This is a genomic window from Sphingomonas montana, assembly GCF_001956315.1.
Lineage (GTDB): Bacteria > Pseudomonadota > Alphaproteobacteria > Sphingomonadales > Sphingomonadaceae > Sphingomonas_R > Sphingomonas_R montana.
In genome coordinates, this window is sequence record NZ_KV887138.1 from 1 (window position 1) to 57081 (window position 57081).

General features: G+C 68.1%; 52 protein-coding genes, 1 other RNA gene and 1 pseudogene (1 of these 54 only partly in view). 29 read left to right on the forward strand and 25 right to left on the reverse strand.

Annotated elements, in window-relative coordinates; genetic code table 11:
• The 4 genes from BKY59_RS00810 to hflK all read right to left on the reverse strand — a co-directional run.
• Nucleotides 1–1471, reverse strand: a 1471-nt coding sequence (locus tag BKY59_RS00810) for a helicase HerA-like domain-containing protein (protein WP_076068211.1), incomplete at its 3' end; no start/stop codon positions are given.
• Between the two features lie 94 nt (nucleotides 1472–1565).
• Nucleotides 1566–3146, reverse strand: coding sequence for a Do family serine endopeptidase (locus tag BKY59_RS00815; RefSeq protein ID WP_076068212.1), 1581 nt, complete (start codon nucleotides 3144–3146; stop codon nucleotides 1566–1568).
• 124 nt (nucleotides 3147–3270) lie between these two features.
• Complete coding sequence (hflC, locus tag BKY59_RS00820; RefSeq protein WP_076068213.1) at nucleotides 3271–4143, reverse strand: protease modulator HflC; 873 nt, start codon at nucleotides 4141–4143, stop codon at nucleotides 3271–3273.
• Nucleotides 4140–5363, reverse strand: a complete 1224-nt coding sequence (hflK, locus tag BKY59_RS00825; protein WP_076068214.1) for an FtsH protease activity modulator HflK — start codon at nucleotides 5361–5363, stop codon at nucleotides 4140–4142. Before hflK ends, hflC begins: the two co-directional genes overlap by 4 nt.
• A 70-nt stretch (nucleotides 5364–5433) precedes the next feature.
• Between hflK and BKY59_RS00830 the strand changes: the two genes are divergently transcribed.
• A complete protein-coding gene (locus BKY59_RS00830; protein ID WP_083671796.1) occupies nucleotides 5434–6456 on the forward strand; it encodes an Mrp/NBP35 family ATP-binding protein in 1023 nt (340 codons plus the stop codon).
• Between the two features lie 14 nt (nucleotides 6457–6470).
• A complete protein-coding gene (locus BKY59_RS00835) occupies nucleotides 6471–6908 on the forward strand; it encodes a CoA-binding protein (protein ID WP_076068215.1) in 438 nt (145 codons plus the stop codon).
• Nucleotides 6909–7242: 334 nt separating this feature from the next.
• On the opposite strand, the gene BKY59_RS00840 is transcribed toward BKY59_RS00835, so the two are convergent.
• Genes BKY59_RS00840 through ubiA form a run of 3 tightly spaced genes read right to left on the reverse strand, consistent with a single transcriptional unit; the run spans nucleotide 7243 to nucleotide 10342 of the window.
• Complete coding sequence (locus tag BKY59_RS00840; protein ID WP_076068216.1) at nucleotides 7243–8022, reverse strand: inositol monophosphatase family protein; 780 nt, start codon at nucleotides 8020–8022, stop codon at nucleotides 7243–7245.
• Nucleotides 8015–9373, reverse strand: coding sequence for a TldD/PmbA family protein (locus tag BKY59_RS00845; RefSeq protein ID WP_076068260.1), 1359 nt, complete (start codon nucleotides 9371–9373; stop codon nucleotides 8015–8017). Before BKY59_RS00845 ends, BKY59_RS00840 begins: the two co-directional genes overlap by 8 nt.
• A 57-nt stretch (nucleotides 9374–9430) precedes the next feature.
• Nucleotides 9431–10342 (reverse strand): 4-hydroxybenzoate octaprenyltransferase, encoded by a 912-nt coding sequence (ubiA, locus tag BKY59_RS00850; protein WP_076068217.1) that lies wholly within the window; start codon nucleotides 10340–10342, stop codon nucleotides 9431–9433.
• Between the two features lie 105 nt (nucleotides 10343–10447).
• On the opposite strand from ubiA, the gene BKY59_RS00855 reads away from it, so the two are divergent.
• Together BKY59_RS00855 and BKY59_RS00860 are read left to right on the forward strand one after the other, a co-directional pair.
• The gene (locus BKY59_RS00855; RefSeq protein WP_076068218.1) at nucleotides 10448–11185 is read left to right on the forward strand and encodes a 16S rRNA (uracil(1498)-N(3))-methyltransferase; all 738 of its coding nucleotides are present in this window, start codon (nucleotides 10448–10450) and stop codon (nucleotides 11183–11185) included.
• A gap of 79 nt (nucleotides 11186–11264) precedes the next feature.
• On the forward strand, nucleotides 11265–12653 hold the full coding sequence (locus BKY59_RS00860; protein WP_076068219.1) for a glutamate--cysteine ligase: 1389 nt from the start codon (nucleotides 11265–11267) through the stop codon (nucleotides 12651–12653).
• An 83-nt stretch (nucleotides 12654–12736) separates the two neighbouring features.
• On the opposite strand, the gene BKY59_RS00865 is transcribed toward BKY59_RS00860, so the two are convergent.
• Complete coding sequence (locus BKY59_RS00865; RefSeq protein ID WP_076068220.1) at nucleotides 12737–13999, reverse strand: methyltransferase family protein; 1263 nt, start codon at nucleotides 13997–13999, stop codon at nucleotides 12737–12739.
• A 311-nt stretch (nucleotides 14000–14310) separates the two neighbouring features.
• Between BKY59_RS00865 and BKY59_RS00870 the strand changes: the two genes are divergently transcribed.
• On the forward strand, nucleotides 14311–14517 hold the full coding sequence (locus BKY59_RS00870) for a hypothetical protein (protein WP_129586145.1): 207 nt from the start codon (nucleotides 14311–14313) through the stop codon (nucleotides 14515–14517).
• 26 nt (nucleotides 14518–14543) lie between these two features.
• Here the strand turns inward: BKY59_RS00870 and BKY59_RS00875 are convergent, their stop codons facing one another.
• On the reverse strand, nucleotides 14544–15713 hold the full coding sequence (locus BKY59_RS00875; RefSeq protein ID WP_076068222.1) for a PQQ-dependent sugar dehydrogenase: 1170 nt from the start codon (nucleotides 15711–15713) through the stop codon (nucleotides 14544–14546).
• Nucleotides 15714–15897: 184 nt separating this feature from the next.
• Between BKY59_RS00875 and rimP the strand changes: the two genes are divergently transcribed.
• From rimP to pnp, 13 genes are all read left to right on the forward strand, one after another.
• Complete coding sequence (gene rimP / locus BKY59_RS00880; RefSeq protein ID WP_076068223.1) at nucleotides 15898–16455, forward strand: ribosome maturation protein RimP; 558 nt, start codon at nucleotides 15898–15900, stop codon at nucleotides 16453–16455.
• A 4-nt stretch (nucleotides 16456–16459) separates the two neighbouring features.
• Complete coding sequence (nusA, locus tag BKY59_RS00885) at nucleotides 16460–18085, forward strand: transcription termination factor NusA (RefSeq protein ID WP_076068224.1); 1626 nt, start codon at nucleotides 16460–16462, stop codon at nucleotides 18083–18085.
• On the forward strand, nucleotides 18085–18306 hold the full coding sequence (locus BKY59_RS00890) for a tautomerase family protein (protein ID WP_076068225.1): 222 nt from the start codon (nucleotides 18085–18087) through the stop codon (nucleotides 18304–18306). The genes nusA and BKY59_RS00890 overlap by 1 nt, the downstream gene beginning before the upstream one ends.
• A complete protein-coding gene (locus BKY59_RS00895) occupies nucleotides 18293–19114 on the forward strand; it encodes a DUF448 domain-containing protein (protein ID WP_083671797.1) in 822 nt (273 codons plus the stop codon). The genes BKY59_RS00890 and BKY59_RS00895 overlap by 14 nt, the downstream gene beginning before the upstream one ends.
• A 7-nt stretch (nucleotides 19115–19121) precedes the next feature.
• A complete protein-coding gene (gene infB / locus BKY59_RS00900; RefSeq protein WP_076068226.1) occupies nucleotides 19122–21953 on the forward strand; it encodes a translation initiation factor IF-2 in 2832 nt (943 codons plus the stop codon).
• A gap of 205 nt (nucleotides 21954–22158) precedes the next feature.
• The gene (gene rbfA, locus BKY59_RS00905) at nucleotides 22159–22551 is read left to right on the forward strand and encodes a 30S ribosome-binding factor RbfA (RefSeq protein WP_076068227.1); all 393 of its coding nucleotides are present in this window, start codon (nucleotides 22159–22161) and stop codon (nucleotides 22549–22551) included.
• A gap of 31 nt (nucleotides 22552–22582) precedes the next feature.
• Nucleotides 22583–22873, forward strand: coding sequence for an AbrB/MazE/SpoVT family DNA-binding domain-containing protein (locus BKY59_RS00910; protein ID WP_076068228.1), 291 nt, complete (start codon nucleotides 22583–22585; stop codon nucleotides 22871–22873).
• Entirely contained in the window at nucleotides 22860–23255 is a 396-nt protein-coding gene (locus BKY59_RS00915; protein ID WP_076068229.1) for a type II toxin-antitoxin system VapC family toxin, read from the forward strand. The genes BKY59_RS00910 and BKY59_RS00915 overlap by 14 nt, the downstream gene beginning before the upstream one ends.
• Nucleotides 23255–23836: a thymidine kinase gene (locus BKY59_RS00920; RefSeq protein ID WP_076068230.1), complete on the forward strand. Its 582-nt coding sequence runs from the start codon at nucleotides 23255–23257 to the stop codon at nucleotides 23834–23836. The genes BKY59_RS00915 and BKY59_RS00920 overlap by 1 nt, the downstream gene beginning before the upstream one ends.
• The gene (locus tag BKY59_RS00925) at nucleotides 23826–24374 is read left to right on the forward strand and encodes a GNAT family N-acetyltransferase (protein WP_240499902.1); all 549 of its coding nucleotides are present in this window, start codon (nucleotides 23826–23828) and stop codon (nucleotides 24372–24374) included. Before BKY59_RS00920 ends, BKY59_RS00925 begins: the two co-directional genes overlap by 11 nt.
• Nucleotides 24371–25300: a tRNA pseudouridine(55) synthase TruB gene (truB, locus tag BKY59_RS00930; protein ID WP_076068232.1), complete on the forward strand. Its 930-nt coding sequence runs from the start codon at nucleotides 24371–24373 to the stop codon at nucleotides 25298–25300. Before BKY59_RS00925 ends, truB begins: the two co-directional genes overlap by 4 nt.
• Nucleotides 25297–25566 (forward strand): 30S ribosomal protein S15, encoded by a 270-nt coding sequence (gene rpsO, locus BKY59_RS00935; RefSeq protein ID WP_076068233.1) that lies wholly within the window; start codon nucleotides 25297–25299, stop codon nucleotides 25564–25566. Before truB ends, rpsO begins: the two co-directional genes overlap by 4 nt.
• 251 nt (nucleotides 25567–25817) lie before the next feature.
• Nucleotides 25818–28190 carry a polyribonucleotide nucleotidyltransferase gene (gene pnp / locus BKY59_RS00940; RefSeq protein ID WP_076068234.1) on the forward strand — a complete coding sequence of 791 codons (2373 nt, stop codon included), beginning with the start codon at nucleotides 25818–25820 and terminating at the stop codon, nucleotides 28188–28190.
• Nucleotides 28191–28826: 636 nt separating this feature from the next.
• Here the strand turns inward: pnp and BKY59_RS00945 are convergent.
• Nucleotides 28827–29150: a YbaB/EbfC family nucleoid-associated protein gene (locus BKY59_RS00945; protein WP_076068235.1), complete on the reverse strand. Its 324-nt coding sequence runs from the start codon at nucleotides 29148–29150 to the stop codon at nucleotides 28827–28829.
• Complete coding sequence (locus BKY59_RS00950) at nucleotides 29147–30847, reverse strand: DNA polymerase III subunit gamma/tau (protein ID WP_076068236.1); 1701 nt, start codon at nucleotides 30845–30847, stop codon at nucleotides 29147–29149. Before BKY59_RS00950 ends, BKY59_RS00945 begins: the two co-directional genes overlap by 4 nt.
• Before the next feature lie 72 nt (nucleotides 30848–30919).
• Here BKY59_RS00950 and BKY59_RS00955 point away from each other — a divergent pair, with 72 nt between their 5' ends.
• The gene (locus tag BKY59_RS00955) at nucleotides 30920–31330 is read left to right on the forward strand and encodes a hypothetical protein (RefSeq protein ID WP_129586146.1); all 411 of its coding nucleotides are present in this window, start codon (nucleotides 30920–30922) and stop codon (nucleotides 31328–31330) included.
• A 9-nt stretch (nucleotides 31331–31339) separates the two neighbouring features.
• Here BKY59_RS00955 and ffs read toward each other — a convergent pair.
• The 3 genes from ffs to BKY59_RS00970 form a co-directional block, all read right to left on the reverse strand.
• An RNA gene (gene ffs, locus BKY59_RS00960) (signal recognition particle sRNA small type) lies at nucleotides 31340–31437 on the reverse strand.
• A gap of 141 nt (nucleotides 31438–31578) precedes the next feature.
• Nucleotides 31579–32637, reverse strand: coding sequence for a 1,9-bis(guanidino)-5-aza-nonane synthase (locus BKY59_RS00965; RefSeq protein ID WP_076068238.1), 1059 nt, complete (start codon nucleotides 32635–32637; stop codon nucleotides 31579–31581).
• 112 nt (nucleotides 32638–32749) lie between these two features.
• Complete coding sequence (locus tag BKY59_RS00970) at nucleotides 32750–33937, reverse strand: type III PLP-dependent enzyme domain-containing protein (protein ID WP_076068239.1); 1188 nt, start codon at nucleotides 33935–33937, stop codon at nucleotides 32750–32752.
• A 157-nt stretch (nucleotides 33938–34094) separates the two neighbouring features.
• Here BKY59_RS00970 and BKY59_RS00975 point away from each other — a divergent pair, with 157 nt between their 5' ends.
• Nucleotides 34095–35072 (forward strand): threonine ammonia-lyase, encoded by a 978-nt coding sequence (locus tag BKY59_RS00975; RefSeq protein WP_076068240.1) that lies wholly within the window; start codon nucleotides 34095–34097, stop codon nucleotides 35070–35072.
• Nucleotides 35072–35233: a hypothetical protein gene (locus BKY59_RS17555; RefSeq protein WP_165374777.1), complete on the forward strand. Its 162-nt coding sequence runs from the start codon at nucleotides 35072–35074 to the stop codon at nucleotides 35231–35233. Before BKY59_RS00975 ends, BKY59_RS17555 begins: the two co-directional genes overlap by 1 nt.
• Nucleotides 35234–35386: 153 nt before the next feature.
• Here BKY59_RS17555 and BKY59_RS00980 read toward each other — a convergent pair whose 3' ends face one another.
• Nucleotides 35387–36028, reverse strand: a complete 642-nt coding sequence (locus BKY59_RS00980; protein ID WP_076068241.1) for an alpha/beta hydrolase — start codon at nucleotides 36026–36028, stop codon at nucleotides 35387–35389.
• A 100-nt stretch (nucleotides 36029–36128) separates the two neighbouring features.
• On the opposite strand from BKY59_RS00980, the gene BKY59_RS00985 reads away from it, so the two are divergent.
• From BKY59_RS00985 to BKY59_RS00995, 4 genes and pseudogenes are all read left to right on the forward strand, one after another.
• A complete protein-coding gene (locus BKY59_RS00985) occupies nucleotides 36129–37208 on the forward strand; it encodes a cysteine desulfurase family protein (RefSeq protein ID WP_076068262.1) in 1080 nt (359 codons plus the stop codon).
• Nucleotides 37205–37439 (forward strand): aminotransferase class V-fold PLP-dependent enzyme (locus BKY59_RS17975; protein ID WP_240499903.1); only part of this gene is annotated, 235 nt, incomplete at its 3' end. The genes BKY59_RS00985 and BKY59_RS17975, both read left to right, overlap by 4 nt.
• Before the next feature lies 1 nt (nucleotide 37440).
• Nucleotides 37441–38345, forward strand: a pseudogene (locus tag BKY59_RS00990) (cysteine desulfurase family protein); the annotation flags it as partial.
• On the forward strand, nucleotides 38342–38656 hold the full coding sequence (locus tag BKY59_RS00995; protein ID WP_076068242.1) for a 2Fe-2S iron-sulfur cluster-binding protein: 315 nt from the start codon (nucleotides 38342–38344) through the stop codon (nucleotides 38654–38656). The pseudogene BKY59_RS00990 and the gene BKY59_RS00995, both read left to right, overlap by 4 nt.
• 40 nt (nucleotides 38657–38696) lie before the next feature.
• On the opposite strand, the gene BKY59_RS01000 is transcribed toward BKY59_RS00995, so the two are convergent.
• The 8 genes from BKY59_RS01000 to BKY59_RS01035 form a co-directional block, all read right to left on the reverse strand.
• Nucleotides 38697–39965, reverse strand: a complete 1269-nt coding sequence (locus BKY59_RS01000; protein WP_076068243.1) for a class I SAM-dependent RNA methyltransferase — start codon at nucleotides 39963–39965, stop codon at nucleotides 38697–38699.
• On the reverse strand, nucleotides 39956–41332 hold the full coding sequence (locus tag BKY59_RS01005) for a bifunctional ADP-dependent NAD(P)H-hydrate dehydratase/NAD(P)H-hydrate epimerase (protein ID WP_076068244.1): 1377 nt from the start codon (nucleotides 41330–41332) through the stop codon (nucleotides 39956–39958). The genes BKY59_RS01000 and BKY59_RS01005 overlap by 10 nt, the downstream gene beginning before the upstream one ends.
• Nucleotides 41329–41724 (reverse strand): hypothetical protein, encoded by a 396-nt coding sequence (locus BKY59_RS01010; RefSeq protein ID WP_083671800.1) that lies wholly within the window; start codon nucleotides 41722–41724, stop codon nucleotides 41329–41331. The genes BKY59_RS01005 and BKY59_RS01010 overlap by 4 nt, the downstream gene beginning before the upstream one ends.
• Nucleotides 41711–43432 (reverse strand): dihydroxy-acid dehydratase, encoded by a 1722-nt coding sequence (gene ilvD / locus BKY59_RS01015; RefSeq protein WP_076068246.1) that lies wholly within the window; start codon nucleotides 43430–43432, stop codon nucleotides 41711–41713. The genes BKY59_RS01010 and ilvD overlap by 14 nt, the downstream gene beginning before the upstream one ends.
• Nucleotides 43433–43515: 83 nt before the next feature.
• A complete protein-coding gene (locus BKY59_RS01020; protein ID WP_076068263.1) occupies nucleotides 43516–44220 on the reverse strand; it encodes an enoyl-CoA hydratase/isomerase family protein in 705 nt (234 codons plus the stop codon).
• Nucleotides 44217–45038 carry a 4-(cytidine 5'-diphospho)-2-C-methyl-D-erythritol kinase gene (locus BKY59_RS01025; protein ID WP_076068247.1) on the reverse strand — a complete coding sequence of 274 codons (822 nt, stop codon included), beginning with the start codon at nucleotides 45036–45038 and terminating at the stop codon, nucleotides 44217–44219. Before BKY59_RS01025 ends, BKY59_RS01020 begins: the two co-directional genes overlap by 4 nt.
• 32 nt (nucleotides 45039–45070) lie before the next feature.
• On the reverse strand, nucleotides 45071–46711 hold the full coding sequence (locus BKY59_RS01030; protein ID WP_083671801.1) for a tetratricopeptide repeat protein: 1641 nt from the start codon (nucleotides 46709–46711) through the stop codon (nucleotides 45071–45073).
• A 90-nt stretch (nucleotides 46712–46801) separates the two neighbouring features.
• Complete coding sequence (locus BKY59_RS01035) at nucleotides 46802–48451, reverse strand: electron transfer flavoprotein-ubiquinone oxidoreductase (protein ID WP_076068248.1); 1650 nt, start codon at nucleotides 48449–48451, stop codon at nucleotides 46802–46804.
• A 121-nt stretch (nucleotides 48452–48572) separates the two neighbouring features.
• Here BKY59_RS01035 and BKY59_RS01040 point away from each other — a divergent pair, with 121 nt between their 5' ends.
• The 3 genes from BKY59_RS01040 to moaB all read left to right on the forward strand — a co-directional run bounded on the left by BKY59_RS01040 (nucleotide 48573) and on the right by moaB (nucleotide 52013).
• The gene (locus tag BKY59_RS01040; protein WP_076068249.1) at nucleotides 48573–49331 is read left to right on the forward strand and encodes a uracil-DNA glycosylase family protein; all 759 of its coding nucleotides are present in this window, start codon (nucleotides 48573–48575) and stop codon (nucleotides 49329–49331) included.
• The gene (locus BKY59_RS01045; protein ID WP_240499904.1) at nucleotides 49328–51352 is read left to right on the forward strand and encodes a lytic transglycosylase domain-containing protein; all 2025 of its coding nucleotides are present in this window, start codon (nucleotides 49328–49330) and stop codon (nucleotides 51350–51352) included. The genes BKY59_RS01040 and BKY59_RS01045 overlap by 4 nt, the downstream gene beginning before the upstream one ends.
• A gap of 133 nt (nucleotides 51353–51485) precedes the next feature.
• Nucleotides 51486–52013: a molybdenum cofactor biosynthesis protein B gene (gene moaB, locus BKY59_RS01050; protein WP_076068250.1), complete on the forward strand. Its 528-nt coding sequence runs from the start codon at nucleotides 51486–51488 to the stop codon at nucleotides 52011–52013.
• 183 nt (nucleotides 52014–52196) lie between these two features.
• On the opposite strand, the gene BKY59_RS01055 is transcribed toward moaB, so the two are convergent.
• Complete coding sequence (locus BKY59_RS01055) at nucleotides 52197–52529, reverse strand: VOC family protein (RefSeq protein ID WP_076068266.1); 333 nt, start codon at nucleotides 52527–52529, stop codon at nucleotides 52197–52199.
• Nucleotides 52530–52580: 51 nt separating this feature from the next.
• On the opposite strand from BKY59_RS01055, the gene BKY59_RS01060 reads away from it, so the two are divergent.
• On the forward strand, nucleotides 52581–53657 hold the full coding sequence (locus tag BKY59_RS01060) for a PA0069 family radical SAM protein (protein ID WP_076068251.1): 1077 nt from the start codon (nucleotides 52581–52583) through the stop codon (nucleotides 53655–53657).
• Between the two features lie 44 nt (nucleotides 53658–53701).
• Here BKY59_RS01060 and dnaE read toward each other — a convergent pair whose 3' ends face one another.
• On the reverse strand, nucleotides 53702–57081 hold the 3' portion of the coding sequence (dnaE, locus tag BKY59_RS01065) for a DNA polymerase III subunit alpha (RefSeq protein WP_076068252.1). 115 nt of this gene lie beyond the right edge of the window; only the last 3380 of its 3495 coding nucleotides appear in the window; its start codon lies off the right edge, out of view; it ends in the stop codon at nucleotides 53702–53704.

Below are 57081 nucleotides of genomic sequence, written 5' to 3' on the forward strand. Positions count from 1 at the left end.
CCGCCTGGGCCTGCGCCGCCTCCGCCCGTTGCGCCGCGCGTTCGGCGACCCGCGCCAGCCGCGCCAGCCGCGCATCGTCCTTCGCCTCCGCGGCGTCCAGCTTTGCCTGCGCCGCCTGTTCGCGCGCCGCCGCCGCATCCGCCGTAGCCCGTTCGGTCGCGGCCTTCGCGTCCCCGGCCTTTGCCGCCAGCAGCTCGGTCGCGCTCTCGCGGTCGATCGCCGCGTCATATTTGCCGGCATAGGGCGACAGTGAGACGAGCATCGCCCGCTCCCGATCGGTCACCGGGCCGAGCCGCGACCCCGGCGGCGCCACCAGCGTCCGGGCAACCGGGCTGGGTGCGCCGTCGGCCTGCAACATCGATACCAGCGCCTCGCCCACCCTCAGTTCGGTGATCGCGGTCGCGACGTCGACACCGGGGCTTGCGCGGAACGTCTCCGCCGCCGCGCGCACCGCCTTTTGATCGCGCGCCGTGAACGCCCGCAACGCATGCTGCACGCGGTTGCCCAGCTGGCCGGCGACATCGTCCGGCACGTCGATCGGGTTCTGCGTCACGAAATAGACGCCCACCCCCTTCGATCGCACCAGGCGTACGACCTGCTCGATCGTGTCGATCAGCGCCGGCGGCGCAGCATCGAACAACAGGTGCGCTTCGTCGAAGAAGAACACCAGCACCGGCTTTTCCGGGTCGCCGATCTCCGGCAGCGTCTCGAACAGTTCGGACAGCAGCCACAGCAGAAAGGTCGCATACAGCCGCGGGCTCGCCATCAGCCGGTCCGCGGCCAGCACGTTGATATGCCCGCGCCCCGCATCGTCCGTCGCGATCAGATCATGAATATCCAGCGCCGGTTCGCCGAAGAACGAGTCACCGCCCTGCGATTCGAGCTGCAACAATTGCCGCTGGATCGCGCCGACGCTCTGCCGGGTCACGTTGCCGTATCGCACGGTCAAGTCCGCGGCATTTTCGGCGACGTGCGCCAGCATCGACTGCAGATCGCCCAGGTCGAGCAACAGCATCCCGCCTTCGTCGGCGACCCGGAACGCAATGGCCAGCACGCCCTCCTGTACGGCGTTCAGCCCCATCAGCCGTGCCAGCAGCAGCGGCCCCATCTCCGATACGGTGGTGCGGACGGGGTGACCCTGCTTGCCGAACAGATCCCAGAACACGACCGCATTGTCGGCATAGCTCCAGTCGGTCATGCCGATCTCGGCCGCCCGCTCGGCCAGCGCCGCGTGCATCGGCGCGGTGGGCGATCCGGCCATCGCAATCCCGCTCAGGTCGCCCTTCACGTCGGACAGGAATACCGGCACCCCGGCGCGCGAAAATTGTTCAGCGATGGTCTGCAGCGTCACCGTCTTGCCGGTGCCCGTAGCACCAGCGATCAACCCATGCCGGTTGGCGCGCCGCAGGTTCAGGATCTGGCGCGTCCCGTCTTCCGACGCACCGATGACTATGCCGCCGCTTTCGTCCATTCCCACCCCTGTCTCACTCGCTGCGTCCCGTCTTCCGGCACGGTCGGGGCGGGCCATCGTCGCGCACGGCCGCGCGATCGATGGCCCGGCGGCCCTACTTCTTGGCCAGTTCGACGCCCAGGTAACGCGGCGGCGTCGCTTGCCGCTGGACGAGCATCAGGACACTCGGCCGGCCGGCCGCCTTTGCCGCGGCGACCGCGGCGATCACTTCCTGGATGGTCGTCGTCGGGCGCTGGTTGATCGACAGGATCACGTCGCCGCGCGCCAGCCCCTGCGACGCGGCGTTGCTCGACGGATCGACCGCAGAGATCACGACGCCACGAACACCCGTCGGCAGGCCGATCGAACGGCCGATCTCGGGTGTCAGCGTCTGCAGGCTGAGGCCAAGCGATGCACGCGTCGGCTGCACCTGCTGCGGCGTCGACGGATCGGCATCGTCCGGCTCGTCCAGCCCCTGCCCGCCGCCCGTGTTCAGCTGGTCTTCCGGCGGACGTTCGCCCACCACGGCGGTCACCGTCTGGCGGCGGCCATCGCGGATCAGCTCGATCGGCACGCGACTGCCGATCGGCAAATTGGCGACCGTATAGCTCAGCGTGCTGTCCGGCGTGATGTCTGTCCCGCCAATCTTCACGACCACATCGCCCTGCCGGATGCCGGCCCGCGCCGCGGCATAGCCCGGCTCGACCGACCGGATCAGCTCGCCGACATTCTTCGGCAGGCCAAGCGACTCGGCGATATTGTCGTCGATCGGCTGGATGCCGACACCCAAATAGCCGCGCTTTACCCGTTGGCCGGCGCGCAGCGCGTCGATGACGGGCTTGGCTTCCTCCGCCGGAATGGCGAAGCCGATGCCGACATTGCCGCCGGTCGGCGAGTAGATGGCGGTGTTGATGCCAATGACGTTGCCGTTCAGGTCGAACATCGGGCCGCCGGAATTGCCCTGGTTGATCGATGCATCGGTCTGGATGTAGCGGTCGTTTGCCCCGCCGCCGTTGATCCCGCGGTGCAGGGCGGACACGATGCCTGCCGTCACGGTCGACCCCAGACCGAACGGGTTGCCGATCGCCACGACCCAGTCGCCGATCCGCGCCCGCGTCGAATCACCGAACTGCACGAAGGGCAAGCCGCGCGCCTCGATTTTCAACACCGCCAGATCGGAATTGACGTCCCGGCCGATGACCTTGGCGACATATTCCTTCCGGTCGGGCAACGTTACGGTAATCGACGACACGACCGACGTCGTGCCCTGGCCCGCCGCGTCGCGCCCCCCGGAAATCACATGGTTGTTAGTGACGATGTATCCGTCGGCGGAAATGATGAAGCCGGATCCGAGCGACGTCGCCTCGCGCGTCTGCGGACGCCCGCCCTGGCCGGGTGCGCCGCCCTGACCACCAAATTGCTTGAAGAAATCCTCGAACGGGCTACCCGCAAACGGGTTCGCCTGCTGCCCGCCGCGCAACGACACCTGCTGCGTCGTGGAGATGTTGACGACCGCCGGCTGCAATTTCGCTGCCAGATCGGCAAAGCTCATCGGTGCACCGGCACGCGGTGCCATCGCCGGCACGGTTCCGGGGGCATTCTGCGCCACTTGCGCGCCGAGCGGCTGGTTGACGACGAGGGTGGCCGTAGCACCGCCGGCAAGCATGGCAGCGGTGATGGCATAAGCGTAACGCACGATCGATATCCTCCTCAGGGAGTCAGTTCCGCCCTTGGGCACCGGCGGTCAGCTTTTGGCTGCCGTGTCCCGGCTGAACGGTGATTGAACGACGGACCGTCGGTTACGGTCCGCTTCGGCAGGATCAGGGCCGCCGGCCCCGGAACTGTCGGAGATACTCGTTCTCGGGCGACAGTACCATCGCCGTCCCGCCGGTCGCCTGCGTCCCGTCGGTCCCGAAGGTATGGCGGTAGGACTGCATGGCACGGTAGAAGTCATAGAAGTCCGCGTCCCGGTTGAACGAATTGGCGTAGACGCGCGATGCGTCGGCATCGGCCTGCGCGGTGATGAGCTGCGCCTGCTTCTGCCCTTCCGCACGGATCGACCGGGCTTCCTGCTCGCGCGCGGACCGCATGCGCAGATAGGCGCTTTCCAGCGGCGTCCCGTCGGGCAGGTCCGCCCGCTTGATCCGGACATCGACGATCTCGGCGCCATATTGCGCGGCAACGATATTCAGTCGCGCCTGGATATTATCCATGAGCTGGCCGCGTTCCGGGCTGAGCAGCGCGACGAAAGACCGCCGCCCCAGCTCGTTGCGCAGCGACGAGGCCAGGATCGGGCGCAAGGCGTCCGACACACGCTTCTCGTCGCCGCGCGCGCGCAGGTACATCCGCAACGGATCGACGATCCGGTACCGCGCGAACGCATCCACCTCCAGCCGCAGCTGGTCGGTCGACAGCACCGACTGCCGCGGCATGTCGAAATCGAGCACGCGCTTGTCGATCCAGACGATCTGTTCGATGAACGGCCAGCGCGCAACGAGCCCCGCCCCCGTCTGCCCGAACGGCCGGCCCGGAACATAGCCGTTGATCACACGGTTCGGCTTGCCCAGCCGTACGACCAGTCCCTGCCGCGTCTCCGGCACGACGGCGAAGACCGACGCCGCGAAGATCACGGCCAGTACAAGCGCAACGGCCCAGCTGATCGGGTTGCGGAATGCGGTTGCGAACGGGTTCACTGTGCGGCCCCTTCCTGCACGGCGGGTGCCGCCGGCGCGGCGGGCGTGGCCGGCGGCGCGGCGGCGCGCGGCAACTGGTTCAGCGGCAGGTAGGATGTCACGCCGGGCGTCTCGACCACCGTCTTGTCGGTTTTCGCCAACACGTCCTCCATCGTCTCATAATACATGCGCTTGCGCGTCACTTCCGGGGCCAGCCGGTACTGGTCGTACACCTTGTCGAACGCGGCAGCCTCACCCTGCGCCTTCGCGGTCAGCTGCAGGGCGTAGGCGCGCGCATTGTTGAGGTAGCTTTGCACCTCCTGCTGCGCGGCCGACACATCCTTGAACGCCGCCACAACCGCCGCGGGTGGATCCGCCTGCTTGATCGCGACACCCTGGATCAGCACGCCGGCGCGGTAGCTGTCCAGGATCGTCTGAATACGCTGCTGCACGCGCCCTTCGATCTGGCTGCGCTGCGCCCCGATCGCATCGTTCAGCGACACGCGGGCGATCTCCGCCCGCATCGCGCTTTCGGCGACCTCGCGGATCGTGTCGTCGGGATCGGCCAGTTCGAACAGGTACAGTTCCGGATCGCGGATGTTCCAGCGGACCGAATAGGCCAGGTCGATGATGTTCTGGTCGCCCGTCACCATCAGGTTCTGCGCGCCGCCCGCGGCCGCACCGCTGGTGTCGGACGCATCGATGTTGATCTCGCGGATCTCATCGACCGAAACCTTCGTCACCCGGTCGATCGGTGCCGGCAGCGTCAGTCCGACACCCGGCGACATCGTCGTCACATATTTGCCGAACCGCGTAACGACCCCGCGCTGCTGCGCGCCCACCTGGTGGAACGACGTCATGACAACCCATAGCGCCACGAAGCCGGCGGCCAGCCATGCCCAGGTCTTGCGTCCCTGCGGCGTCGGCAGGCCGTTGTTCAAACCCTGCCGCCCGCGGCGCAACAGTTCGTCGAGTGCGGTTGGCCCGTTCGGTCCCTTGCCGCCATTGCCACCGCCGCCGCCCGACGGGCGTTTGCGCGGGGGCTGATCCCACGGGTTGCGCGGCCCGAGGCCGCCGTCGCCACCGCCGCCCTTGCCGCCTTCGCCGCCCCCCTTGCCACCGCCCGAACCGGAGCCTCCAGAGCCTCCGTTCGCGCCGCCGGACCCGCCCCCCCAGGGGCCGCCGCCGGCTTCGTTCAAAAGGCTGCGCCCGGGTGTCTGTCCGCCTATGGTCTCGCTCATCCATTCTTTATAAGATGCCGGCCCGGGAAAAACAGTGGCAAGCCTGTCTTTCGACCCTATGTCCCGCCGCATGCAGTCTCCCCCGGATCCGATCGCCCGTCTCGCCGCCGCACTGGACGCGATCGCAGACCCCGCCTCGGGCACGGGACTGGTCGCCGCGGGTCGCGCCGCCGCTCCGCGCCTGACCGGCACGACCGCCAGCGTGATCCTCGATGTCACCGGCTATGCCGACGCGGACCGCGACACCGTCGATGCCGCGATCCGCGCCGCGCTGCTGGCGGTGCCGGGCGTCGACACGGTCCGGATCGCGCAGACCGCGGAAAAGACGGTCCGCCGGATCGTCGCGATCGGCAGCGGCAAGGGCGGCGTGGGCAAGTCCACGCTGTCCGCCAACATCGCCGTCGCACTGGCCCGACGCGGGGTGAAGGTCGGGCTGGTCGATGCCGACATCTACGGCCCGTCGCAGCCGCGGCTGATGCACGCCGCGGACGTGAAGGCGACCGCGCACGACAAGCGGCTGATCCCGATCATGACCGACTACGGCGTCCCGATGCTTTCGATGGGGCAGATGGTGGACGAGGGTCGCGCCATCGCTTGGCGCGGACCGATGGTCGGCGGCGCGCTGGGCCAGCTGATCGACGCCGACTGGGGCGACACGGAAATCCTGATTCTCGATCTGCCGCCCGGCACCGGGGACGTCCAGCTCAGCATGATCGCCAAGCACAAGCCGGTCGGCGCGGTCATCGTATCGACGCCGCAGGATCTGGCGCTGATCGACGCCACTCGCGCGATCGACCTGTTCCGCCAGGCATCGGTGCCGCTGATCGGGCTGGTCGAAAACATGGCCGGCTATATCTGCCCACATTGCGGCGAGGGGTCGGACCCGTTCGGCCGCGGCGGGGCGGAGGCGGCCGCGGCGGCGCTTGCGATCCCGTTCCTCGGCCGGGTCCCGCTCGACATCGCGATCCGCACCGCGTCCGACGCCGGCACCCCGCCCGCGGCCGGCGATGGCCCCGAAGCGGCGGCGTTCCTGAAGATCGCGGACGGAATCGCGGACTGGCTGTCCCCCGCGCAACCCGCTACGATCAGCTGATAGGGAGAGAAGCAATGCCGCTGACGTCGGACGAAGACATCGCCACACTGTTGCGCGAGACCCGGACGATCGCGATGATCGGCGCATCGGACCGTCCCGATCGGCCGAGCTACGGCGTCGGCCAGTATCTGACGCACCACGGCTACCGCGTGATCCCGGTCAACCCGCAGATCACCGGCGAGCATGTCCACGGCGAATATGTCTGGCGCGAACTGGCGCAGATCGGCGAACCTATCGACATGGTCGATATCTTTCGCCGATCCGCCGATGCCGGCGCTGCGATCGATCAGGCCATCGCCGCGGGCGCAAAGTCCGTCTGGCTGCAACTCGGCGTCCATGACGACGCCGGCGTCGCCCGCGCGGAGGCGGCGGGCCTCAAGGTCGTGGTCGATCGCTGCCCGAAGATTGAAATAGCCCGTCTGGGCCTGCCGCCGGTGGGGGAGCGGTCCTGATAAAACGCACCGGCACTCCGTTCAAAACCCGATGATTCAAACTAAACCGCCCATCCCGAGCGAAGTCGAGGGACCCGTCGAGCGCAGCCGAGACGGCCAACAGTGCACCTCGACTACGCTCGTGGGCGCGTGCCGCGACTACGCTCGGCATGGACGCGCTTGGAACACGATCGCATGAACTGGATGCACGTGACCCAACCCCGTTTGGTTCGAGCCTGTCGAGAACTCAGCGCTGGGTTCTCGACTGGCTTGAACCAAACGGGGGCAGGAAGCCTATCAAACCCTTTGCCGCGGTAGCAGCCCCGCAGTAGCGATCACCCGGACCGCCAACGCCCTACCGAACCGCCGCCGCCACCGCCCGATCCCGCAACCGCGCGGTCGCCGCGGCATGAATACCCGGTGCTGCCGCGATGCAGCCGAACGCCTCCCCCTTGGTGGAATTGTACCGCAGCGGATCGCCAAACCCGTCGGTCACCACCGCGCCCGCCTCCTGCGCGATCAGCGCCGCTGCCGCGATATCCCATTCATGGCCCCAACGCAGCGTCGCGACGAGGTCCGCTTCGTCCGCCGCCACCATCGCGATCCGGAGCGCGATCGAATTGGGCTTGTCGACCAGGGTCAGGTCGCGGTCCGCACGCGGCAGGGCGTCCGCCGGCGTTCGCGCGCCGGGTAGCGCCACCCGGTCGCCCGCGCGCAGCGGCACGCCGTTGCGCGTCGCGCCCTGCCCCCGCGCCGCCGCCCAGCGTTCGCCCCGCACCGGCGCATCCAGCACGCCTAAAATCACGGTGCCACCCTCCACAAGCGCGATCGACACCGACCAGCCCGCCCGGCCGCGGATATAGTCACGCGTCCCGTCGATCGGATCGACCACCCAGGTACGGACTCCCATCAGCCGCTCGGCATTGTCGACTGTCTCCTCGGACAACCAGCCCGCCTCCGGGTCGATCGCCGCCAGCCGCGCGCGGATCATCGCGTCGACCGCCAGATCCACCTCGCACACCGGATGGCCCGGTTCCTTTTCCCAGCGGCGATAGCCGCCGCCGAAACTGGCCATCGCGACCCGTCCGGCATCCGCCGCGACGTCGGCCACCGCGGCAAGCAGGCGATCAGGCACCGGCCACCGTCATGCCGTCGATGCGGACCGTAGGCGCGTTGGTGCCGGCCCGGAACAGCAGGTCGGATGCCGGCACCAGTTCGCGGTACATCGTCTTCAGGTTGCCGGCGATCGTCACTTCCGCCACCGGCTCCGCCAGCTGGCCGTTGCGGATCGCGAAACCCGCTGCCCCCCGACTGTAGTCACCGGTCAGCCCGTTCACGCCGCTGCCGATCAGCTCGATCACCCATACGCCCAGCACGATGTCGGCGATCAGCGCCTCCACCGACAGCGTCCCCGCCGCCAGATGCAGGTTGGTCGTCCCCGCGCCCGGCGATCCGCCGATGCCGCGGCTGGCATGCCCCGTCGGCTGCATCCCCAGCTGCCGTGCCGACGCCGAGTCCGCGATCCAGCCGGTCAGCCGGCCGTCATGCACGATATCGCGCGCCGCGGTTGGCAACCCCTCGCCGTCGAACGGCCGCGACCTGAGGCCGCGCACCCGGTGCGGATCGTCCACCACGCGGATGCCGGGCGCGAACAGCTGCGTATCCATCGCGTCGAGCAGGAAGCTGGTGCGTCGCGCGATCGCCGCGCCGGTGATCGCGCCGATCAGTGGGCCCAGCAACCCGGCGCTCACCCTTGGGTCGAACACCACCGGCATCCGCCCCGAAGGCAACTGCGTCGGGTTCAGCCGCGCGATCGTGCGGTCCGCCGCGCGCCGTCCGATCGTCGCCGGCGCTTCCAGATCCACCAGATGCCGCGCGCTGTGGCTGGCATAGTCGCGCTGCATCACCCCGCCCGCACCCGCGATCACGCTTGCGGAACAGCCATAGGCCGTCGTCGCATATTCGCGCGCGAACCCGGTCGACGTCGCCAGCGCGATCGTCGCGCGGCTGCCGCTGGCGCTGCCCCCTTCGCTGTTCGTGATGCCCGGCACCGACCGGGCGACATCCTCCGCCTCCAGCGCGCGCGCTTTCAGCTCAGCCGGTCCGACCGCGCCCCCGTCGTCGATATCGACGTCCGGCATTGCCCCGGTCGCCAGCAGTTCGGCCGGCGCCAGTCCGGCATAAGGATCCTCCGGCGCCTCCCGCGCCATCGCGACCGCCCGGTCGACCAGCGCCCGCATCGCATCCTTCGACAGATCGGACGATGATACGCTGGCCGATCGCCGTCCGATGAACAGCCGCAGGCCGATCTCCTCCCCGTCGGACCGCTGGACATCGTCCAGTACGCCCAGCCGCACCGAAACCTGCGTCGCGGCATCGCGCACATACAACACATCGGCGGCATCGGCACCGGCGGCAACCGCGGCAGCGACCAGATCGGCGGCCAGATCGGCGGCATTTGCCGCGACGGGATATTCATTCACCATGCCCGGCATCTAGGTGCCCGGCGCACCGAACGGAAGGGCCGGCGTCCCCTGCACTGGCTATCCGGCGCTCCCCACGACGAGGCACGCCAGGAACATCAGCAACCCGGCGAACCGGTTCGAGCGGAACTTGGCCAGCGCATCGCCCTCGTCCGCCGTCTTCAGCGTCGCGACCTGCGCCGCCAGGTGCAGCGCGACGGGGATCAGCGCCGCCAGCGCCAATGCCTGCGGCCGGACCTGCCAGATCGCGACCGCCCACAACGCGACCGCCACCGCGTAGAAGCCCGATATTCCGGCGCGCGCATGGCCACCCAGCGCCCGCGCGCTCGATTTCACCCCCGCCACCTGGTCGTCCTCGATATCCTGCAACGCGTAGATCGTGTCATAGCCGATCACCCAGGCGATCGACCCGGCATACAGCCAGAACAGCGCCGGCGCATATCCGCCCGTAACCGCGGGCCAGCCGACCAGTGCGGCCCACGAAAACACGATCCCCAGCCACGCCTGCGGCCACCAGGTGATGCGCTTCATGAACGGGTACGCCGCGACCGCGCCCAAACTCCCGACCGCGGTGATCGCCGCCGTCGGGTTGAGCCGCGTCAGCACCAGCAACCCGACCAGACAGAGCAGTCCGAGCCAGATCCAGGCGGCGCGCACCGTCACCTGCCCGCTCGGCAACGGCCGGTTGCGGGTCCGCGCCACCTGCGCATCCAGCTTCCGATCGACGATGTCGTTATAGACGCACCCCGCCCCGCGCATCGCGAACGCGCCCACCAGGAACCACAGGATCAGGTCGACCCGCGCCCACCCCGCCCCGGCCAGCGCGATCGCCCACGCCCCCGGCCAGAACAGCAGCCACCCCCCGATCGGCCGGTCGAACCGCGCCAGCAGCCAGAACGGCCGGACCGCCGCGGGCAACAGCCGCACGAACCCGCGCTGTTCGGTATCGGGGGTAACGGTCTCAAGTTTCATGATAGTGCCTTACCTGTCCGAAAGGGTCGAACAAAGCCCCCTCCCCCCACGGGGGGGAGGACTCTATGGCAAAAGACGACTCGATCAGAACCGAAAGCCCGCCCCATGCCCGCCACCCCCGCCTGGCCCCCCAACACGCTTCCACGCCTCCATCTTGCCCAGCCGCTGGCCCAAGACGCCCACATCATCCTCGACGGCCCGCCTGCCAATTATCTCGGCACCGTCCTCCGCCTGAAACCCGGTGCGCAGGTGAAGCTGTTCGACGACCGGACCGGCGAATGGCTGGCGGAGGTGGCGACCGTCGAACGTCGCGCGGTGACGATCACGATCACGCGCCACCTGCGCGATCGGGAACCGGTGCCCGACCTCTGGCTGCTTGCCGCCCCGATCAAGAAGGGCCGGATCGACTGGCTGATCGAAAAGGCATGCGAACTGGGCGTCGCGCGGATCGTGCCGGTCCTTACCCGCCGCACGATCGTCGATCGGCTGAACCATGATCGGCTGCACGCCCATCTGGTCGAAGCGGCCGAACAATGCGGCCGCACCGCATTGCCCGAACTGGCCGAACTGACACCGCTCGACACGCTGTTGCGCGCCTGGCCTACGGACCGTCAGCTGCTGTTCGCCGACGAAACCGGCGGGCAACCGCTGCCCGCTGCGGCACGGCGCGGTCCCGCCGCGATCCTGATCGGTCCGGAAGGCGGTTTCACGCCCGAGGAACGCGACTCGATCCGGGCGATCCCGCAGGCCACCGGCGTCACGCTCGGCCCCCGCATCCTGCGCGCCGATACCGCGATGGCCGCCGCCGTGGCGCTCTGGATGGCGCATGCCGGGGACTGGTGACAGGCCGTGGGATGGGACGTGGCACAAGGCGTGAAATGCCCGCTGGCGCCGGTCCGCGGCCGCGCGTAAGGGCGCGTTCATGACCACGCCCAACGCCCCCCTCGGCCCCGATCCGATCGGCACCGAACCGTCCATCACCACGCGCGGCGACCTGATCGCGCTGTTCGCGGATGGGGAGAAGCCGAAGGATCGCTGGCGGATCGGGACCGAACATGAAAAGTTCGTCTATCGCACCGCCGATCACCGCGCGCCTTCCTATACCGAGGCCGGCGGCATCCGCGATCTGCTGGATGGGATGACCGATTTCGGCTGGTCCGGGATCATGGAGGGCGGCAACGTCATCGCGCTCGGCGGCAAGGACGGCAATGTCAGCCTGGAACCGGCGGGACAGTTCGAACTGTCGGGCGCCCCGCTCGACAATCTGCACCAGACCTGTGCCGAAACCGGCCGTCATCTGGAACAGGTGAAGGCGGTCGGCGACCGGCTCGGCCTGGGCTTCCTCGGCCTCGGCATGTGGCCGGACAAGACTCGCGCCGAACTGCCGATCATGCCCAAGGGCCGCTACCGGATCATGCTGGACCATATGCCGCGCGTCGGCAGCATGGGGCTCGATATGATGCTGCGCACCTGCACCATCCAGACGAACCTGGACTATGCCAGCGAAGCGGACATGGTGAAGAAGTTCCGGGTCAGCCTGGCGCTGCAACCGCTCGCCACCGCGCTGTTCGCCAACTCGCCATTCACCGAAGGCAAGCCGAACGGTTATCTCAGCTATCGCAGCCATATCTGGACCGATACCGATCCGGCGCGCACCGGCATGCTGCCCTTCGTGTTCGAAGATGGGTTCGGCTATGAACGCTATGCCGACTACATGCTGAACGTGCCGATGTACTTCGTTTACCGCGACGGCGTGTACATCGACGCCGCCGGCCATGACTTCAAGGCGTTCCTGCGCGGCGAACTGCCCGTCTATCCCGGGCACAAGCCGACCCGGACCGACTGGTCGGATCATCTGTCCACTGCCTTCCCCGAAGTCCGACTGAAAAGCTTCCTTGAAATGCGCGGCGCGGACGGCGGTCCGTGGAACACGATCTGCGCGCTGCCCGCCTTCTGGGTCGGCCTGCTCTACGACGACGCCGCGCTCGATGCGGCCTGGGACCTGGTCAAGCACTGGACGATCGCGGACCACACGCGCATCCGGGCCGACGTGCCGCGGCTCGGGCTGAAGACGGTCGGCCCGCGCGGCCGCACCTTCCAGCAGCTCGGCGCGCAGGTGCTGGACATCGCCCATGCCGGCCTGACCGCGCGCGCCCGGCTGAACGCGGCGGGCGAGAACGAAACCGGCTTCCTGTCCCCGCTGCGCGAGATCGTCGCCACCGGCAAGAGCCCCGCGGATCGCCTGCTCGACCTGTACCACGGCGAATGGCAGGGCGACCTCAGCCGTATCTACGACACCGCCCGCTTCTGAACCTGTCTTGGCCCCTCTTCTTCAGAGGAGGGGTCGGGGTAGAGACGACAGTTCCGCCAGGTAACGTCTTCGAAGCGCGAATATCACCACCCCCCCGTCCGCAACCCGACCCGCGCGAACAGCCGCGGCACCACGCCATGCCGGTCCATCCACGCGGCGTACGCGCGATAGTCAGGATCCGCGCCGAGATGCTTCTCCTCGGTCCGCGCGCGCCAGTAATAGATGCCGCTGACCACCCCCAGCATCACGCAGTTCCGCACCGCGGCCGTCCAGTCGCCGGCGACCGTCAGGAACGGGATCGCCGACAGCCACCAGAACAGCACCTTGGCCAGATAGGCGGGATGCTTGGTGAAGCGGTACGGCCCGTTGGTGATGATCCCGCGATGCGTCAGGTTCGAGAAACGCAACCCGAACGCGACCGTCGCCCATGCGTAGAAGCCGGTCAGCGCCACCAGCGGCATCATGTACAGCAGCGTCAGCCGCGGACTGCCGGCCAGCCACCAGGACCAGTTCGCACCGCCCGTCTCATAATCCACCACGCCGCCGCGCGCGATCAGGATGAACGGCGGGTAACAGGCCAGCGCCGCCACCCAGCCGCCCAGATAGGGGTTGGCCGACCGGATATGCGCGTCCAGCGGCCGCATCGTCAGCACATAGCCGACCGTCGCGAACGCCACGTCGATCAGGAACATCAGCATGATCAGCCCGAACGCCGCCGCCATCGGGTCGGTCGCCATCGCCCCCAGGTTGCGGTGCATCAGTTCGTGCCAGTTGCCCGGCACGATCGAAAGCATGAACGCGGTGAAGAACCCCTTCACCCCCCAGGCCCGCGCATGGCGGATCACCGCATCACGATCATGCCCCCGTCCCGTCAGCCATTGCCCGAACGCATAGGCCCCGTCGCGCGGCGTGATCAGCCGTCGGTCGATCCACAGCACATAGGGCACCGACAGCAGCAGCAGGACCGGCACCGCCCCGGCCAGCAGGTGCATCGCGAAGACATAGCCGCCCTGCCAGTACCAGCGCCCGAGCGCATAGAAGGCCGCGATGGCGGCCCACGTCGCCCACAGCCCGGCCAGCTTGGTGAACGCGGTCTCGCGCACCTCCGCCCATGGCCGGCGCAAGGCCCAGTCGATGCCCGTTGACGGCCGCCGATGCACCTTGTCGACGAACAGTGACCAGGCGACCATCGGCAGCCCGCACGCGACGACCGCGGCCATTCCCGCCATCGGCCCGTCCATGCCCCAATGCCCGGCGACGGCGATCCACGCCACCAGCCCCGCCATCCCGGCCAGCCCCACCAGGCCGCTCACCGCCGACCGTGGCCGTTGATCCCGCTCCATCATGCGGCCGATCTAGCCGCCATTCGTGCAGAAATTGCAAAGCCGCATCGTGCGGATGGGGGCATCCGACTTGACCACGGCAGCCGCAGACCGAACCTGAACTGAAATTCGGTCAGTCTCGACCATTCGCGATCCTGGACTTGATCCCGGATCCACGGCCGCCGACGCGAAGCTCGCGACTCCGGGTACGAGTTCCAGGTCCGAGATGACGCGGATATTGACCAGACCGGATCGAAGCCGGCGTCAGCGCAAATCCGGCTGCTGCCACTATGCGGGCGCTAAGCTGCGGTGTAACAAGAGAAAATATGAAAAGCTTGCCGCTCGCGATCGTCGCTGCCCTGATCGGGGCCGTCGGCTTCCATCTCTATTATCTGTCGATGGAACGGGACATGCGCTGCGCCTGGGATCAACGCGTCGGCTGGGAATCTAGCGATGCCTGCCGCATGCCGGCCGCGCCGGCGCAATATGATCGCTCAGCGCGGCAGAGGATGAACGATTTGATCGACAAGGTCGCGGAGTAGGCACGCATCGAACGCCCCCAGACGCCCTACCCCTTCGGCGTCAATCGCAGCAGCCGACCGCCCGAGCCGTCCTCCAGCACGTACACCGCACCGTCCTGCCCCTGTTCGACTTCGCGAATCCGTGCCCCCATGTCGTAACGCGCCGCCTCGCGGGCCGTCGTACCGTTCAGCGCGACACGCACCAGCGCCTTGGACGACAGTCCGCCGATGAACGCGTTGCCTCGCCACGCCGGAAACAGCGTGCCGGAATAGATCATCAGGCCGGCCGGCGAAATGACGGGGTTCCAGCTTGCCCTGGGCGCTTCGAGATCGGGCCGGGTCGGGTGGTCGGGAATGACGCGTCCGTCATAATGGTCGCCGTTCGACACGATGGGATAGCCGTAATTGCGGCCAGGCAGGATCAGGTTCAGCTCATCCCCGCCCTTCGGCCCCATCTCCTGCTCCCACAAATTTCCGCGCGCATCGAACGCGATACCCAGCAGGTTGCGATGACCGTAGCTCCAGACGGCAGGGTCGAACCCCTTGGCGGCCAGCGGATTGCCCGGGGCGGGCCGCCCGTCGGCGGTCAGGCGCAGCACCTTGCCCAGCGTCAGCTTCGGATCCTGCGCCGGATCGAACTTCTGCCGCTCGCCCACCGTGAAGAACAAGTGCCCGTCGGGTGCAAACGCGATGCGGCCGGAATAATGGCCGTTGCCTTCCACCTTCGGCGCGCGGAACAGCGTCTCGACGCCGTCCAGCCGTGGCCCCGTCGCGGCATCCTGCACGAAGCGGGCGCGCGCCAGTACGACGCCCTTGCCGCCCGCACCGGCCTCCGAGTAGCTGAAATACAGCATGTCCGTGCCGGGGCGGAACACCACATCCATCAGCCCGCCCTGGCCGGCGCTGTCCACCTTGGGCACACCCGCGACCGGCAGGACGAAGGTTGCAGCCGGCGTCTTGCCCTGCATGACATATTTCATCGTGCCGGCCTTTTCCGTCACGACGAACCCGCCGCGCGGTGTCACCGTCATCGCCCATGGCGCGTCCAGCCGGGCAACCTGCGTCGTGACGAAGTCCTTGGCGGCAAACTGCTGCGGACCGGTGATCGGCGCCTGCGCAGCGGCTGCCCGCGCTTCCGACGTGCCCAGGTCCGACACTGCCGTCCCACATGCCGCAAGCACCAGGGCGAGCGTAAAGCCGATCGTCGCCACGCGCATATCCAATTCCCAACGTCCTGTTCTGATTTTGCGACTGAACGCCATCGCCGCCATAATGTTGCAGTCTTGCCGCATCGCCTGCTTTGGCGTAAAGGAAATACGTCTTCTCGACATTGGTAACATTGGCGAGGTCGGATCCCACCGGGTCCGGCGATCTGGACGCATGCGATTTGCAGGAGCAGGGATGGCGGACATCGCCTTGTTGAACAGGCTGATAGAACCCGAGGCGCAGGCCTTGGGTCTTGCGCTGGTGCGGGTGCAGATGAACGGCGGCAAGTCCGACCCCACGCTGCAGATCATGGCCGAACGGCCCGACACGCGTCAGCTCGACCTGACCGATTGCGAGGCGCTGAGCCGCCGCATTTCCGATATGCTGGACGAACAGGACCCGATCGAGGAAGCATATCGGCTCGAGGTGTCGTCCCCCGGCATCGACCGGCCGCTGACCCGCCTGCAGGATTTTCAGGACTGGGCTGGGTTCGAAGCGCGCATCAAGCTGGTCGAGCCGCGCGACGGCCGCAAGCAGTATGAGGCCGCGCTGAAGGGTATCGAGGGCGACGACGTGCTGCTCTATGTCGAGCGCGTCGGCGAACTGACGCTGCCGTTCACCGCCATCGCCTCCGCCAAACTTATCTTGACCGACGCGCTCCTCAAGGCCACGGCCCCGCTGAACGCGGACGGCGCCGACGAGATCGTCGAACTGGACGCCGATGACGGCGTCGAACCCACGCAGGAAGGATAACCGCATGGCCACCGCCATTTCCGCCAACAAGGCCGAGCTGCTCGCCATTGCCGATGCGGTCGCCAAGGAAAAGCTGATCGATCGCGAGATCGTGATCGAGGCGATGGAAGACGCCATCCAGCGCGCCGCCAGGACCCGCTACGGCGCGGAAAACGACATCCGCGCCAAGATCGACACCAAGGGCGGCGATCTGCGGCTCTGGCGCGTGGTCGAGGTGGTCGAGGCGGTCGAGGATTATTTCAAGCAGGTCAGCGTCGCCGATGCGCAGAAGCTGCAGGCCGGTGCCGTCGTCGGCGACTATATCGTCGATCCGCTGCCGAATATCGAATTCGGCCGCATCGCGGCACAGGCCGCCAAGCAGGTCATCTTCCAGAAGGTGCGCGATGCCGAGCGCGACCGCCAGTATGAAGAGTTCAAGGACCGCGCGGGCGAAATCATCACCGGCGTCGTCAAGCGCGTCGAGTTCGGCCATGTCGTCGTCGACCTGGGCCGCGCCGAGGGCGTCGTGCGCCGCGATGCGCAGATCCCGCGCGAAGTCGTCCGCGTCGGCGACCGGATCCGTTCGCTGATCCTGCGCGTCGCCCGCGAAACGCGTGGTCCGCAGATCTTCCTGAGCCGCGCGCATCCCGATTTCATGAAGAAGCTGTTCGCGCAGGAAGTGCCCGAAATCTACGACGGCGTGATCGAGATCAAGGCCGCCGCACGCGATCCGGGCAGCCGCGCCAAGATCGGCGTCATCAGCCACGATTCGTCGATCGATCCGGTCGGCGCCTGCGTCGGCATGAAGGGCAGCCGCGTGCAGGCCGTCGTGCAAGAGATGCAGGGCGAGAAGATCGACATCATCCCCTGGTCGCCCGACACCGCGACGTTCGTGGTGAACGCGTTGCAGCCGGCACAGGTCAGCCGCGTCGTGATCGACGAGGAGGACAGCCGCATCGAAGTGGTGGTGCCCGACGATCAGCTGTCGCTCGCCATCGGCCGCCGCGGCCAGAATGTGCGGCTCGCGTCGCAGCTGACCGGTTCGGCGATCGACATCATGACCGAGGCGGATGCCTCGGAGAAGCGCCAGAAGGAATTCGTCGAGAATAGCGGCCTGTTCGAGAAGGAATTGGACGTCGACGAGACGCTGGCCCAGCTGCTGGTCGCCGAGGGCTTCTCCAGCCTGGAAGAAGTCGCCTATGTCGAGGTCGACGAGATCGCCGCGATCGAGGGTTTCGACGAGGAACTGGCCGCCGAGTTGCAGAACCGCGCGCAGGAAGCACTGGATCGTCGCGAGCAGGCCAACCGCGAAGAGCGGCAGGGCATGGGCGTCGAGGACGCGCTGGCCGACCTGCCGTACCTGACCGAGGCGATGCTGGTGACGCTGGGCAAGGCGGGCATCAAGACGCTCGACGACCTGGCCGATCTGGCGACCGACGAGCTGATCCTGAAGAAGCGCGTCGAACCGCGCCGCCGGACGCCGAGCACCGATCCGGAGAAGAGCGGCATCCTGTCGGAATATGGCCTGACCGAAGATCAGGGCAACGAGATCATCATGGCGGCACGCGCGCACTGGTTCGAGGACGAAGCGCCTGCCGCCGAGGCTTCGGACGGAGCGCCCGCGAACACCGCCGTGGAGGACGACGCCTGATGCCGTTCGTCGACATCAAGGTCGCCGGGCCGCTGACCACCGAGCAGAAGCGCGGGCTGGTCGAGGACGTGACGCGTTCGCTGGTTGAGCGTTGCGGCAAGAACCCGGCGACGACGCACATCGTCATCACCGAAGTCGAGACCGAGAATTGGGGCAACAACGCCATGCTCGTCATGGATCGCCAGCCGCGGGAGGACGCAACCGCGGATGTCCCACGATGATCACCCCGAGTTCGTAACCGCTGCAACCGCGTCCCCGCCAGAAACGGCGGCGGACCTGCATGCACTGTCACCCATCGCGGAATCGGCGTCCGGTAACCCGGACCTTGAGCCCGAAGAAGACACCAAGACCAACAAGCACGACCCCGAGCGGCGTTGCATCCTGTCGGGTGTGCGGGCGTCGCGCGACAGGCTGATCCGGCTCGCGCTCGGTCCCGACGGGACGATCGCACCGGACGTGCGCGCCCGTGCGCCGGGTCGTGGGGCGTGGATTGGCGTGGACCGGGCGACGCTGGAAACGGCGCAGGCCAAGGGCAAGCTGAAGGGTGCGCTGTACCGCGCGTTCAAGACGCAGGCGCTCACCATCCCGGCCGACCTGCCCGAACGGATCGCCGCGGCGCTGCAACGCGACGCGCTCGACCGGCTGGGGCTGGAGGCGCGGTCCGGCACGCTGCTAACCGGATCGGACAAGATCAGCGACAGCGCACGCAAGGGCGTTGTCACCCTGCTGATCCACGCCGCGGACGCCGGCACCGACGGCAACCGCAAACTCGACCAGGCGCTCCGCGTCGGGCGCGGGGTGGAAGGCAGCGATCTGCGCGGGGTGGTAATCCCGGCGGAACGGGCCATATTGTCGATGGCGCTGGGCCGCGAAAATGTGGTACATATTGCGCTGATAACGCCGGCTGCTGCCGCGCGAGTCACGCAGGCGCTGGATCGCTGGCGTGATTTTATCGGACGAGAATGGGCGATTGTGCCTTGCGACACTGCTTCGCAAGGCCCTTCCCCGCTGAATATCGAAGGGTTTTGACGACCATATGAGCGACAACGAAAAGCCGAAGCTTGGCATGCGCGCACCGCTGGGTGTCCGGCGCACGGTCGAGACGGGCAAGGTGAAGCAGAGCTTCAGCCATGGCCGGTCGAACACCGTGGTGGTGGAAGTCAAGAAGGCCCGCATGTTCCGCAAGCCCGGCGAGGCGGAGGCAGCCCCGATCGAGCAGGCGGCGCCCGAACCCGTCGCCGCGCCTGAAGTCGTGGCCGCGCCCGTCGCGCCGGCGCCGGCCCCCGTTTCGGCACCTGTCGCCGAAGCGCCCGTCGCGCCGGCCGCACCCGTCACGGAGTCCGCTCCGGCTCCGGCCGCACCCCCGGCAGCGGCTTTCCCGCCGCCCCGGGGTTTCACGCCCGTGCCCAAGTTCGTGCCGACGCCCCCCCCGGCGCCGGCACCCGCCCCGGTGGCGGAAGCCGCGCCCGAGCCGGCGCGTGTCGCCACGCCGGAACCGACCCCTGCGCCTGTCGCCGGCCCACGGCCCGTCGCGGCGACACCGCGTCGTGCCCCTGCCCCGGTGCGCACCCCGGCCCGGCAGGCGGCACCTGCGCGCAATGCCGGCAATGATTTGCTCAGCCGCCAGGAACGGCAGGCCAAGCTGCTGCGCGAAGCGGAAGAAGCCCGCATGGCCGCGCTGGAGGAAGCGCGCCGCCGTGAGGACCGGCTGCGTGCCGAAGCCATCGAGGCCGAGAAGCGCCGCGTCGAGCAGAACAAGCTTGCCGCCGAAAATCCAGCGGCCGAGGTCGTTGCAGCGGCACCTAGCGCTGTCGCGCCTGCCCCTGTCGCCGCAACGGGTGGCGCGCCCGCAGGCGAAGCCGCGCAGGCCGAAGCCGGTGCCGACGGTCGTTTCCCGCCGCCGCGTCGCTTCACGCCGCTGCCGACCGCTCCGCGTCCGGCAGCAAAGCCCGTGTCGCGCGAAAAGAATGCCGACGAGCGTCGCCAGTCGGGCAAGCTGACCGTCACGCGCGCGCTGGACGATGGCGCCAGCGCCCGCACCCGCTCGCTCGCCGCGCTGAAGCGTAGCCGCGAAAAGGCCAAGGGGTCGGGCAACAGCGGTCCGTCGATCAAGCAGGTGCGCGACGTGAACGTGCCGGAAGCGATCACCGTGCAGGAACTGGCGAACCGCATGGCGGAACGCGGGGCCGACCTGGTCAAGGCGCTGTTCAAGATGGGCATGCCTGTCACGATCACGCAGACGATCGATCAGGACACGGCGGAGCTGCTGGTCACCGAGTTCGGCCACAACATCAACCGCGTGTCGGACAGCGACATCGACCTGACGAGTCACGAGGAAGTCGATTCCGACGATACGCAGGTCACGCGTCCGCCGGTCGTCACGATCATGGGCCATGTCGATCACGGCAAGACCTCGCTGCTCGACGCGCTGCGTGGTGCGAATGTCGCATCGGGCGAAGCCGGCGGGATCACCCAGCATATCGGCGCCTATCAGGTGACCGTGAAGTCGGGGAACAAGATCACGTTCCTCGACACGCCGGGCCATGAAGCGTTCAGCGACATGCGCGCGCGCGGCGCCAACATCACCGACATCGTCGTGCTGGTGGTCGCGGGCGACGACGGCATGCGGCCGCAGACGATCGAGGCGATCAGCCATGTCCGCGCCGCGGGCGTGCCGATGATCGTGGCGATCAACAAGATGGACAAGCCCGGTTCGGATGCGTCCAAGATCCGCCAGGCGCTGTTGCAATATGACGTTCAGGTCGAGGAGATGGGCGGCGACGTCCAGGACGTGGAGGTTTCCGCGACCAAGAAGACCGGTCTGGAGGAGCTGATCGACAAGATCGAGCTGCAGGCCGATCTGCTCGAACTGCGCGCCAACCCGGATCGTCCGGCCGAGGGCACCGTGGTGGAAGCGACGCTGGACAAGGGCCGCGGTGCGGTCGCCACGATCCTGATCGGGCGCGGCACGCTGCGCGTCGGCGACATCTTCGTTGTCGGTGCCGAAAGCGGCAAGGTCCGCGCGCTGATCGACGACAAGGGCAAGAATGTGAAGCTCGCGCTTCCGTCGATGCCAGTCCAGGTGTTGGGTCTTACCGGTGTGCCGTCGGCGGGCGATCCGCTGTCGGTCGTCGAGAACGAGGCACGTGCCCGCGAGGTCGCGGATTACCGTGCCAGCGTGATCCAGCAGAAGCGGACCACGTCGGCCCCCGCCAATCTGGAAACGATGTTCTCGGCACTGCGCGAGAAGCAGGCGCAGCAGTTCCCGCTGGTCGTCAAGGCGGATGCGCAGGGCTCGGTCGAGGCGATCGTGGCATCGCTCAACAAGATCTCGACCGATCTCATCCAGGTTCGGATCCTGCATTCGGGCGTGGGTGGCATCACCGAAAGCGACGTGTCGCTGGCGGCGGCATCGCGTGCCCCGATCATCGGGTTCAACGTGCGTGCGAACAGCAAGGCCCGCGAACTGTCGACGCGGGACGGCGTGGCGTTGAAATATTACGACGTCATCTATGACCTTCTGGACGAAATCCGCGCCGCGATGGCCGGTCAGCTCGGGCCGGAATATCTGGAACACGTCGTCGGCCGTGCCGAAATTCGCGAGGTCTTCTCCGCGGGCAAGCATGGCAAGGCCGCGGGTCTGCTCGTGGTCGAAGGCTATATCCGCCAGAAGCTGCGTGCCCGCGTGCTGCGCGACGACGTCATCATCTACAACGGGTCGATCTCGTCGCTCCGCCGGTTCAAGGACGATGTGCCGGAAGTGCGCGCCGGGCTGGAGTGCGGCATCACCATCGAAGGGTCGACCGATATCAAGGCCGGTGACATCGTCGAGACGTTCGAGGTCGAGGAGCGCGAGCGCACGCTTTAAGCGGGCCTGTCTGGTCCGTCATCCCGGCGGAAGCCGGGATGACGGTGGGAGAGCGTTCAACTAGACGGTTGGGATGCGCGAGATCGATCCCGTCACCCTCCTTGCCCGGATCGCCTTCGCCCCCTTCCATCTGCTGTTCAGCGGCGTCATGATTGTGCTGACGCTGCTGATGCCCCCGCGCCGCCACGACTGAACGGAGCCATCCATGCGCCCCACCGAAACATCCGAAGGCCGGTCGGTCCGGGCACTCCGCGTGGGCGAACAGACCCGCCATGCGCTGTCCGACGTGCTCATGCGCGGCGACGTGCATGACGAAGTGCTGACCAAGCACAGCATCTCGGTGACCGAAGTCCGCATGTCCCCCGACCTGCGCCACGCTACCGCCTTCGTGAAGACCCTGGGCGAGGCGGACGAGGCAGTGATCCTGAAAGCGCTGCGCACCAACACCGCTTATCTACAAAGCGAAGTCGCGCGCCGGGTCAACGCCCGTTTCGCGGCCAAGCTGAAATTCCTGTCGGACGAGAGCTTCGACGAAGGCACCCACATCGACGCACTTCTTCGCGACCCACGCGTCGCCCGCGACCTGGGCTCCGATTGACCGGTCAGCCGGTAAAACGTATCTCACCGCGATGAACGCACACACGATCTTGTCGGCAAAGGGCCAGGTCGTTATCCCAAAAGATATCCGGGACCGGCTCGGGCTTGTTCCGGGCGAGCAATTGACCGTTACCGAAATGGCCGAAGGTGTTTTTCTGAAAGCCACGTCACGCAAGGCGGGGCGATCCTTCGACGAGATCGAGGCGGAGTTGCAAGCGCTGATCCAGTATGATGGCTCCCCGGTGTCGATCGAGGACATGAACGTTGGCATTGCCAGGGCGGCGGCGGACAGCGCAGCACGGAGGGATTGTGCGGGCCGTTGATACGAACGTCCTCGCGCGCTTCCTGCTTCGCGACGATCCTGCCCAATATGCCATCGCCCGCAATATCGTCCGCGGCGATATACTCGTGCCGGCGACCGTTCTGGTTGAATTGAGCTGGCTTTTGCTATCGACAATCCGCCTCCCCCGCCTGGTCGTGCATACCGCCCTCCTCGGGCTGGTCGATATGACGAACGTGCATATGGTGGACGAGCCGCTGATACGGTGGGCTTTGGCGCGGTTCGCAGACGGGGCGGATTTCGCGGACACGGTTCATATGGCGGTCGCGCGTGACGCGACAAGCTTCCTGACTTTCGACCATGGCCTTGCGGAGCGTGCCGGAAGCGATGCCCCCCTGCCCGTCGAAATCCTGGACGCCTCCTGATGGCCAAGCTCTATTTCTACTATGCGTCGATGAATGCCGGCAAGTCGACCATCCTGTTGCAGTCGAGCTTCAACTATCGGGAGCGCGGGCTGAACACGATGCTGTTCACCGCAGCGCTCGACGATCGCTATGCGGCGGGGACCATCACGTCGCGGATCGGGCTTTCCGCGCCGGCGACACCGTTCAACCGCGATACAGCGATCCGAGCCTGTGTCGAGGCGCAGCACGCCGTCACGCCGCTCGCCTGCGTGCTGGTCGACGAGGCGCAGTTCCTGACGCGCGCCCAGGTGCTGGAACTGGCGCAGGTCTGCGACGAGGTCGGGATACCGGTGCTGGCGTACGGCCTGCGCACCGATTTCCGCGGGGAATTGTTCGAGGGCAGCGCGCACCTGCTGGCGCTGGCGGACACGCTGACCGAGATCAAGGCGATCTGCGCGTGCGGCCGCAAGGCCACGATGAACCTGCGGGTCGATGCGGGCGGGCGCGGCGTGCGCGAGGGCGACCAGACCGAGATTGGCGGGAACGACCGCTATGTCGCCCTGTGCCGTCGACATCATATGGAACAGAGCCGTGGCGGGTGACGTCGCACGGCTGGTCGCGTCGATCGATGCGCCGGGGCTGCACCTGGAACAGCTGGGCGATGCGCACCGCGAAAGGTTGGGCGCGCTGTGTCCCGCGGACGATCCGGTCTGGGAGATTTACCCCACTTCCTACGCGCCTGACCGATTCGATGCGAGTTTCGCGGCCATGCGCGCCGATCCTAACCGGCGTCCGTTCGCGCTGTTCGCCTGCGGCGTCATGGTGGGCATGTCCGGCTACCTCAACATCGATCCGACCAACCGCGTGGTCGAAATCGGCGGCACCTACCTGACGCCCGCGGCACGTGGAACCGGGCTGAACCGGTCGATCAAGCTGCTGCTGATCGATCGTGCGATCGATGCCGGGTTCGACCGGATCGAGTTCCGCATCGACGTGCGCAACGGACGCTCGATCGCGGCGGTGGAAAAGCTCGGCGCGGTGCGCGAAGGCGTGCTGCGCCGGCAACGCGTTACCTGGACCGGCCATGTCCGCGATACCGTCGTTTATTCGATCCTCGCGAATGAGTGGCTCCCCAAGTGAACGGCTGGCTGGTGATCGACAAGCCGCTCGGCCCCGGATCGACACAGATCGTATCGGCGGTGAAGCGCGCGCTGCGCAGCGGCGGCTATGCAAAGGTGAAGGTGGGCCATGGCGGCACGCTCGATCCGCTGGCGACGGGCGTGCTGCCGATCGCGCTTGGCGAGGCGACGAAGCTGGCCGGGCGGATGCTCGATGCGGACAAGGCGTATGACTTCACCATCGCCTTCGGTGCGGCAACCGATACGATCGATCTCGAGGGCAAGGTGGTCGCGACGTCCAACGTGCGGCCGACCTTGGTCGAGCTGCTGGGCGTGCTGCCGCGCTTCACCGGTCCGATCGAACAAGTGCCGCCGGCCTATAGCGCGATCAAGATCGACGGGGAACGCGCCTATGATCGCGCGCGCGCGGGCGAGACGTTCGAGATCAAGATGCGGGGCGTGACGGTGCATGCGCTTGAGGTAGTGCCCGATGCGGCGGGTGCCCACCGGGCGGGCGACACGCTGTCGGAGATCACCCTTACCGCGCGGGTGTCGAAAGGCACCTATATCCGCAGCCTCGCGCGCGACATAGCCGAGGCGCTCGGCACGGTCGGGCATGTCACGATGCTGAGGCGGACGAAGGCGGGGCCGTTCGTGCTCGGTCAGGCGATATCGCTGGACAAACTGGCCAATCTGGGACAGGACCGCACCGTGCATCATGCACTCCTGCCGTTGACGGCGGGGCTGGACGACATCCCGGCCTTTTCCGTCACCCCCGATCAGGCAGGTGCGCTCCGCCAGGGGCGCAAGCTGATCGGGATCGCCGTACCACCCGGCCTGCACCTCGCGCTCGACGCCGGCACCCCTGTGGCGCTGGTCGAACAGGGCGAGAGCGGAGTACGGGTCGTGCGCGGTTTTAATTTAGTCGATGTCGAGGACATAGCATGACGATCACCGCAGAACGCAAGACCGCCCTTATCGCCGAACATGGCCGCAGCGAAGGCGACACGGGCAGCCCCGAGGTCCAGATCTCGATCCTGACCGAGCGGATCGTCAACCTGACCGAGCATTTCAAGGGCCACGCGAAGGACAACCACTCCCGCCGCGGCCTGCTGATGATGGTGAACAACCGTCGCAGCCTGCTCGACTACCTGAAGAAGAAGGATGCGCAGCGCTACACCGATCTCATCGGCAAGCTCGGCCTCCGCAAGTAAGGAAAAGGCGCCGAAAGGCGCCTTTTTCATATCCCCGCGACATGCGGGGATCCAGTTCCACGGCCGATCGGAACTACCGCCTACGCGGGGTCCGGACGACCGCAGATAGGACGAACGGCAATCCGGCCATCGTCCACAGGGTGCCCCCGGGCATCCCGAACCGCGCGGGCCGGTCATCGTCCGCACCGACCCAAATGGGGTCGGATAGAGGCCCCGGCCGCATCGGGCGTGCCGGAACCGAAGGAAACCAGATGTTCGATATTCAGAAGAGTGAAATCCAGTGGGGCGGCCAGACGCTGACCCTGGAAACCGGCCGCGTTGCGCGCCAGGCCGACGGCGCGGTGCTCGCGACGCTCGGCGAGACGGTCGTGCTGTGCGCGGTGACCGCCGCAAAGTCGGTCAAGGACGGGCAGGACTTCTTCCCGCTCACCGTTCACTATCAGGAAAAGTACAGCGCCGCCGGCCGCATCCCGGGTGGCTTCTTCAAGCGTGAGCGTGGTGCCACCGAGAAGGAAACGCTGACCAGCCGCCTGATCGATCGTCCGATCCGCCCGCTGTTCCCGGACGGTTTCTACAACGAGATCAACGTCATCTGCCAGGTTCTGAGCTATGACGGCGAGAACGAGCCCGACATCCTGGCGATGATCGCCGCGTCGGCCGCGCTCACCATCTCCGGCCTGCCCTTCATGGGCCCGATCGGCTGCGCCCGCGTCGGCTACAAGGACGGCGAGTATATCCTCAACCCGTCGAACGAGGCGATCAAGGACAGCGACCTGGACCTGATCGTCGCGGCCACGCACGGCGCGGTGATGATGGTAGAGTCCGAGGCCAAGGAGCTGTCGGAAGACATCATGCTGGGCGCCGTCGTGTTCGCGCATGAGGCGAGCCGCACGGTCATCGACGGTATCATCGACCTGGCCGAAAAGGCCGCGAAGGATCCGTGGGAGCTGCCGAGCACCGACGACAGCGGCGACCTGAAGAAGCAGGTCAAGAAGCTGATCGGCAACGGGCTCGACAAGGCCTACAAGCTGACCGGCAAGGCCGACCGCGTCGCCGCCATCGCGGAAGCCAAGAAGGCGATGCACGAGCATTTCAAGGATGCCGATGCCGCGACGCGCCTGAAGGCGAACAAGCTGGGCAAGAAGCTGGAAGGCGACATCGTCCGCACGGCGATCCTGAAGGAAGGCCGCCGCATCGACGGACGCGACACGAAGACCGTGCGCCCGATCGAATCGATGGTCCACTTCCTGCCGCGCGCGCATGGTTCGGCGCTGTTCACCCGCGGCGAGACGCAGTCGATCGTCACCACGACGCTCGGCACGGCGGACGCGGAGCAGATGATCGACGGCCTGAACGGGCTGCACTACGAGCGCTTCATGCTGCACTACAACTTCCCGCCCTACTCGGTCGGTGAAGTCGGCCGCTTCGGTGCGCCGGGCCGTCGCGAGATCGGCCACGGGAAGCTCGCCTGGCGCGCGCTGAACCCGGTCCTGCCGAGCAAGGAGGAGTTCCCGTACACGATCCGCGTCCTGTCCGACATCACGGAGAGCAACGGCTCCTCGTCGATGGCCACGGTCTGCGGCGGTTCGCTGGCGATGATGGATGCGGGCGTTCCGCTGAAGCGTCCGGTGTCCGGCATCGCGATGGGCCTGATCCTGGAAGGCAAGGACTATGCGGTCATCTCCGACATCCTCGGCGACGAGGATCATCTCGGCGACATGGACTTCAAGGTTGCGGGCACGTCGGAGGGTATCACCAGCCTTCAGATGGACATCAAGATCGCCGGCATCACCGAGGAGATCATGAAGGTGGCGCTCGCCCAGGCGCATGAGGGTCGTGCCCATATCCTGGAGGAAATGGCCAGGGCGCTCGACACCACCCGGACCGAACTGTCGGCGCACGCGCCGCGGATCGAGACGATGCAGGTGCCCAAGGAGAAGATCCGCGAGATCATCGGCACCGGCGGCAAGGTGATCCGCGAGATCGTCGCAACCACCGGCGCGAAGGTCGACATCGAGGACGACGGCACGATCAAGATCGCCTCGTCCGACCCCGAGAAGATCGCGGCCGCACGCAAGTGGATCGAAGGCATCACGCTGGAAGCCGAGATCGGCAAGATCTACGACGGCAAGGTCGTCAATCTGGTCGATTTTGGTGCGTTCGTGAACTTCATGGGCGGCAAAGACGGTCTCGTCCATGTGTCCGAGATCAAGAACGAGCGCGTCGCCAAGGTCTCCGACGTACTGTCCGAGGGGCAGGACGTGAAGGTCAAGGTCCTCGAGATCGACCAGCGCGGCAAGGTGCGCCTGTCGATGCGTGTCGTCGATCAGGAAACCGGTGCCGAGCTGGAGGACACCCGTCCCCCGCGCGAAGCCGGCGACCGGCCGGAGCGGTCCGATCGCGGCCCGCGCCGAGAGGGCGGCGGTGGTGACCGTGGCCCGCGTCGCGAAGGCGGCGGTGGCGGCGGTGATCGGGGCGACCGTGGCCCGCGTGGCGGCGGCGGCGGCGACCGTGGCGGCGATCGTGGCCCACGCCGCGACCGCAACGACGGCGATCGCCCGCAGCGCAACGAAAGCAGCGAGGAAACCACCTTCGCACCGGCATTCCTGACCCGCGAAGACTGACGGGTCCGGTAACCGCAAACGGAAAAGGGGGCCGAAAGGCCCCCTTTTTTTGTGTTTCTTACAGACTGGAATGGCGCGACTTCAGAGCGATGCGCTCGTCTCGATCGAAGTCTGGGAGCGCTGCCGAACCAGGCCAGAAAGCCGTGAAAGTCCCTCCGCCACCCGCTGGAAAGCGGGTACTCACTGCACTCAGCTGGGAGGGGGGCGCGAGGGCTCAACCGAAAGTCAGAAAGTCCCAACTGACCTCAGGGGATACTGTCCCACATCAGCACCCCGTCTATGCCGTCTGGGGTCGAACCAATCAGCTTAAATACAACGTCATCCCGGACTTGATCCGGGATCCAGAGTTTAAAATACAACGCGTGTAACCGTGGGTCCGGGTCCCAGCCCGGCGTGAGAGGTCGGAACATGACCGCAACCAGGCCGGTCTGCCGTTTGATCCGTCCGGTTCGGGCCTGTCGAGAACCCTGCACAGAGTTCTCGACATACTTGGCGCAAACAGGACCGAGCAAGCGACCTTGCGACCTAGTAGGGCTTTGGTAGTCAGATATGACCAGAACGGATGCTAAGACCCGGCAAAATACCGAGCCCCGGGTCAAAACGGAGCGTCCCGGCAACCCGGCCTTCCCAACGGCCTCAGAAAGGCAGCTTGAACCCCGGCGGCAGCGGGATACCGGCCGTCATCTTGCTCATCTCGGCCGAAGACGCCGCGTCTGCCTTCGTACGCGCATCGTTCAACGCCGCGGCGATCAGGTCTTCCAGCATCTGTTTCTCGGATGCCACCATCAGGCTGTCGTCGATCGCGACACCCAGGATCCGGCCCTTTGCGGTCGCCTTGATCGACACGAGCCCGCCGCCCGAGACGCCTTCGACCTCGATCGTGTCGAGGCTGTCTTGTGCCTGCGACAACTGGTTCTGCACATTCTGCGCCATGGCCAGAATATCATCGAGATTCTTCATAAATTCGCACTCCTCTGATCCAGTGTGTAGCCCAACAATTCGGTATCGGGAAACGCCTCACGCGCCGCACGGACGACGGGCGAATCCCACACCACGGCACGTTCGGCCGCCGCGGCCGCCTTTTCCTGGTCCAGCATGGTCGGGGCCGCGTCGCCCTCCGCCGTCGATACGGTCCAGCTCGTATCGGTCAGCCGCCGGAGCGCGGCCGACAGCTTGCGCAGGTCGATCGGCCTGGTCGGACGCACGACCAGTTCCGGCGGCGCGTAGCGGATCAGCCCCGCAAAGTCGTGCAGTTCCTGCGCCAGCAACGGCTCCCCGCGATCAACCAGCAGGTCATGCAACGCGCGGAAATCGACGGGAAGCGTCGGCCTGGCCGGCGCCGGTGCCGGTGCCGGAGTCACCGCGACGGCAGGCGACGACACCACGACCGGATCATCGGACGGTTCGCGTGGTGCGACCAAGGCCGGCGAAGGCGCAGCTGCCGGCGGCAAAGCCGACGCCACACCCGCCGCGGCGGGTGCAGCCCCGACCACCGCCCCCTCGCCCCCGGTCAGCCGACGGATGAGCTCGCCCGGGTCTGGCAGCGTGCTGGCATGGACGATCCGCAGCAGCGCCATCTCGGCCGCCTCCATCGGCAGGATCGCCGACTGGACCTCCTCATGCCCCTTGAGCAGTAGCTGCCACATCCGGTGGAGCACGGGGTAGCCAAGTCGGCTGGCCCAGTCCGCGAACGCCTCGCGCTCCTCCACCGACAGCGCCGGATCGGGCGCACCGCCCACCTTGGCACGCGTCACGCCGTGGCAGGTCTCGAGCAGCCCGCGGAACAGCGCGGTCGGGTCGACGCCCAGTTCGTGCTGCCGTCCGACCGCCGCCAGCACCGCCGGCGCATCGCCCGCCAGGAGCTTTGCGAACAGCGCACGGACCGCGCCGCGATCGGACAGGCCGAGCATCTCGCGCACTTGGCGCGCATCGACCCGGTCCTGGCCATGCGCGATCGCCTGATCCAGGATCGACAGCCCGTCGCGCGCCGACCCTTCGGCCGCCCGCGCGATCAGCGCCAGCGCCTCGGGTTCGGCCTCGACCCCCTCCTGCTCCACGACATGGGCGAAGTGACGCGACAGAAGGTCGGCCGGGATACGCCGCAGGTCGAACCGCTGGCACCGCGACAGCACGGTGACGGGGATCTTGTTCACCTCCGTGGTGGCGAACAGGAACTTCACATGCGCGGGCGGCTCCTCCAGCGTCTTCAACAACCCGTTGAACGCCGCCTTCGACAGCATGTGGACTTCGTCGATGATGTAGATCTTGTACCGCGCCGAGACGGACGCATAGCGCACCGCCTCGATGATCTCGCGGATGTCGTCGATGCCGGTATGGCTCGCGGCGTCCATCTCGGTCACGTCGATATGCCGCCCCTCGGCGATCGCGGTGCAGGGGTCGCACTTGCCGCACGGGTCGATCGTCGGCCCGCCCTGCCCGTCCGGCCCGATGCAGTTCAGCGCCTTGGCGATCAGCCGCGCGGTCGAGGTCTTGCCGACCCCGCGCACGCCGGTCAGCAGGAACGCATGCGCCAGCCGGTCGCGCCGGATCGCATTGCCCAGCGTCGTCACCATCGCATCCTGCCCGATCAACTCGGCAAAAGTCTGCGGACGATATTTGCGCGCGAGGACGCGGTAGGGGACTGCGGATTCGGCCATGACTATGATGTAGGACGGGACGATGCCCCCGTCACGCGCCGAGGTCGAATGACACGCTGGACCGAACCCCGAATGAACCGACTTTTCGATCGGGCCGACGCTATCCTGAAAGGCAAAGCAAACGGTCATGCGCTGCCGATCCTGGAAGCCTTGAGTATTCGCGGCCACTTGTCCGCCCGCAACGCGCTCGCGACCATATTGACCGACCCGCGCCGGATCTCACGCAAGGTCGAGGTCGAGCGAGCCCTGAAGTTGATGCGAACCGATGCGTTCGGCGGCGACGCAGCGGCGCTCTACAATCTGGCGATCCACTACCGGAACACGGGCGACATGCGGCGCTACCGACACTGGCTCGCCCGCGCGGTCCGGCGGAGCGGCGACCCACATGATGTCCGAGAACTGCACATCTTCGAGACCCGCTTTCCGCACGCGATCATGCGGCGGTTCCGACGGCTCCGTCCGTATCGCAAGCGCGACGCGTAGCAATGTGAGTGAGGTGGGAGCCGGAACGACCCGGTACGAAATCGTTGTGGCTGCTTCCTTCCGGATCTGACCAGATTGGCGACAGCATCGTCCGCCCGACTCCCGCGCCGCCTATGCACGATGCGGGGGTTGAGGGCAAGACCTACAACGACAGTTCCCCGGCGCAGGCCGGAGCCTAGGTGAAACGGTTCCACCCAGCCCCAGTCTGCGCCGGGGAACAAGATCACGCGTTACGCGCAGTCAGACCCTCAAGCCTTGTCGAAGATCTTGCCCCACGCACGTACCGGCCGATCCTTCCAGTGACCGCGGTGATAGGCGTCGGAGGCGAGCAGCGGCATGACCGAACCGGCCTCCGCGAACACCATCTGTTCGATCGCGGTGTTCACCTTGCCCCAGCTCGCCGCTTCCTGCAGCGTCGAAGACGAACAGGCGCCGTCGCGCACGTCGGCCACAGTGATCTGCACCGCGTACTTGTGAACCTGCACATCGTCATGGCCCAGGATCTCGGCGCAGACGACCGTATCCTGGATGAAGTTCTTCGGCACGCCGCCGCCGACCATCAGCAGGCCGGTGACGCCGGCTTCGATCTTGATCCGCGTCAGTTCGCGGAAATCGGCGATCGCATCGAGTACCATGTACGGCTTGCCCGCCTTCATCGCATCGACCTGATGCTTGACCAGCCCGAAACCGGCCGAACTGTCGACAAAGGCCGGGCAGAAGATCGGCACGTCATGCTCGTAGGCGAGCTTGACGAGGCTGTTCTCCTTCGTGCCGTGCTCGACGAGATATTTGCCCATCTCGCGGATGAACTCACGGCTGGAATAGGGGCGCGGCTCCAGCGTCTCGGCGATCTCGAAGATCGTGTGGTCGACGTGCTGCAACTGCTCTTCGTCGATATAGGTATCGTAGATCCGGTCGATCAGCAGCGACCGCAGGACATCGTCGTGCGGCACGTCGAGCGCCTGATAATGCTTGTGGCCAAGCCCCTCGAAGAAATCCATGTCGACGATCGTCGCGCCGGTCGCCACGATCCCGTCGATCATGTTGTTGCGCAACAGCTCGGCATACAGGTCCATGCAGCCACCGGCACTGGTCGATCCGGCGACGACCAGGAAGATCGTGCAGTCCTTGTCGGCCAGCATCTGGTTGTAGATGTCGGTCGCGCGGCCCAGGTCGCGGCTGGTGAACGACATCTTCTTCATGGCATCCACGATCGGGCGCGCATCGAATGTCCGGATGTCAATATGCTCGACTTCGGTGGACAGCAGTTCCGCCTTGCGGGTGTCGTTGATCTTGGTGTCGGTCATGGAAAACTCCAAACAGGCAGGCGCTGTCCCGGCGTGAAGCCGGAACGGCGGATAGTCGGTCCTGCACCCCAGTCGAACCGGGGTGCAACGGGGATAGCGTGGAACGGTTCGGTTACAGCGTCACGACGTTCGACGGCATCGCGATGTCGTCTTCCTCGACATAGACGGTCGCCATCGGTTCATCGGTGGCCAGCACGGTCTCGCCCGCAGTAAAGCCGTTAAAACCGGTCCGCATCGCACAGCCATAGGCGCCGAGCATGCCGATCTCGATATAGTCGCCCGCTTTGGTATCGGCCGGCAGCATGAACGGGCCGACCATATGGTCCATGTCGTCGCAGGTCGGGCCGTAGAAGCTGAATCCCATGTCCTTGGCGTTCGATCCCGCATCGCGCACCAGTTCTGTCGGGAAACGCCATGCGACATGCGCCGCATCGAACAGCGCGCCGTACGCCCCGTCGTTGATGAACAGTTCGTCCCCGCGGCGCTTTTCCACGCGGACCAGCAGGCTGGCATATTCGGCGCACAGCGCGCGGCCGGGCTCGCACCACAATTCGGCGGAGTAGCTGATCGGCAGGCTTTCGAACGCCTGCTTGATCGCGTCGAAATACGCCCCCAGCGGCGGCGGCGTCATGCCTGGATAGGTGGACGGAAAACCACCACCCACATCGACCACGTCGACCGTGACCGCCGCGGTCACGATCGCCTCGCGCACACGGCCCATCGCCTGGATATAGGCGGCCGGGCTCATCGCCTGCGACCCGACATGAAAGCAGATGCCCAGCGCATCGGCCACCTGCCGCGTCGCCAGCAGCAGCGGCGCCGCGTCACGCGCTTCGACGCCGAACTTCGACGCAAGGCTCAGCTTGCTGTGGTCGGACGACACGCGAAGCCGGACGCACAGCGTCAGGTCCGTCGCATCGTTCGTCGCGCGGCAGATCTTTTCCAGTTCCTCGAGCGAATCGAGCGAGAATGTCCGCACGCCGTAGACCGCATAGGCCTCCGCGATCGCTTCCTCGGCCTTCACCGGATGCATGAAACACAGCACGGCGTCGGGCAGCGTACGCGCGACGAGCCGCACCTCCGCGATGGAAGCGACGTCGTAATGCGTGATGCCGCTGTCCCACAGGACCTGTAGCAGGTCCGGCGAGGGGTTCGCCTTGACCGCATACATCGAACGGCCCTGGAACTTCTCTGCGAAGTACCGGGCCGCGCGCCGTGCGGCGTGCGGGCGAATCAGCGTGACCGGTTGAACCGGACGAAGGGCAGTTGCTAGCCCCAGCGCGCTATGATGCTTGTGCAATTCAAGGGACCTCCAGTGGTCGTTCCGACAAAAGCTGCCTTGCGGTGGAAGTCCCATGGGGCAGCGGACGCATCACATAGGAACCACCCGCCCCCCTGTAAAGTTGCAATTGAAACGTCACGCTGCGCATGGGGACGGGATCGGACCGGGGGAAGGCATGATGGCGACGAATGACGACGGGGCACGGGTCTCCCACGACGGCGTGGTCGCGGCCGCCGCGCGAATTGCGGGCGTCGCGACCCGCACGCCGTTGCTGCCGCTCACCGGTCACCCCGGCGTCTGGCTGAAGGCCGAATCGTTGCAGCTTGGCGGCGCGTTCAAGTTCCGCGGCGCATACAACCGGCTGGCCCGGATCGCGGTGGCGGACCGTCCCCGCGGCGTGGTCGCCTTCTCCTCCGGCAACCATGCGCAGGGCATTGCGCGCGCCGCCGCCCTGCTCGGCATGCCCGCCACGATCGTCATGCCGCACGACGCCCCTGCGGTGAAACGCGATGCGACGCTGGCGCTGGGTGCCGCCATCGTCGGCTACGACCGCGCCACCGAAAGCCGCGAGCGGATCGCCGCTGCGCTTGCGGCCGAGCGCGGCGCGGTGCTGGTCCCGTCCTTCGACGATCCCGACGTGGTGGAGGGTCAGGGCACCGTCGGGCTGGAAGCCGCGTTCCAAGCGACCGCACGCGGCCTGCCGCCGTTCGAGCGCGCCGTGGTCTGCTGCGGCGGCGGCGGGCTGTCAGCGGGCATCGCGCTGGCCCTGCCGGGTGCGCAGATATTGGTGGTCGAACCGGAGGGCTGGGACGACATGGGCCGATCGCTCGCCGCCGGGACCATCCTGCCCGTCCAGCCGGACCCGCCTGCCACCGCGTGCGACGCGCTGCAGACGCCGCGCGTAGCGCCGCTGACGTTCGACGTGCTGGCCGCGGCCGGCGCGGCCGGCATCGCGGTGTCGGAGGCGGAGATCCGCGCCGCGATGCGCCACGCCTACCGCCTCGGGCTGGTGGTGGAACCGGGCGGTGCCGTGGCGCTGGCCGCCGTGCTGGCGGGCAAGGTGCCGACGGACGGGCGGCAGACGCTGGTCACGCTGTCGGGCGGCAATGTCGATCCGGTCGACTACGCCGCAGTGCTGGCGGAGCGCGTCTGATGCCGACGGGCTTGGTCCCGGCCGTGCTGATGCTCGCGGTAATCGCCCTCACGATCGGCGGGTTCGCCCTGCGCCGCCGCGGCGAACGCCAGCGCAGCACGCTGATGTTCGTCGCCGCCGCGGTGTTCCTCGGCAACGTCCTGATCCAGACCTGGCCGTGAGTTCTGGCCGTTCTCACCGGCCCCTAACGTCTCGTCATCCTGACGGAAGTCAGGAACCATTATCGCTCCGCCGGCGTGCCTGCCTGCAATCGTAATGATAATGGATCCCAGTGTCCGCTGGGATTACGCCAGAAACGGAAGCTCTCTGAACCCTCAGGCCTTCAGCCGCATGTCCAGATAATTGTCCACCGACCGCATCAGTTGCGGCTGCTCGTTCTCGAAGAAGTGGTTCGCGCCCGGGATCGTGTCGTGATGGATCGTGATGTGCCGCTGGGTGCGCAGCTTGTCGACCAGCTTCTGCACCGCGCCCGGCGTCACCACCTCGTCCGCCTCGCCCTGGATGATGATGCCCGACGACGGGCACGGCGCCAGGAAGGTGAAGTCGTACATGTTCGCCGGCGGCGCGATCGAGATGAAGCCCTTGATCTCCGGTCGGCGCATCAGCAGCTGCATGCCGATCCACGCGCCGAAGCTGACGCCCGCAATCCAGGTCGTCTGCGCTTCGGGGTGGATCGACTGCACCCAGTCGAGCGCGGATGCGGCATCCGACAATTCGCCGACGCCGTTGTCGAACACGCCCTGGCTCTTGCCCACGCCGCGGAAATTGAACCGCAACGTGGCAAAGCCGCGCTTCACGAACGTCTGGTACAGCGACTGGACCATGCGATTGTTCATCGTGCCGCCGGCCTGCGGATGCGAATGCAGGATCATCGCGACGGGCGCGCGCGGCCGCGGCCCCGGCTGGAACCGACCTTCGAGACGACCTTCGGGACCGGGAAAAATGACTTCGGGCATCGTGTCTGCTTCTTGTCTGCGCGCGTGGGGCTGGGTGCGCGGTTGATCGGCCCCCTATATGAGGAATATGCGCCGAACGGCAATCTTTGGAGAAACTGCCATCGCAGGCCCCCGGATCTACCTCGACCATGCCGCAACCACGCCGATGGTGGACGTGGCGCGGGCGGCCATGCTCCGCGGGTTCGACATGATCGGCAACCCATCCTCCCCGCATGCCGACGGCCGCGCCGCCCGCGCCGCGATCGAGGCTGCGCGCGACCGGATCAAGACGGCGCTGGGCTGGGACCATCACCTGATCTTCACGTCCGGCGCGACGGAGGCGGCCATGATCGCGCTGGCCCGCGGACGTGCGGCCGGCAGCGTCATCCGGTCCGCGGTCGAACATGACGCCGTCCGCCGCGCCGCCCCCGATGCGCAGGTGGCGCCGGTGCAGTCGAACGGCCTGCTCGCTCCCGAAGCGTTCGGCGCGCTCGTCCACGCCACGCCGGGTGCCGTCGTCGCCGTCCAGCATGTCAATTCCGAGACGGGGGTGGTGCAGCCGATCGCGGACATCCTGCCGGTCACCGACGTGATCGGCGGCACTCTGTTCGTCGATTGCGCGCAGTCGGCCGGCAAGCTCCCACTACTGAAAGCGGACCTGATCGCGATCTCCGCGCACAAGCTGGGCGGCCCGCCGGGCATCGGTGCGCTGCTGGTCCGCGACCTGGCTACCCTGGTCCCAAGTGGCGGGCAGGAGCAGGGCTATCGCGGCGGCACGGAGAACCTGCCCGCCATCCTCGGCTTCGCGGCCGCGGTGGAGCAGGATCCGCCCGGCGACGACATGCCGGACTGGGTCCGGACGCAGTTCGAAAACCGCATCTGGCTGGACGGGCAGATCGCGGCGGAGGGCGGGTGCGTCATCTGCGGGCCGACGCGGCGCAGCCCGCTCGTCGCCTCCTACCGCATGCCGGGCCGGTCCGCCGCGGCACAGCTGATCGGCTTCGATCGCGCGGGCATATCGGTCTCGGCCGGCAGCGCCTGTTCGTCCGGCTCGCTCAAACCCAGCGCCGTGATGGAGGCGCTCGCGCTCCGTTCGGACGAGGCGCGCACCGTCATCCGGGTGAGCTTCGGCCGCACCACCACCCGCGCCGATGTCGAGGCGTTCGCCACGCTGTGGCGTGAAATGGCCCGCGCGGCATGATCTATCTCGATTATCAGGCGACCACCCCGCTCGCGCCCGAGGTCCGCGCCGCGATGCTGCCCTGGCTGGCGGAGGACGGCTTCGCCAACCCGCACAGCCCCCACAAGGCCGGGCGCGCCGCCGCCGCCGCGGTCGCCGCGGCGCGCACGCGCATCGCGGCCGCCGATCCCGCGCTCGCAAACGGCAAACTCTGGTTCACCTCCGGCGCGACGGAGGCGGTGAACTGGGCGCNAACTCTGGTTCACCTCCGGCGCGACGGAGGCGGTGAACTGGGCGCTGCAGGCCACGCTCGCCGCCGCACCCGCCGGACGGCGCAGGATCGTTACCGTCGCCACCGAACATGCCTGCACGCTGGATACGGCCGCCTGGCTCGGCCGGCACGGCGCGGAGCCGGTCCTGCTGCCAGTCGGACGGGACGGGCTGGTCGATCTGGACCAGGCCGCCACCGCGATCGACGATCGCACCGCCATCGTCGCCGTCATGCTGGTGAACAACGAGATCGGCACGATCCAGCCCGTCGCCGAACTGGCCGCACTCGCCCGCGCTGCCGGCGCACTGTTCCTCTGCGATGCGGCCCAGGGCTACGGCCGCGTCCCCCTGCCCGATGCGGACCTGATCGCGCTGTCCGCGCACAAGGTCCACGGCCCGAAGGGAATCGGCGCGCTGTTCGTCCGCGACGGTGTGAAGCTCGGCGCGCTGCTCCACGGCGGCGGGCAGGAAGGCGGCATCCGGTCGGGCACGCTGTCCCCGATGCTATGCGCCGGCTTCGGGGCCGCCGCTACGGTCTCGCATGACCGGGCTGCCCAAGACGCAGCGCACGTCGCCGCCCTTGCCCGCCGCTTCCGGGCGGCCCTGCCCGACTGGACCGTCAACGGCGGCACGGACCACCGCTACCCCGGCAATCTCAGCCTGCGGCGCGACGGCGTCGATGCCGCCCGGCTGATCTCCCGGCTGCGCGACGTCGCCTTTTCCGCCGGGTCCGCCTGCGCCAGCGGATCGGGCCGGCCAAGCCACGTCCTGCGCGCCATCGGCCTCACCGACGCGCAGGCGCGCAGCACGATCCGGCTGGGGTTCGGCCGTTACACGACGGAGGACGAGGCCGATACCGCCGCCACCCTGATCGAGAACGCCGCATGACGCACGTCCGCTTCCTGACCGCCGCCGGGCTGCCCTCGTCCGAATGCGATGCGCCGCCGGGCACGCGCCTGCTCGATCTCGCGCACGCGCTGGGCGAACCGCTGGAGGGGACGTGCGAGGGGCAGATGGCCTGTTCCACCTGCCACGTCATCGTCGCCGCGGACGATTTCGCCCGCCTGCCCCCCGCGTCGGAAAACGAGGACGACCTGCTCGACCTCGCCCCCCACGTCACCCGCACCAGCCGCCTTGCATGCCAGATCATGCTGGACGGCACGCTGCCCACGCTGACCGTCCGCATCCCCGACCGCTAGTCCAAAACCCCTTCCCGCAAGGACGGGAGAGGGCCATCACTCAAGCAGGCTTCACCCAGCCACGCACATCCAGTTGCACCCCGGTCTGCAATGGCACATGCCCTTCCGCCCGCCCGAACACTCCGACCAGTTCGACATGCGTCGACCAGCGAAACTGACCCACCGGAACCACCCGCTCCAGCACCCATCCGCCGGCCATCAGATCCTTGGCATCGCGCGCGAACGTGGCCGGATTGCACGAGACATAGACCAGCCGCCCCACCCGGCTCGCCGCGGCCAGCGCCGGCATCTGCTCCCGCGCACCGGCCCGCGGCGGATCCAGCACGACCGCATCGAACCGGTCCAGTTCCGCAACCGTCAGCGGACGGCGCACCAGATCGCGATGATCGACGAACAGCGGCAACTGCCGCGCCCCCGCCGCCGCCTTCAGCGCCGTGGCGGACCCACGCGCGCCCTCCGCGGCATAAACCTTCGCGCCGGCCGCCAGCGGCACCGCGAAGGTGCCGATGCCCGCGAACAGGTCGGCCACCGTCTTCGCATCGCCCACCGCGACGCGCACGGTTTCGACCAGCATCGCCTCGCCATCCGCCGTCGCCTGCAGGAACCCCCCGGTCGGCAACGGCACCGCGACCTCGCCGAACGTGACCGTCGCCGGGCGCGGTTCCCAGCGCGGTTCCGGCCCATGCCCCTCGTCCACCGACAGCCGCGCGAGGCGATGTTCCTGCGCGAACGTCGTCAGCGCCTCGGTCGCCGCCAGCCCCTCGACCGTCACCTTCTCGATCAGCAGGTCGACGCCCTGGTCGGCCAGCGTCATCCAGATTTCTGCCTTTCCCTTCCGCGGCGGCAGCAACAGCGCCATCAACCCCCGCAGCGGCGCGACCAGCGCGAACAGTTCGGGGGCCAGCACATGGCATTCGTGCATGTCGACGATCTTGTGCGTCTCATGCTCGTTGAACCCGATCAGCACCTGCTTGCCGAACCGTTCCGCCTTCAGCGACGCGCGCCTCCGGCTGCGCGGTGGGGAAAGCACCGGCACCGGCATGTCCGGCCGATCGATCTGCTGCGATGCCAGCGCGCCCGCGATCCGGTCGACGATGAACCCCTGGATCCCGCTGTCGTCGACATGCTGGATCTGGCATCCGCCGCAGCGCGGGAAATGGCGGCACGGCGGGTCGCGGTGGTGCGGCCCCGGCGTCAGCACGCCATACCCGTCCAATATGTCGCCCGGCGCGGCCAGCGGCGCATGCCGCCCGTCCGCCGTCACGCCCTCGCCATTGCCGGCGATCCGGACGATTTCATCTACTGACATGCACGCACTACTTTCCTGATCATATCCAGCAGGTCGTCGGCGACCAGCACCGCACCCGCCGCTTCGGCCGCCGCGCCGTGCAGCCAGACCGCCGCCTGCGCCGCCGCGAACGGATCGTCGATCCGCGCCCGCATCGCCGCGACCAGCCCGGCCAGCACGTCACCCGTGCCCGCCGTCGCCAGCCACGCTGGTGCCGGATCGGCGATCGCCACCCGCCCGTCGGGGGCCGCTATAACAGTATCGGCGCCTTTCAGCACCACGACGCATTGCGCCATCGCCGCCGCCGCCCGCGCCCGATCGATCCGGCTGCCCGGCAAGGTGCCGAATAGATGCTCGAACTCGCCCGCATGCGGCGTGACGATCGCCGGCACCGGCAGCGCGCGGAGCACCGCCGGCGATGCCAGCCGCAACGCATCGGCATCCAGCACCAGCGGCCGCCCGCACGCCAGCACCGCCACCAGCGTCCGCTCCGCCGCCGCATCGTGCCCAAGCCCCGGCCCGCACAGCACCGCATCAACACGCGCGTCCGCCAGCATCTCGGCCCCCCCCCGGTGCACCAGCGCATGCAGCCCGCCGCCGCCACCGCCGCCCGCCAGCACGACATAACCCGCCCCGGCCCGCTGCGCCGCGGTCGCCGCCAGCAGTGCCGCACCGCCCATCTCGCCCGCCAGCACCGCGACCATGCCGCGCGTATATTTATGATCGGCGGCGGTCGGCGCGGGCAACGAGGGCCGGCCGATCTCGGTCAAGTCCGACACCGGCCGCCCGATCCCGATATCGGCCACCACGACCCGCCCGCTCAGCGCCGCCGCGGGTTGCAGCCGGTGCGCGGGCTTCAGCGCACCTAGCGCGACGGTCAGCTCGAACGTCGGCAGATCGCGGCCGAACGTCGCGCCGTCATCCGTCGCGACCCCGCTCGGCAGGTCGATCGCGATCCGCACCCGCGCCGCATCGGCCAGCCGCCGCAACGCCACCGCCACCGTCGCGTCCAGCCCCCGCGACAACCCGGTGCCGAACAGCGCATCGACGAGCACGGGTTGCACGACCGCGTCGCCCAGCGTGCCGACCGGCCCGTCCCACGCCGCGCGCGCCGCGCCGGCATGCACCGACCGCGGTTCACCCAGGGCGGCCACCGTTACCCGGACGCCGCGATCGCGCAGCAGCCGCGCCGCGACATATCCGTCGCCGCCATTATTGCCGGGTCCGCACAGGACCAGCGTCGGCGCACCCGCCGCAAACCGCCACGTCGCCTCCGCGACGGCAGCACCGGCCCGCGCCATCAGCAGCCGTTCCGGCGTCCCCGTCGCAACGCACGCCGCCTCCGCCACGCGCATCGCGGCGGCGGTCAGGATCGGACGTCCGGTCAATGCGCCGCGGCAGGCCGGGCCGCGGCGGGCGCAGGCAACCGATACCGATCGCCACCGATCGCCACTTCGGTGGCGCCGTCCGCACCCACCGCGATCGTCGCCGGCTCGGCACCGTCGGCCGCGGTCACCGTCGCGCCGTCGGCGGCCACCAAGATCCGGTGGAACCCGCCATCGGGCCCGCGCAACGTCAGCATCTGGCCGGCCGCCGTCGTCGTGCGCTCCGCCGTGCAGGCGTCGCGATATGCACCCGCGTCACCCAGCCGGCACGCGATCCGCCCGCTGGCCGCCGCATCCTCGTCCAGCGCGCCGGCCACGACGCGCGGGTCGTCCGACCCCTGCCCGCATGCGCCGAGCAGCAACAAGACCGCCAGCCCGGCGTCAGATATCCGCATAGACATGGCGTTCCCCCCGCGCGCCGGGATGCGTCACCGCGCCTGCCCAGGCCGGGCCGACATTTTGCGCGAACCGCCAGAGCGCGCCCGACCCGTAATCATTGACGCGCGGCCGCCAGTCGCGATGCCGCGTCACCAGTTCCTCTTCCGCCACCAACAGGTCGATCGTCCCCGCCTCCGCATCGATCCGGATCAGGTCGCCGTCCTGCACCAGCGCGATCGGCCCGCCGTCCGCCGCCTCCGGCCCGACATGGCCCACGCAGAAGCCGCGCGTCCCGCCCGAAAAGCGCCCGTCGGTGATCAGCGCCACCCGCTCGCCCAGCCCCTGCCCGTACAGCGCGGCCGTGGTGGACAGCATCTCGCGCATCCCCGGCCCGCCCTTCGGCCCCTCATATCGGATCACGATCACCGACCCGTCGGCGATCTCGCGCGCCTCGACCGCGGCGAAGCAGTCCTCCTCGCAATCGAACACCCGCGCCGGACCTTCGAACACCAGCCGCTGCATCCCCGCGACCTTCACGATCGCGCCTTCCGGGGCCAGCGTACCCTTCAGCCCCACGACGCCCCCGGTGGGGCTCAACGGCGTCTTCGCGTCGTAGATGACCTTCTGGTCCGGGTTCCACGTCACCTGGTCGATATTCTCGGCAAGCGTCTTGCCCGTCACCGTCATGCAGTCGCCGTGCAGCAACCCTTCGGCCAGCAACGTCTTCATCAGCATGTAGACGCCGCCCGCCTCGTGCATGTCCTTGGCGACATAGCGTCCGCCCGGCTTCAGATCGGCGATGTATGGGGTGGTCTTGAAGATATCGGCCACGTCGAACAGGCTGAAATCGATGCCGACCTCGTTCGCCATCGCCGGCAGATGCAACCCCGCATTGGTCGACCCACCCGTCGCCGCCACGATCCGCGCCGCATTCTCGAACGCGTCGCGCGTGCAGATGTCGCGCGGCCGCAAATTCCATTCGAGCAGCTTCATCACCTGCTTGCCCGCCGCGACCGCGATCTCGTCGCGCCCGCGATACGGCGCCGGCATCATGTTGCTGTTCGGCAGGCTCAGGCCGATCGCCTCGCCCACGCACGCCATCGTGTTGGCGGTGAACTGCCCCCCGCACGCGCCGTGGCCGGGGCACGCCACCTTTTCCAGCGCCGTCAGGTCCGTCAGCGGGCAATTGCCGGCCGCATGCTGGCCCACCGCCTCGAACACGTCGACCACAGTAACGTCGCGTTCCTGGTAACGCCCCGGCAGGATCGAGCCGCCATAGACGAAGATCGACGGCACGTTCAGGCGCAGCATTGCCATCATCATGCCCGGCAACGACTTGTCGCACCCGGCAAACGTCACCAGCGCGTCATAGCAATGCCCGCGCACCGACAACTCGACCGAGTCCGCGATCACCTCACGGCTGACCAGCGAGGATTTCATTCCCTGATGCCCCATCGCGATCCCGTCCGTCACGGTAATCGTGTTGAACCGGCGCGGCATGCCCCCGCCGGCGATCACGCCCTCGCGACAGATATCGGCCTGCGCATCCAGCGTGGTGTTGCACGGCGCGCTGTCGTTCCCCGCGCTTGCCACCGCCACGAACGGCCGCGCGATCTCCTCCTCGCTCAGCCCCATCGCATAATAATAGCTGCGATGCGGCGCACGCTCCGGCCCGACCGAAACATGGCGGCTGGGCAGGCGGGACTTGTCGAACCGTTCGGACATAAGAGCGCTCTCGGATACCGGATTTCTATCGGGCGTCTTGGCGGCATCCCGCGCCGGACGCAACTGCCCGCAACGTAGGTCGCTCAGCGTCGCGGCAACCGCGCCGCCAGCGCCTTTCCTGCGAACAACGCATCGAACCGCGCGTCGCCGCCCGGTTCACTGCGTAACCCGGCGCGCAGGGCGGCTACGCTTTCGGCTGCATTCGCCGCGATCCGGTCCGCCATGACGCGCGCCGCGACCCCGGCATCCGGCACCACCATCTCGACCAGCCCGATCCGCCCGGCCTCCGCCGCGTCGATCCGATCGCCGGTCAGCAGCAGGCGCGCCGCCTGTCCCGCTCCCACGACTGCGCGCAGCCGGTCGATATCGCGCTGCGGATAGCCGATCCCCAACCGCGCCGGCGGCACCGCGAAGCCGGCCCCCGCCCCCGCGATCCGCAGGTCGCACGCCAGCGCGATCGCGACGCCCGCCCCGAAACATCCTCCGTCCAGTACCGCGATTACGGGCACCGTCGCACCCGCAATCGCCGCCGTCGCGCGCGCCATCCCCGCCCGCAACCGCGGCGGCAGCGCCGGGTCCGCCATCAGCGCCGGAAACTCGCCCAGGTCCGCTCCGGCACAGAAGGTGCCCGGCACCGCGGAGCGCAGCAGCACGACGCTACCGCGCGCCGCGGCCTCCTCCACCGCCTCCGCCAGCCGGTCCCACGACGCGATCGGCACCGCGTTGCGCGCAGCCGGGCGGTCCAGCACGACGCTGGCAACCACCCCGTCCACGACGACGTCGATCATGGCCGCAGGCGCGTCGCCAGCGTCCACCACGCGCCCGGCATTGCCGCCGCCGCCCGGTCGCGCGCCGCGATCGTGTCGAACAGCGCGAAACAGGTCGCGCCCGATCCGGACATCCGCACCAGCCGCGCACCCGCCTGCCCGTCCAATGCGGCCAGCACCGCGCCGATCTCCGGCCGGATCGCGCGGGCCGGCGGTTCCAGGTCGTTGCGCCCCGCCGCCGCCACGGCCAGCGGCGGACCGTCAGCCAGCGCGCCGCGGTCCGCCCCGTCCCACCCGGCGAACACCGGCCCGGTCGACAACGGCACGTTCGGGTTCACCAGCAGCAGCGGCAGTCCGCGCAGGTCCCCCGCATCGATCGTGCGCAACGCGTCGCCGCGCCCGTCGCCGCGCACCGGTCGCGACAGCAGACATGCCGGGACGTCGGCCCCCAGTGCGGCCGCGATCGCCATCAGAGCCGGATCGTCCGCCGCCACCCCGCCGCGCCGCGCCAGCAGGCGCAATGCCGCCGCCGCATCGGCCGACCCGCCGCCGATTCCGGCCGCAACGGGCAATCGCTTGTCAAGCGTGAATGCCGCCGGCCCCCCGCCGAACCGGGCACGAAACGCGTCCGCCGCGCGGGTCACCAGATTATCGCCCCCGCCCACCAGCGCCGTCCCGAACGGCCCGACGACCGTCAGCACCGACCCGCCGTCTTCCAACGTCAACCGGTCGCCATCCTCCGCGAAGGCGAACAATGTCTCAATCCGGTGATATCCGTCGGCCTGCCGTTCGCGAACGTGCAGCGCCAGGTTGATCTTGGCAAAGGCGGTCTCGATCATCCCCACCGCTTAGGCGCGGCGGGCCAGCGCGATCAAGGGGCGGCCACCGCCAGCGTCCACCCGCCGTCGATCTTCGCGCGCAGCCGCGCCAGATCTTGCGCTTCGGCCCCGACCAGCGCCGCCGACCAGGCATAGCGCGCCTCGAATCGTCGGCCGGCGGACCAGTAGGCATCGCCCAGATGCTCGTTGATCGCGGTCTGGCCGGGATCGCCCAGCACTGCGCGCTCCAGCGTCGCGATCGCCTTCGGCGTATTGCCGCGCAGATAATAGGCCCAGCCCAGCGAATCGGTGATCGACGCATCGTCCGGCCGCAACAGGCTCGCCCGTTCGATCAGCGCCTGCGCCTGTGCCAGGTTCTCGCGCCGCTCCAGCTGTGCGTAGCCGAGCAGGTTCAGCACCACCGCTTGGTCGGGCGCCGCCGCATGGGCCCGTTCCAACACCGGTTTTGCCGCAGCCCAGTCGCCCGCTTCCTCCAGCGCGCTGCCCTGCAACAGCAACGCCGGCCACCGGGCTTCGGGGGTCGCCAGCGCCGCGGCCCGGCCATAGGCCTCCGCCGCCGCGCGCGACCGGCCGAGTGCGGCCCGCACGTCGCCGACCCGGCTCCAGTCCACCGGGCCGGCGCCGGCGCGTGCCGCGGCCGCCTCCGCCACCTGCAACGCCGCTTCATTCTCGCCCCGCCGCACCATGGCGGACAGCCGCGCCTCGCGCGCCGATGCCGCGAACGGATCGTCGTCCGCCACATGGGTCAGCGCGTCGGTCGCGGCGGCATAGCGATCGCTCCCCAGCAGAAGCTCTGCCGTCACCAGCCAGGTCTCCGCGCTGTCGGGCGCCAGAAACGTCGCGGTCCGCGCCAGTCCCAGTGCAATCGGCGTCGGCCGTTCGCGGTTGATGTCGATCGCGACGCGCACCAGCAATTCGGCGATCCCCGCGGCCGCACTGTCGATCGGGGCGGGCAAGGCCTTGCCCGATCCGATCCGGGCGCGCGCCTCGACCAGCATCGGCGTATCGCCGTCGAGCATCGCCAGCGCCTGCGCGCGTTTCCGTTGCTTCATCAGCAATGCCGCGCTGGCCAGTCGCAACCGCATCTGGCGCGGGCCGGCGGACGGCAATTGCGCCCGAAGCGCAGCGATTCCCTCCTCCGTCCGGCCGCTCGCAAGCATCAACAGCGCGCGCTGTTCGCCGGCATAGGCCGTACCGATCGCACCGCCGCCGCCTGTGTCAAGGATCGCAATCGGGTCACCCTGCTTCGATCCCAGCGAGATCCAGGCCCGCAATGCCGGCACGAGGAAGGAAAACGCCTTGTCGCGAACGATCGCATCCGCGGTTGCCTGCGCCACCGTCCAGTCGCGCCGGTCAACCGCATCGGCCAGCATAAGGACGCGCGCATCCGGCGGCAGCAGTCCCTGCCGGTCGAGCTGTGCCGCGGCGGCCAGCGCCAGTGCGCGATCGCCCGCGCTGATCGCCTGTCGATAGGCGCGCGTCGCCACCACCGGATCGCCCGGGTTACGCGCCAGCACCGCGCCATAACCGCGCGCCGCGACCGCCGTCTGGTCGTCCGCATCGGCCGCCCGCGCGCGCACATAATCGCGAATCGCCGACCCGGTCTGGCTCGCCTGCACGCCGACGGGCGCGGAAACGGCGCTAAACAGCATCAGGATTTTGGCAATTTTCATGTCATCTCAACGGGTACGCGCGCCGTGCAGTTCCAGACGACGGGAAAGCCCTTGCCTTGGCAAGGAGCGGCTGGCTCCATCCGAAACCCATCACATGTTCGGGTAATTCGGCCCCCCGCCACCCTCGGGCACCACCCATTTGATGTTCTGGGTTGGATCCTTGATGTCGCACGACTTGCAGTGGACGCAGTTCTGCGCGTTGATTTGTAACTTCGGCGCGCCCTGCTCCGCACCCACGATCTCGTACACCCCGGCCGGGCAGTATCGCTGCTCGGGACTGTCATACATCGCATAGTTCACCGCGATCGGCACCTCCGTATCGCGCAGCGTCAGGTGGACCGGCTGGTCCTCCTCGTGATTGACGTTGGACAGGAACACTGACGACAGCCGGTCGAAACTCAGCACATTGTCCGGCTTGGGATAGGCGATCTTCGGCGCGATGTCGGCGCGCCACAGCTGTTCGTTGTCGCGGTGATGCTTGAACGTCCAGGGCAGCTTCACGCCCAGCTGATGCATCCACATGTCGAACCCGGCATAGACCGTGCCCGTGACCGCACCGAATTTCTCCAGCGCCGGCCCGGCATTGCGGACCTTCTTCAGTTCCTTTGCGATCCAGCTCGCCTCGACCGCCGGCTGATACGCGGTCAGTTCCGGCGTCATGCGGCCGGACACGATCTCGTCGAACGCCGCCTCCGCCGCCAGCATGCCCGATTTCATCGCGGTGTGGCTGCCCTTGATCCGCGGCACGTTCACGAACCCCGCGGAACAGCCGATCAGTGCGCCGCCCGGAAACGCCAGCTTCGGTACGGACTGCCACCCGCCTTCGTTGATCGCGCGCGCACCATAGGACACACGCCGCCCGCCCTTCAGCATCGCCGCGATATCGGGATGGTGCTTCCAGCGCTGGAACTCGTGGAACGGCGACAGATGCGGGTTCTTGTACCCCAGCCCCACGACGAACCCGAGGGCCACCTGGTTGTTCGCCTGGTGATAGATGAAGCCGCCGCCGGTCGCATCGGACAGCGGCCAACCCTGCGTATGGACGACCTTGCCGGGCACATGCAGCGCGGGATCGATGTCCCACAATTCCTTGATGCCGATCGCATAGGTCTGCGGCTGGCAGTCGCGCTCCAGGTCGAACAGGCCTTTCAGCTCCTTCGACAGATGCCCGCGCACCCCTTCGGCGAAGAAGGTGTATTTCGCGTGCAGTTCCATGCCCGGCTGGTAATCGCCCTTGTGCGTGCCGTCGCGCGCCACGCCCATGTCGCCCGTCGCCACGCCTCGCACGGCACCATGTCCGTCGAACAGCACCTCGGCCGCTGCGAAGCCCGGGAAGATCTCGACGCCCAGCGCCTCGGCCTGCCCCGCCAGCCAGCGGCAGAAATTGCCGAGCGAGCAGGTGAACGTGCCCTTGTTGTTCATGAACGGCGGCATCAGCAGATGCGGCAACTCGGTCTTGCCGCCCGCGCTCAGCACCCAATGGTGATTCTCCACCACCGGCACCGTCAGCGGGCTGTCCAGATCGCGCCAGTCGGGGATCAGTTCGTCGATCGCGATCGGATCGATGACCGCGCCCGACAGGATATGCGCGCCGACCTCCGACCCTTTTTCGAGGACGCAGACGGCGATCTCGCGCTCGGCCTTGGCCGCCAGTTGTTTCAGCCGGATCGCGGCGGCAAGGCCGGCCGGCCCCGCGCCCACGATGACGACGTCATATTCCATACTCTCGCGCTCAGCCATGTCCGCTCCATCGGGCTTCCGGTCGTCCCGCGGAATCTTCGTCCCGCCGGTATCCGCGTGCGCGTAGATTGACGCCCACGTCAACAGTCGTCTGTATGTGGGCACGGAAGGCGGGATTTCCATGGACGGTTTTGCAGAGACACTCGGCGCACTGCGCTGGTGGCGCGATGCGGGCGTCGACATGCTCGTCGACGACGAACCGCGCGACTGGCTGCGCCCCGCGGCCCAGGTCGCCCCGGTCGCCCCGCCCGTCCTGTACGCGCCCGCACCGACCCCCGATGACGGCACGGCCCCGCCATTGCCCACCGTCGGCGACGCGCGCGCTGCGGTCGCGCTGCCCGATACGCTCGCCGCCTATGCCGCCTGGTGCGCGGACCCGGCGACCTTTCCCGAACTCGGGCCGCAACGCGTCTGTGCGGCGGGCGATCCGGCATCCGGCCTGATGATCCTGGGCGACATGCCCGAGCCGGGCGATGCGGATGCCGGTGTCCTGATGTCGGGCGATCTCGGCCGGCTGTTCGACCACATCCTGGCCGCGATCGGGCGCGACCGGGCTTCGGTCTATCTCGCCGCGATCTGCCCCGCGCGCCCTGCCGGCGGCCGCATCGCACCGGCCACCGCCGCCGGGCTGGTCGCCGCCGCGCGTCACCATGTCGCGCTGGCCGCGCCCAGGGTCCTGCTGCTGCTCGGCAAGGAAGCGATCACCGCGTTCGGGCTGGACTGGCCCGGTGCGCGCGGGCATTTACATGAAATCAACCATATCGGCGGAAAGACGGTCGCCATCGCGACCTTCCATCCGCGGATGTTGCCCCAGTCCCCGGCCCGCAAGGCCGATCTGTGGGCCGATCTGCGACTGCTATTACAGGAGCTCGACCGTTGAGCATCAGGACCATCGCCCTGGCAATCATCGCCACCGCAACGCTGCCGACCGGGGCCGTGCGGGCACAGGACATGGTCTACGGGTTCGGCCTGCAACCGCAGGCCGTCCTGCCGGCCGCCCGCGCGGTCGCGCTCGCCCCCGTCGCGCCGGCACCGCAAGCCGTGATACCGGCCACCACCCCGGTCGCAGCCCCCACCCCTGTCGCAGTCGCTCCGGTCCAGCCGATGACCATCCCGGCGGCCAGCCGCTATCTCACCTCGCCCGCGGTCGCCGCAGCGCGGATCGCGCCTGCCCCCACATTCGCAACGATCGGCCCGGTCGCCGCCAAGCCGGTCGCCGCGCTGCCCGCGCAACTGACGGCAGCGCAGCGCGAGGGGTATCGGGCCGTCTTCTCCGCCATCCGCGCACATGACTGGTCGTCCGCCGCCGCCCGGCTGGACGCGATGCCCGCCGGCCCGCTCCACGCCGTCGCGCGCGCCGAACTCTATCTGGCCAAGGGCAGCCCGCGTGTTGAAACCGACCAACTGGTGACGCTCATCGCGGCGGCCCCCTGGCTGCCGCAGTCGGTCCAGCTGTCGCGGCTTGCCGCCACGCGCGGCGCGTTGACGCTCCCGGCGCTGCCCTATCAGCGCGCTCTCGTCCATCTGGACGGTGCACCCAAGCGGCGCGCCGCGCAGACCACGCGCAGCGATATCGCCGCATCCGACCTGGCGCGCCGCGTCCTGCCGCTCATCAAGGACGATCGGACGGCAGAGGCGGAGGCGCTGCTCGTCGCTGCCGAACCGCTGCTGTCCGGCGACGCACTGGTCGAATGGCGGCAACGCATCGCCTGGTCCTACTATCTGAACGGCGACGACGGCAATGCCCGCCGGCTGGCCGCCGCGTCCGCCGGGTCGACCGGCGAATGGGCGATCCAGGCCGACTGGGTGCAGGGCCTTGCCGCCTGGCGCGGGCGCGACTGCGACGCCGCCGGCCGCGCCTTCTCCCGCGTCGCCGCCCGCGCGCGCGATGCGGAAATGACCGCCGCCGGGCTGTTCTGGTCGGCGCGGGCCGACGTCGCCTGCGGCCGGCCCGAACAGGTCCAGTCGCGGCTGCGCACCGCGGCCCGGATGTCCGAAACCTTCTACGGCCTGCTCGCCGGCGGCGCGCTCGGCAATGCGATCCCCGCGCCCGATCACCGCATGGACTTTGCCGGCACCGACTGGTCGATCGTCGCCAGCCGCCCCAATCTCGTCACCGCCGTCGCACTGAAGGAAGTGGGCGAGGACGATCTGTCCGACGAACTGCTGCGCCATCAGGCCCGGATCGGATCGCCCGCGGACCATGAATCGCTGCTTCACCTGGCGGCGCGGCTCAACCTGCCCGCGACGCAGATCTGGCTGGCGCAGAACGGCCCGGCCGGTGCCAGCATGTCGGCCAATGCGCGCTACCCAGCGCCCGGCTGGACCCCGCAGAACGGCTGGCGCGTCGACAAGTCGCTGATCCTCGCGCACGCACTCCAGGAATCGCAATTCCGCGTCGGCGCGGTCAGCCCGGCCGGCGCGCGCGGCCTGATGCAGGTCCTGCCCGGCACCGCAGACCTCATCAACAAGCGCCGCGGCGAAGGCTCGGCGGACCGGTCGCGGCTGAATGACCCGGCGGTAAACTTCGAATATGGCCAGGCCTATCTAGAACAGCTGTCGCAAAGCTGGATGACCGGCGGGCTGCTGCCGAAGGTCATCGCCGCCTATAATGCCGGCCCCGGGTCGGTCCAGAAATGGAACGAGCGCGGCCGCAACCTCGCCGACCCGCTGCTGTTCATCGAATCGATCCCGTTCTACGAAACCCGCGCCTATGTCGCGATCGTGCTGCGCAACTACTGGATGTACCAGCGCCAGTCCGGCGCCGCATCCGCCAGCCTGAAGGCGATGGCGCAGGGCATGTGGCCGCGCTTCCCCGGCCTGTCCGGCAGCACCGCAGTCCGCATGGACGGCACCGGCGCCACCGCCAGCATCGCCCGCACCTCCTCCGGCGCGAACTGAGGCAGCGCTAAGCCAAGAGTGAACAAAAGCCCTCTCCCCCACGGGGAGAGGGTTGGGAGAGGGGGAGCGGCTTGGCGCGACCGGGCCGCCACGGTAGGCCGGCGACCGGCTCCCATGCGAAGAAGACATAGATATGCCCATCGACGAATCCCTTCCCTTCCGCCCCATCCGCATCGCAGCACTCACTGTCTCCGACACCCGCACCTTGGCCGACGACCGCTCCGGCGACACGCTGATCGGGCGGATCGAGGCCGCCGGCCACATCCTCGCCGCCCGCGCGATCGAGCAGGACAACGTCCCGACCCTCGTCACCCGTCTCAACGGCTGGATCGACGACCCGCAGATCGACGTCGTCATTTCCACCGGCGGCACCGGCGTCACCGGCCGCGACGTCACGCCCGAGGCGTTCGCGAAGGTCTGGGACAAGCAGATCGAAGGGTTCGGCGAACTGTTCCGCTGGCTCTCGTTCCAGACGATCGGCACCTCCGCCATCCAGTCGCGCGCCTGCGCCGGCGTCGCACGCGGCACCTATCTCTTCGCGCTCCCCGGCTCGACCGGCGCTGTCAGGGACGGCTGGGACGGCATCCTCCGCGACCAGCTCGACAGCCGCCACCGCCCCTGCAACTTCGTCGATCTGATGCCCCGCCTCACGGAACGGTGACCACCGCCGCCCCGCTGTTCCCAGCGAAGGTCGGGCCCAACGAAACAGCGTCTCTCTAGAACCGACAGCCGCCGATCAACGTCCCATCAACCCGTTCGGTTCGAGCCTGTCGAGAACCCTGCGCAGCGTTCTCGATAGGCTCGAACCGAACGGAGCAGCAAAGCGTTCACGCTTAAGTCACCCCTACCCAGCCTGCATCACCGCCAGCACATTTCCACTCGGATCGGCAAAATGAAACCGCCGCCCCCCCGGAAACCCGAACGCGGCCACCGTCACCACCCCGCCCGCCGCCTCGACTATTGCCTGCGCCGCTTCCAGATCCTCCACTTCGATCACCGGCAAAGGCGCCGTCCCCGCTGGCAGGTCACCGTCGATCCCCAGATCCACATCCCCCGTCGACGTCGCAGCATAGGATGGCCCATATTCCGTCATCCTCCACCCGAACGCCGCCTCGTAAAAGGCCCGGTCCCGCGCCGTGTCCGCCGTCGCCAGTTCGACATAGTTCAACCGTGCCATCGCGCTCTCCATGTTCTTGATACGTTCTTCATGATCCGTTACGCTGCGTCAATGCGATCCCCCGATCTCCAGCGCGGCCGCGGCGCCACCGTCAACGCGACGAGCAAACGGTTCGCGCTGCCCGCGCGCGAGACGGACGGCGACTGGCTCGACGTGCGCGACGAACTCGACGGCGGCGCACCCCCGCTCCGCACGACGGTGACGAGCGAGGCAGCCCGCACGATCATCACGCGCAACCAGTCGCCCGACATCGGGTTCGAACGCTCGATCAACCCCTATCGCGGCTGCGAACATGGCTGCATCTACTGCTTCGCGCGGCCCAGCCACGCCTATCTCGACCTGTCGCCCGGCCTCGATTTCGAGACGCGGTTGTTCGCCAAGCCCAACGCGCCCGACCTGCTCCGCGCCGAACTGAAGAAGCCCGGCTATGTCGTCCGGCCGATTGCGTTTGGCACCAACACCGATCCCTATCAGCCGATCGAGCGCGACTGGCGGCTGACCCGTGCCTGCATCGCGGTGCTCGCCGAAACGCGCCACCCGCTGACGATCACCACCAAGTCCGACCGCGTCGTGCGCGATATCGACCTGCTCGCCCCGATGGCTGCGGCGGGTCTCGCCACCGTCGTCGTCTCGATCACCACGCTCGATCCGGCCATCGCCCGGACGCTCGAACCACGCGTACCGCATCCGAAGCGCCGCCTCGCCGCGATCCGCGCGCTGGCCGACGCCGGCGTCCCCGCCTATGTCTCGCTCGCGCCCGTGATCCCGCACATCACCGATCACGAGATGGAAGCGATCCTCGAGACCGCCGCCGACCACGGTGCAAGCGGCGCGTTCTTCCTCCCCGTCCGGTTGCCGAACGAGGTCGCCCCGCTGTTCCGCGCCTGGCTCGACGAATATCACCCGGACCGCGCGGCAAAGGTCATGGCGACGATCCAGTCGATCCGCGGCGGCCGAGACAACGACCCGGACTTCTTCTCCCGGATGCGCGGCCAGGGCCCCTGGGCCGATCTGCTCCGCACCCGCTTCCGCATCGCCTGCCGCCGTCACGGGTTGGGCCACATCAAACCCGAGCTCCGCTGCGACCTGTTCAAGCCGCCGAGCGGGCCGCAGCTGTCGTTGTTCTGATATTTCTTAAGCCCTTCCCCTTCGAGGGAGGAGCCTGACCAAACTCAGGAAGCCAGAGCCAACGGCGCTTCCCCCGCCAACAACCGGATGTCATCGATCCCCGGCACCCGCTCGATCAGCGCCGCCAATTCCGCATCGATCTTCACGTCCCGCGCCACGCGCAGCTCCGCGACCCCGCCCTCGACCGCCGCATTCACCACCACGTCCCCGCGCCCGCCACGCGCGCCCGCGCAGATGCGCGCCAGCGCCGCGACTGCACCCGGATCGGCAATCGACACGACAAGTTTCAGCTTGGTCGTGCCCTGCATCTCCTCGAACGGGCGGATATGCTTGATCGTCACACGCGGCGTTTCCTCGCCCGCCTTGCGGTCCAGCTCGACGCGCGCAAAGCCACAGCTTCCGGTGCGCGCCGCACCCTCCAGGTCGCTGGCGATCTCGTCGTCGAAACACGTCGCCACGAACTGCGCCGATGCATCGGAACAGGTCGCCATCAGATATCGTCGCCCCTTTGCCGACGTCCGCCAGACAGCGGCCTCGATCAGCAACGCCATCCGCGCCTCGCTCCGCCCGCCGTCCACGGTCGGCGGATAGCTCGACAGTTCGGAGAAGCTGCGCGCTCCCATGGCCTTGGCGATATGGCGATACCGATCGGTCGGATGCGCCGAGAAGTAGAAGCCGAACGCCTCCTTCTCCGCCGCCATCCGCTCCGCCAGCGTCCATGGTTCCGCCTTCGGCAACCGGATCGGCGAAGCACCGCCGCCGATATCGCCGAACAGCCCACCCTGCCCGCTGGTCCGTTCGTTCAGCGCACTCGCCGCATGCGCCAACACCGTCTCCGCGCCCGCGAACACGCTTGCCCGGTCCGGCGCGATCCCGTCGAACGCCCCCGCCCCCGCCAGCGCCTCCAGCTGCCGCCGGTTGAGCAGCCGCGGATCGACCCGCCCGGCAAAATCGTCGAGGCCCGCGAACGGACCGTTCGCCGCGCGCTCGGCGATAAGCAACTCCATCGCCTTCTCGCCCACGCCCTTCAGCGCGCCCAGCCCGAACCGCACCTCGCCGTCCTCGACCGAGAACTCGGCGTCCGACGCGTTCACGCACGGCGCCCGGCACGCGACCCCCATCCGTCGCATGTCGTCGGTCCAGATCGCCAGCTTGTCGGTCAGCGCCATGTCGTAACACATCGACGCGGCATAGAATTCCGGCTTGTGATGCGCCTTCAGCCACGCGGTCTGGTACGCCAGCAACGCATAGGCCGCCGCATGGCTCTTGTTGAAACCGTATCCCGCAAACTTGTCGATCAAATCGAACAGCGTATTGGCCTGTGCAGCAGGAATCCCGTTCACGCGCAGGCATCCGTCGACGAACCCGGCACGCTGCGCATCCATCTCCGCCTGAATCTTCTTGCCCATCGCGCGGCGCAGCATGTCCGCCTCGCCCAGCGAATAGCCCGCCAGGATCTGGGCTGCCTGCATCACCTGCTCCTGGTAGACGAAGATCCCGTACGTCTCGCCCAGGATCGTCTCGAGCAGCGGGTGCGGATATTCGATCGGCTCGCGCCCGTTCTTGCGCGCGCCGAACATCGGGATATTGTCCATCGGCCCCGGCCGGTACAGCGACACGAGCGCGATGATGTCGCCGAAATTGGTCGGCCGCACCGCAGCCAGCGTCCGCCGCATCCCCTCGGATTCCAGCTGGAACACCCCGACCGTGTCGCCCTTCTGCAGCAGCGCATAGACCGCCGGATCGTCCCAGCCGAGCGTGCCGAGATCGACCTCGACGCCGTTCTTCGCCAGCATCTGCACGCCCTTCTGCAGCACCGACAGTGTCTTCAGCCCGAGAAAATCGAACTTCACCAACCCCGCCGCCTCGACATATTTCATGTCGAGCTGCGTCACCGGAATGTCCGATCGCGGATCGCGGTACAGCGGCACCAGCTGGTCGAGCGGCCGGTCGCCGATCACCACGCCCGCGGCATGCGTCGACGAATGGCGCGGCAGGCCCTCCAGCTTGCGCGCCAGATCGAACAGCCGCCGGACCTGCGCGTCCTCGCGATATTCCGCCGCCAGTTCGGACACGCCGTTCAGCGCGCGATCGAGCGTCCAAGGGTCGGTCGGATGGTTCGGCACCAGCTTGGCCAGCCGGTCGATATGGCCATAGCTCATCTGCAGCACGCGCCCGGTGTCCTTCAACACCGCGCGCGCCTTCAGCCGGCCGAAGGTGATGATCTGCGCCACATGGTCGCGCCCATATTTGGCCTGGACGTAGCTGATGACCTCGCCGCGCCGCGTTTCGCAGAAATCGATATCGAAATCGGGCATCGACACGCGTTCCGGGTTCAGGAACCGCTCGAACAGCAGGCCGAGTTTCAACGGGTCGAGATCGGTGATGGTCAGCGCCCACGCAACTACCGAACCCGCGCCCGATCCGCGCCCCGGGCCGACCGGAATATCCTGCTCCTTCGCCCATTTGATGAAATCGGCGACGATCAGGAAATAGCCCGGAAACCCCATGTTCACGATCACGTCCAGCTCGAAATCGAGCCGTTCGAAATAGTCGGGATAACGCTCCGCGATCGATCCCTCCCCCGGCCGCGGCGCACCCGCCGCCTCCGCCTTCTCCAGCCGCTGGATCAGCCCCGCGCGCGCATCGTCGCGCAGCATCGTCGCCTCGCCCTCGCGGTCGCCGGCAAGGCTGGGCAGGATCGGTTTCCGCGTCGGCGCCATCACCGCGCAACGCTGCGCCACCACCAGGGTGTTCGCGATCGCCTCGGGCAGATCCGCGAACAGCCGCCGCATCTCGTCCGCCGGCTTCATCCAGTCGTCGACGCAGGACCGCTTGCGCTCCTCGGTCTCTAGATAGGCCGACCCCGCGATGCACAGCATCACGTCGTGCGCGGGATGGAAATCGGCCTCCGCAAAACAGGACGGGTTCGTCGCCACGATCGGCAGGCCGCGCGCATAGGCCATCGCTAGCAGCGCCGCCTCCGCCCGCTCCTCCACCTCATGCCCGCGCCGCGCCAGTTCGATATACAGCCGCTGCGGAAACAGCGCCTCCAGCCGCTCGACATAGTCCGCCGCCGCGTCCGCCTGTTCCTCCGCCAGCATCCGCGCCAGCGCCCCCTCGCCCGCCGCGGTCAGCGCGATCAGCCCGTCCGTCCGCCCGTCGAGAAACGCCATCGGCACATGCGCATCCTCATGCCCCGGCCGGTCGAGATGCGCCGCCGACACCAGCGCGCACAGATTGTCGTAACCCTGCGTATCCTGCGCATAGAGCGCCAGCCAGTCGATGACTGCCGGCTTGCCCGCCGCGATCCCCGGCCGGCACACGCCGAGCAGCGCGCCGACGATCGGCTGCACCCCCGCCTTGGTCGCCCCCTCGCAAAACGGCATCGCACCGTACAGTCCGTTCCGGTCCGTGATCGCGG

Bases quoted from the DNA above. Each gene is read 5' to 3' on its own strand.
- BKY59_RS00895 (WP_083671797.1), top strand. From the start codon at position 18,293: ATGTCCCACGATGATCACCCCGAGTTCGTAACCGCTGCAACCGCGTCC.
- BKY59_RS01010 (WP_083671800.1), bottom strand. From the start codon at position 41,724: ATGCGGATATCTGACGCCGGGCTGGCGGTCTTGTTGCTGCTCGGCGCA.
- BKY59_RS00965 (WP_076068238.1), bottom strand. From the start codon at position 32,637: ATGACCGACACCAAGATCAACGACACCCGCAAGGCGGAACTGCTGTCC.
- BKY59_RS01060 (WP_076068251.1), top strand. From the start codon at position 52,581: ATGCGATCCCCCGATCTCCAGCGCGGCCGCGGCGCCACCGTCAACGCG.
- hflK (WP_076068214.1), bottom strand. From the start codon at position 5,363: ATGAGCGAGACCATAGGCGGACAGACACCCGGGCGCAGCCTTTTGAAC.
- rpsO (WP_076068233.1), top strand. From the start codon at position 25,297: ATGACGATCACCGCAGAACGCAAGACCGCCCTTATCGCCGAACATGGC.
- BKY59_RS01030 (WP_083671801.1), bottom strand. From the start codon at position 46,711: ATGAAAATTGCCAAAATCCTGATGCTGTTTAGCGCCGTTTCCGCGCCC.
- BKY59_RS00955 (WP_129586146.1), top strand. From the start codon at position 30,920: ATGAACCGACTTTTCGATCGGGCCGACGCTATCCTGAAAGGCAAAGCA.
- BKY59_RS01000 (WP_076068243.1), bottom strand. From the start codon at position 39,965: ATGTCAGTAGATGAAATCGTCCGGATCGCCGGCAATGGCGAGGGCGTG.
- BKY59_RS00890 (WP_076068225.1), top strand. From the start codon at position 18,085: ATGCCGTTCGTCGACATCAAGGTCGCCGGGCCGCTGACCACCGAGCAG.
- BKY59_RS00865 (WP_076068220.1), bottom strand. From the start codon at position 13,999: ATGATGGAGCGGGATCAACGGCCACGGTCGGCGGTGAGCGGCCTGGTG.
- BKY59_RS00845 (WP_076068260.1), bottom strand. From the start codon at position 9,373: ATGGTGAATGAATATCCCGTCGCGGCAAATGCCGCCGATCTGGCCGCC.
- BKY59_RS00830 (WP_083671796.1), top strand. From the start codon at position 5,434: ATGCAGTCTCCCCCGGATCCGATCGCCCGTCTCGCCGCCGCACTGGAC.
- BKY59_RS00910 (WP_076068228.1), top strand. From the start codon at position 22,583: ATGAACGCACACACGATCTTGTCGGCAAAGGGCCAGGTCGTTATCCCA.
- BKY59_RS17555 (WP_165374777.1), top strand. From the start codon at position 35,072: ATGCCGACGGGCTTGGTCCCGGCCGTGCTGATGCTCGCGGTAATCGCC.
- BKY59_RS00980 (WP_076068241.1), bottom strand. From the start codon at position 36,028: ATGCCCGAAGTCATTTTTCCCGGTCCCGAAGGTCGTCTCGAAGGTCGG.
- moaB (WP_076068250.1), top strand. From the start codon at position 51,486: ATGCCCATCGACGAATCCCTTCCCTTCCGCCCCATCCGCATCGCAGCA.
- BKY59_RS00855 (WP_076068218.1), top strand. From the start codon at position 10,448: ATGCCCGCCACCCCCGCCTGGCCCCCCAACACGCTTCCACGCCTCCAT.
- ilvD (WP_076068246.1), bottom strand. From the start codon at position 43,432: ATGTCCGAACGGTTCGACAAGTCCCGCCTGCCCAGCCGCCATGTTTCG.
- BKY59_RS00920 (WP_076068230.1), top strand. From the start codon at position 23,255: ATGGCCAAGCTCTATTTCTACTATGCGTCGATGAATGCCGGCAAGTCG.
- BKY59_RS00875 (WP_076068222.1), bottom strand. From the start codon at position 15,713: ATGCGCGTGGCGACGATCGGCTTTACGCTCGCCCTGGTGCTTGCGGCA.
- BKY59_RS00995 (WP_076068242.1), top strand. From the start codon at position 38,342: ATGACGCACGTCCGCTTCCTGACCGCCGCCGGGCTGCCCTCGTCCGAA.
- BKY59_RS01020 (WP_076068263.1), bottom strand. From the start codon at position 44,220: ATGATCGACGTCGTCGTGGACGGGGTGGTTGCCAGCGTCGTGCTGGAC.
- infB (WP_076068226.1), top strand. From the start codon at position 19,122: ATGAGCGACAACGAAAAGCCGAAGCTTGGCATGCGCGCACCGCTGGGT.
- BKY59_RS01055 (WP_076068266.1), bottom strand. From the start codon at position 52,529: ATGGCACGGTTGAACTATGTCGAACTGGCGACGGCGGACACGGCGCGG.
- BKY59_RS00860 (WP_076068219.1), top strand. From the start codon at position 11,265: ATGACCACGCCCAACGCCCCCCTCGGCCCCGATCCGATCGGCACCGAA.
- BKY59_RS01040 (WP_076068249.1), top strand. From the start codon at position 48,573: ATGGACGGTTTTGCAGAGACACTCGGCGCACTGCGCTGGTGGCGCGAT.
- BKY59_RS00945 (WP_076068235.1), bottom strand. From the start codon at position 29,150: ATGAAGAATCTCGATGATATTCTGGCCATGGCGCAGAATGTGCAGAAC.
- BKY59_RS00950 (WP_076068236.1), bottom strand. From the start codon at position 30,847: ATGGCCGAATCCGCAGTCCCCTACCGCGTCCTCGCGCGCAAATATCGT.
- rimP (WP_076068223.1), top strand. From the start codon at position 15,898: ATGGCGGACATCGCCTTGTTGAACAGGCTGATAGAACCCGAGGCGCAG.
- rbfA (WP_076068227.1), top strand. From the start codon at position 22,159: ATGCGCCCCACCGAAACATCCGAAGGCCGGTCGGTCCGGGCACTCCGC.
- BKY59_RS00975 (WP_076068240.1), top strand. From the start codon at position 34,095: ATGATGGCGACGAATGACGACGGGGCACGGGTCTCCCACGACGGCGTG.
- BKY59_RS01035 (WP_076068248.1), bottom strand. From the start codon at position 48,451: ATGGCTGAGCGCGAGAGTATGGAATATGACGTCGTCATCGTGGGCGCG.
- BKY59_RS00835 (WP_076068215.1), top strand. From the start codon at position 6,471: ATGCCGCTGACGTCGGACGAAGACATCGCCACACTGTTGCGCGAGACC.
- pnp (WP_076068234.1), top strand. From the start codon at position 25,818: ATGTTCGATATTCAGAAGAGTGAAATCCAGTGGGGCGGCCAGACGCTG.
- BKY59_RS01025 (WP_076068247.1), bottom strand. From the start codon at position 45,038: ATGATCGAGACCGCCTTTGCCAAGATCAACCTGGCGCTGCACGTTCGC.
- nusA (WP_076068224.1), top strand. From the start codon at position 16,460: ATGGCCACCGCCATTTCCGCCAACAAGGCCGAGCTGCTCGCCATTGCC.
- ubiA (WP_076068217.1), bottom strand. From the start codon at position 10,342: ATGAAACTTGAGACCGTTACCCCCGATACCGAACAGCGCGGGTTCGTG.